This is a genomic window from Hathewaya limosa, from assembly GCF_030815255.1.
GTDB classification, from domain to species: domain Bacteria; phylum Bacillota; class Clostridia; order Clostridiales; family Clostridiaceae; genus Hathewaya; species Hathewaya limosa.
Genome location: NZ_JAUSWN010000003.1, coordinates 1 through 57,671, shown reverse-complemented (window position 1 = coordinate 57,671; position 57,671 = coordinate 1). Strand labels below are relative to the sequence as shown.

Annotated in this window: 44 protein-coding genes and 1 CRISPR repeat array (1 of these 45 running past the window's edge); of the genes, 7 read left to right on the top strand and 37 right to left on the bottom strand. The window is 25.2% G+C overall.

The genetic code is table 11. From position 1 onward, the window contains the following. Together QOZ93_RS02615 and QOZ93_RS02610 are read right to left on the bottom strand one after the other, a co-directional pair. Nucleotides 1-96 carry the 5' portion of a carboxypeptidase M32 gene (locus QOZ93_RS02615; RefSeq protein ID WP_307354996.1) on the bottom strand. It extends 1,416 nt beyond the left edge of the window, so only the first 96 of its 1,512 coding nucleotides appear in the window; it begins with the start codon at nt 94-96; its stop codon lies beyond the left edge, outside the window. A gap of 341 nt (nt 97-437) precedes the next feature. Then, a complete protein-coding gene (locus QOZ93_RS02610; protein WP_111942449.1) occupies nt 438-1,313 on the bottom strand; it encodes a BfmA/BtgA family mobilization protein in 876 nt (291 codons plus the stop codon). 1,323 nt (nt 1,314-2,636) lie between these two features. Here QOZ93_RS02610 and QOZ93_RS02605 point away from each other — a divergent pair. Then, a complete protein-coding gene (locus QOZ93_RS02605; RefSeq protein WP_307354995.1) occupies nt 2,637-4,184 on the top strand; it encodes an ABC transporter ATP-binding protein in 1,548 nt (515 codons plus the stop codon). Continuing rightward, a complete protein-coding gene (locus tag QOZ93_RS02600) occupies nt 4,171-6,042 on the top strand; it encodes an ABC transporter ATP-binding protein (RefSeq protein ID WP_307354994.1) in 1,872 nt (623 codons plus the stop codon). Before QOZ93_RS02605 ends, QOZ93_RS02600 begins: the two co-directional genes overlap by 14 nt. A gap of 226 nt (nt 6,043-6,268) precedes the next feature. Here QOZ93_RS02600 and QOZ93_RS02595 read toward each other — a convergent pair whose 3' ends face one another. The 7 genes from QOZ93_RS02595 to QOZ93_RS02565 all read right to left on the bottom strand — a co-directional run bounded on the left by QOZ93_RS02595 (nt 6,269) and on the right by QOZ93_RS02565 (nt 19,140). Beyond that, nucleotides 6,269-6,874: a class D sortase gene (locus QOZ93_RS02595; RefSeq protein WP_307354993.1), complete on the bottom strand. Its 606-nt coding sequence runs from the start codon at nt 6,872-6,874 to the stop codon at nt 6,269-6,271. Between the two features lie 39 nt (nt 6,875-6,913). After that, nucleotides 6,914-7,699 (bottom strand): ABC transporter ATP-binding protein, encoded by a 786-nt coding sequence (locus QOZ93_RS02590; RefSeq protein ID WP_111942441.1) that lies wholly within the window; start codon nt 7,697-7,699, stop codon nt 6,914-6,916. Further along, a complete protein-coding gene (locus QOZ93_RS02585) occupies nt 7,699-8,688 on the bottom strand; it encodes a FecCD family ABC transporter permease (RefSeq protein ID WP_307354992.1) in 990 nt (329 codons plus the stop codon). Before QOZ93_RS02585 ends, QOZ93_RS02590 begins: the two co-directional genes overlap by 1 nt. 17 nt (nt 8,689-8,705) lie before the next feature. Next, on the bottom strand, nt 8,706-9,614 hold the full coding sequence (isdE, locus tag QOZ93_RS02580; RefSeq protein ID WP_111942437.1) for a heme ABC transporter substrate-binding protein IsdE: 909 nt from the start codon (nt 9,612-9,614) through the stop codon (nt 8,706-8,708). Nucleotides 9,615-9,702: 88 nt separating this feature from the next. Next, the gene (locus QOZ93_RS02575; RefSeq protein WP_307354991.1) at nt 9,703-10,380 is read right to left on the bottom strand and encodes an NEAT domain-containing protein; all 678 of its coding nucleotides are present in this window, start codon (nt 10,378-10,380) and stop codon (nt 9,703-9,705) included. A gap of 14 nt (nt 10,381-10,394) precedes the next feature. Then, a complete protein-coding gene (locus tag QOZ93_RS02570) occupies nt 10,395-14,045 on the bottom strand; it encodes an NEAT domain-containing protein (protein WP_307354990.1) in 3,651 nt (1,216 codons plus the stop codon). Nucleotides 14,046-14,229: 184 nt separating this feature from the next. Beyond that, nucleotides 14,230-19,140, bottom strand: a complete 4,911-nt coding sequence (locus tag QOZ93_RS02565; protein WP_307354989.1) for an NEAT domain-containing protein — start codon at nt 19,138-19,140, stop codon at nt 14,230-14,232. A 256-nt stretch (nt 19,141-19,396) separates the two neighbouring features. Between QOZ93_RS02565 and QOZ93_RS02560 the strand changes: the two genes are divergently transcribed. Next, the gene (locus QOZ93_RS02560; RefSeq protein ID WP_307354988.1) at nt 19,397-19,891 is read left to right on the top strand and encodes a cupin domain-containing protein; all 495 of its coding nucleotides are present in this window, start codon (nt 19,397-19,399) and stop codon (nt 19,889-19,891) included. A 128-nt stretch (nt 19,892-20,019) separates the two neighbouring features. Here the strand turns inward: QOZ93_RS02560 and QOZ93_RS02555 are convergent, their stop codons facing one another. The 3 genes from QOZ93_RS02555 to recQ form a co-directional block, all read right to left on the bottom strand. After that, nucleotides 20,020-20,670 (bottom strand): TIGR00266 family protein, encoded by a 651-nt coding sequence (locus QOZ93_RS02555; protein ID WP_307354987.1) that lies wholly within the window; start codon nt 20,668-20,670, stop codon nt 20,020-20,022. A gap of 155 nt (nt 20,671-20,825) precedes the next feature. After that, the gene (locus QOZ93_RS02550; RefSeq protein ID WP_111942425.1) at nt 20,826-22,064 is read right to left on the bottom strand and encodes a metal-dependent hydrolase family protein; all 1,239 of its coding nucleotides are present in this window, start codon (nt 22,062-22,064) and stop codon (nt 20,826-20,828) included. 195 nt (nt 22,065-22,259) lie between these two features. Next, the gene (gene recQ / locus QOZ93_RS02545; protein WP_307354986.1) at nt 22,260-24,692 is read right to left on the bottom strand and encodes a DNA helicase RecQ; all 2,433 of its coding nucleotides are present in this window, start codon (nt 24,690-24,692) and stop codon (nt 22,260-22,262) included. Nucleotides 24,693-24,893: 201 nt separating this feature from the next. Between recQ and QOZ93_RS02540 the strand changes: the two genes are divergently transcribed. Continuing rightward, complete coding sequence (locus QOZ93_RS02540) at nt 24,894-26,375, top strand: potassium/proton antiporter (RefSeq protein WP_111942421.1); 1,482 nt, start codon at nt 24,894-24,896, stop codon at nt 26,373-26,375. Nucleotides 26,376-26,421: 46 nt separating this feature from the next. On the opposite strand, the gene QOZ93_RS02535 is transcribed toward QOZ93_RS02540, so the two are convergent. The 12 genes from QOZ93_RS02535 to QOZ93_RS02480 form a co-directional block, all read right to left on the bottom strand. Next, the gene (locus QOZ93_RS02535; RefSeq protein WP_307354985.1) at nt 26,422-27,342 is read right to left on the bottom strand and encodes a lipoate--protein ligase; all 921 of its coding nucleotides are present in this window, start codon (nt 27,340-27,342) and stop codon (nt 26,422-26,424) included. Continuing rightward, the gene (gene lpdA, locus QOZ93_RS02530) at nt 27,335-29,041 is read right to left on the bottom strand and encodes a dihydrolipoyl dehydrogenase (RefSeq protein ID WP_307354984.1); all 1,707 of its coding nucleotides are present in this window, start codon (nt 29,039-29,041) and stop codon (nt 27,335-27,337) included. The genes QOZ93_RS02535 and lpdA overlap by 8 nt, the downstream gene beginning before the upstream one ends. 73 nt (nt 29,042-29,114) lie before the next feature. Further along, on the bottom strand, nt 29,115-29,465 hold the full coding sequence (locus QOZ93_RS02525; RefSeq protein ID WP_111942415.1) for a carboxymuconolactone decarboxylase family protein: 351 nt from the start codon (nt 29,463-29,465) through the stop codon (nt 29,115-29,117). A 185-nt stretch (nt 29,466-29,650) separates the two neighbouring features. Next, a CRISPR array of direct repeats spans nt 29,651-34,125; the repeat unit is 29 nt; unit sequence ATTTATAACTAATATAGTAAATTATTAAC. A 184-nt stretch (nt 34,126-34,309) separates the two neighbouring features. Continuing rightward, nucleotides 34,310-36,319 (bottom strand): CRISPR-associated helicase Cas3', encoded by a 2,010-nt coding sequence (cas3, locus tag QOZ93_RS02520; RefSeq protein ID WP_307354983.1) that lies wholly within the window; start codon nt 36,317-36,319, stop codon nt 34,310-34,312. A 296-nt stretch (nt 36,320-36,615) separates the two neighbouring features. Further along, nucleotides 36,616-37,596: a type I-B CRISPR-associated protein Cas7/Cst2/DevR gene (cas7i, locus tag QOZ93_RS02515; protein ID WP_307354982.1), complete on the bottom strand. Its 981-nt coding sequence runs from the start codon at nt 37,594-37,596 to the stop codon at nt 36,616-36,618. Between the two features lie 2 nt (nt 37,597-37,598). Further along, nucleotides 37,599-38,786 (bottom strand): hypothetical protein, encoded by a 1,188-nt coding sequence (locus QOZ93_RS02510; protein ID WP_307354981.1) that lies wholly within the window; start codon nt 38,784-38,786, stop codon nt 37,599-37,601. A 2-nt stretch (nt 38,787-38,788) separates the two neighbouring features. Beyond that, nucleotides 38,789-39,553, bottom strand: a complete 765-nt coding sequence (cas6, locus tag QOZ93_RS02505) for a CRISPR-associated endoribonuclease Cas6 (RefSeq protein ID WP_307354980.1) — start codon at nt 39,551-39,553, stop codon at nt 38,789-38,791. After that, nucleotides 39,532-40,203: a CRISPR-associated protein Cas5 gene (cas5, locus tag QOZ93_RS02500; RefSeq protein ID WP_307354979.1), complete on the bottom strand. Its 672-nt coding sequence runs from the start codon at nt 40,201-40,203 to the stop codon at nt 39,532-39,534. The genes cas6 and cas5 overlap by 22 nt, the downstream gene beginning before the upstream one ends. A 145-nt stretch (nt 40,204-40,348) precedes the next feature. Beyond that, the gene (locus QOZ93_RS02495) at nt 40,349-40,945 is read right to left on the bottom strand and encodes a TIGR04100 family radical SAM protein (protein ID WP_307354978.1); all 597 of its coding nucleotides are present in this window, start codon (nt 40,943-40,945) and stop codon (nt 40,349-40,351) included. Nucleotides 40,946-40,965: 20 nt separating this feature from the next. Further along, complete coding sequence (locus QOZ93_RS02490; RefSeq protein ID WP_307354977.1) at nt 40,966-41,493, bottom strand: TIGR04002 family protein; 528 nt, start codon at nt 41,491-41,493, stop codon at nt 40,966-40,968. Further along, nucleotides 41,494-42,312, bottom strand: coding sequence for a pyridoxamine kinase (locus QOZ93_RS02485; protein ID WP_307354976.1), 819 nt, complete (start codon nt 42,310-42,312; stop codon nt 41,494-41,496). 145 nt (nt 42,313-42,457) lie between these two features. Beyond that, nucleotides 42,458-43,831 (bottom strand): [FeFe] hydrogenase, group A, encoded by a 1,374-nt coding sequence (locus tag QOZ93_RS02480; RefSeq protein ID WP_307354975.1) that lies wholly within the window; start codon nt 43,829-43,831, stop codon nt 42,458-42,460. Between the two features lie 352 nt (nt 43,832-44,183). On the opposite strand from QOZ93_RS02480, the gene QOZ93_RS02475 reads away from it, so the two are divergent. Beyond that, nucleotides 44,184-44,540 (top strand): hypothetical protein, encoded by a 357-nt coding sequence (locus tag QOZ93_RS02475; protein WP_307354974.1) that lies wholly within the window; start codon nt 44,184-44,186, stop codon nt 44,538-44,540. 48 nt (nt 44,541-44,588) lie between these two features. On the opposite strand, the gene QOZ93_RS02470 is transcribed toward QOZ93_RS02475, so the two are convergent. From QOZ93_RS02470 to QOZ93_RS02425, 10 genes are all read right to left on the bottom strand, one after another. Further along, the gene (locus QOZ93_RS02470; protein ID WP_111944378.1) at nt 44,589-44,795 is read right to left on the bottom strand and encodes a helix-turn-helix domain-containing protein; all 207 of its coding nucleotides are present in this window, start codon (nt 44,793-44,795) and stop codon (nt 44,589-44,591) included. A 16-nt stretch (nt 44,796-44,811) separates the two neighbouring features. After that, complete coding sequence (locus tag QOZ93_RS02465) at nt 44,812-45,303, bottom strand: DUF2975 domain-containing protein (RefSeq protein WP_111942405.1); 492 nt, start codon at nt 45,301-45,303, stop codon at nt 44,812-44,814. A 167-nt stretch (nt 45,304-45,470) separates the two neighbouring features. Further along, nucleotides 45,471-46,901, bottom strand: a complete 1,431-nt coding sequence (locus tag QOZ93_RS02460; protein WP_307354973.1) for a DUF4153 domain-containing protein — start codon at nt 46,899-46,901, stop codon at nt 45,471-45,473. Nucleotides 46,902-47,322: 421 nt separating this feature from the next. Next, nucleotides 47,323-48,108 (bottom strand): ABC transporter permease, encoded by a 786-nt coding sequence (locus QOZ93_RS02455; RefSeq protein ID WP_307354972.1) that lies wholly within the window; start codon nt 48,106-48,108, stop codon nt 47,323-47,325. 13 nt (nt 48,109-48,121) lie between these two features. Further along, nucleotides 48,122-48,916: an ABC-2 family transporter protein gene (locus tag QOZ93_RS02450; protein ID WP_307354971.1), complete on the bottom strand. Its 795-nt coding sequence runs from the start codon at nt 48,914-48,916 to the stop codon at nt 48,122-48,124. Beyond that, a complete protein-coding gene (locus QOZ93_RS02445; protein ID WP_307354970.1) occupies nt 48,900-49,856 on the bottom strand; it encodes an ATP-binding cassette domain-containing protein in 957 nt (318 codons plus the stop codon). Before QOZ93_RS02445 ends, QOZ93_RS02450 begins: the two co-directional genes overlap by 17 nt. A gap of 154 nt (nt 49,857-50,010) precedes the next feature. Further along, the gene (locus QOZ93_RS02440; protein WP_307354969.1) at nt 50,011-50,424 is read right to left on the bottom strand and encodes an NUDIX domain-containing protein; all 414 of its coding nucleotides are present in this window, start codon (nt 50,422-50,424) and stop codon (nt 50,011-50,013) included. Nucleotides 50,425-50,602: 178 nt separating this feature from the next. Beyond that, nucleotides 50,603-51,745, bottom strand: a complete 1,143-nt coding sequence (locus QOZ93_RS02435) for a peptidoglycan-binding domain-containing protein (protein WP_307354968.1) — start codon at nt 51,743-51,745, stop codon at nt 50,603-50,605. 252 nt (nt 51,746-51,997) lie between these two features. Then, the gene (locus QOZ93_RS02430) at nt 51,998-52,858 is read right to left on the bottom strand and encodes a DMT family transporter (RefSeq protein WP_307354967.1); all 861 of its coding nucleotides are present in this window, start codon (nt 52,856-52,858) and stop codon (nt 51,998-52,000) included. A gap of 338 nt (nt 52,859-53,196) precedes the next feature. After that, on the bottom strand, nt 53,197-53,640 hold the full coding sequence (locus QOZ93_RS02425; protein ID WP_307354966.1) for a hypothetical protein: 444 nt from the start codon (nt 53,638-53,640) through the stop codon (nt 53,197-53,199). A 199-nt stretch (nt 53,641-53,839) separates the two neighbouring features. On the opposite strand from QOZ93_RS02425, the gene QOZ93_RS02420 reads away from it, so the two are divergent. Beyond that, nucleotides 53,840-54,484 carry a hypothetical protein gene (locus QOZ93_RS02420; RefSeq protein ID WP_307354965.1) on the top strand — a complete coding sequence of 215 codons (645 nt, stop codon included), beginning with the start codon at nt 53,840-53,842 and terminating at the stop codon, nt 54,482-54,484. Nucleotides 54,485-54,509: 25 nt separating this feature from the next. Here the strand turns inward: QOZ93_RS02420 and QOZ93_RS02415 are convergent, their stop codons facing one another. Genes QOZ93_RS02415 through QOZ93_RS02405 form a run of 3 tightly spaced genes read right to left on the bottom strand, consistent with a single transcriptional unit; the run spans nt 54,510 to nt 57,089 of the window. Next, entirely contained in the window at nt 54,510-55,214 is a 705-nt protein-coding gene (locus QOZ93_RS02415; RefSeq protein WP_307354964.1) for an SDR family NAD(P)-dependent oxidoreductase, read from the bottom strand. A 17-nt stretch (nt 55,215-55,231) separates the two neighbouring features. After that, nucleotides 55,232-56,290, bottom strand: a complete 1,059-nt coding sequence (locus QOZ93_RS02410; RefSeq protein WP_307354963.1) for an SPL family radical SAM protein — start codon at nt 56,288-56,290, stop codon at nt 55,232-55,234. Then, nucleotides 56,256-57,089 carry a 5'-methylthioadenosine/S-adenosylhomocysteine nucleosidase family protein gene (locus QOZ93_RS02405; RefSeq protein ID WP_307354962.1) on the bottom strand — a complete coding sequence of 278 codons (834 nt, stop codon included), beginning with the start codon at nt 57,087-57,089 and terminating at the stop codon, nt 56,256-56,258. Before QOZ93_RS02405 ends, QOZ93_RS02410 begins: the two co-directional genes overlap by 35 nt. A gap of 144 nt (nt 57,090-57,233) precedes the next feature. Between QOZ93_RS02405 and QOZ93_RS02400 the strand changes: the two genes are divergently transcribed. After that, complete coding sequence (locus QOZ93_RS02400; protein WP_307354961.1) at nt 57,234-57,629, top strand: NUDIX hydrolase; 396 nt, start codon at nt 57,234-57,236, stop codon at nt 57,627-57,629. Nucleotides 57,630-57,671: the final 42 nt, after the last annotated feature.

The following is a 57,671-nucleotide window of genomic DNA, read 5'->3' as shown; positions in this document are numbered from 1 at the left end:
ATCCCAATATAAGACATTAGTAGCACATGAAAGATAATGAATTTTTGTTAAATACTCTTTAAACTCTTTTAATTTTAAATCAAAATCTTTTTTCAAAAGTACTCCCCCTTACAAGTTATCTTATTTATTACTAAAATGTTATCTAATTAAGATATACATTTTTACTAACCTTATATACTTATAATAATATATCTTTTATACATTTTATTTAGATGTACATTGTATAATAAAAGTTTTAATCTTTAATTAGTCCTTAATAGACTTTATTACCTATCTAACATTAATTATAGAGATTATATGCTTGATCAAAACTCAGATATATTAACTAATTCTTTGCTTGATATCATTATAACAAAGATTTCAAAACATAGAAACTATTTGTAATAAAATACCTTCCTATAAAATCATATAATTTATAAGAAGGTAAAATTTCAAATCTACTTATTTTTATTTATATTTTTTAAAGAACTTTCTAATTCCTTTATAGTGTTATTTAAAAGTTTATTTTCATTAATTAAATCCATTATTTGAGTTTGCAATTGTGAAACCTTTTCATAATGATTTTCTTTTAAAGTAAGTATTTCACTATTTTTATTTAACACTTCTTTTTCTTTTATAAAACTTAAATCCTTTTGGTACTGTTCTTCTAAAGAACACTTTAATTCTTTTTTTAGTTCTTCCTCTTTTTGAAGTTTTTCTTTTAAGCCTACATTTTCTTCCTTATAGTTTTGAAGTAATGTATCTACATGATTTCTTTCCTCTTGTAAATTAGTAATTTGTTTTTTTAGGCTTTCTATTTTTTTAGTATTATCTTCTTCCTCTTTTAACTTATTTAATAGTTCTTCTATTTTATCTTCTTGCATCTTTTTTAAAGCATTAAAATTATTATTTAATTCTTCTTGTTCTTTAAGTTTCTTTACTATATTATTTTCTTCTTCTTTTATAGCTTCTATTTTATTTTCTAGTTCTTTTTTATTTTCTAATTCTTTTTCTAAAGAATCTTTTAATGATGTAATTTCTTTTTCTTTTTCCTCTAAAGCCTTTTTTCTTTTATCATCTTTTTCAGTATTGGCAAGTTTAATACCCTCTACTAAGTTTATGTATATATCTATCATTCTTTTTGTTATATGTTGAAGTTCATTTACATCACTTTGAATATTTATAGTTGATTCTTCACTAACTTTATGTAATTCGTAAAAACTTAAAATTTCTTCCATAAACTCTTTATTATTTATGCCAATACTTTTTGCTAGTTCATTAAATTTACCTTTTATTTGTTCATCTACTCTTACGCTAAATATTGTGTCTGCCATGTTTTTATTCTCTCCTTATTAAATTACATAAGTATTAATAGCCTGTCTTAAACATTCTAAATTATATTATACTAGCTTAACACTTTAAAAGGAATATAATTTCATTTTATAACCATAAATCTAATTTAGTTTTCTTAATTTTCATCAGTGGGTTTCAGAATAATTCTTAAATACAATATTTTTCATTAACAAGCTAATTTTTCGAAGCTGTATTTTGAGTTTTAAGGCCGGTTTTTATTATTGGTAGACTTATTATACCTTTTCGGGTGTTTTAATTCTTAAAATCAATTTTAAGCCTGTTTTCCTTATTTGGTTAACTTTTTCATCTTATTTCCATATGTTTTTATATATTAAAATTTTCGAAATATATTATTGTAAACATTATATACTTATGTATACATACGTAAACACAAGTAAAATCAAAGTAAATTCTTGGTGTAAACAAACGTATACATATGTTTACGTTGTATTGCAATAAATTTTCTATATTTTTATCACTAGACATAACTAACATTATGTATTGTGATATTTTTATACCATAAGTTAAGTAAAATATATAGTTTCAAAAAGAGGAAGCAAATTATAAGATCATAGAAAAAGACATAGAATTTTATACTTAAACTGGGTATGCAAGAAAAAATAAAGATTTTAACGAAAGACCCAAGAGAAATATAAAATTACAGAAAGATCACTAAGTTTTTGTATTCAAAAAGAGGAAGCAACTAAAAATTTAAAACTTCAACAAAATACAGGCAATATGTGAAATCATACAAAGATAAAGAAATTTTTATATAAAAAGAGGAAGAAATTATTAAGATAACCGATTATACGAACATTTTTAGAATTTACAGATTATTTTGAATATGGTATTATGTAACTGTTCTTTCTATAAATATTATTATCAATAAAACCAATAACTTATTTCATTCCATTTTATAAGTACACTCCCCTTTTGAAAATATCATAAAAGATTTATTTATCTTTACCTTAAAATTTATTTACATAATATTATAAACGGATGTGATACAGTTGAATAAAAAAAATCATAGTGTAATTGAAAATATCTCATATGTACATAAATATATACTCCAAGACTATATGTTTAAATATGTGCTTTTTTCACTAGTAGTAATACTTTCTAGCATATTTACAACTTTTATGCTAACCTTACTCCCAGCCTTTTCAGTAAAATTACTAACGCATAACAAAGATGTTCTAGTAATATTAAAAAACTTAACATTATATTGTTTTATTTTGTATTCTACAACAATTTTATATAAAAGACTCGAAAAAAGTATTAATAACATAGTAGATAAAAAACGTATGTTTAAATGTTTAAATTACTATGATCATATAATGTTAACTGATTATGAAAATATTGATGTTTCAAAAGGAAAAGAGATCTTTAATGCTGGACTAGATTCATATATGGATGGTTTTCATGAAGGTTTTGCTCACATCATTGTAGACTTTAGAACTTTAATTCAAAGTATTTTAGGACTTTTAATATACTGTATATTTATTGCCAAAATAAATTTCTTAATTCCAGTAATTTTAATAATTATCTCCTCATTCTCTATTATAGTTAATCTATTTAATGAAAAGTGGGTTAATAATAATAATGAAAAATGGTTTAAAATCGATACTAAATTAAGATATTTATCAACTCAATCTAAATCATTAAAGAATGCAAAAGATGTAAGATTGTATAATATAAAAAACTGGTTTATGGATATATTTAATTGTCTTATTAACTTAAGACAAAACTGGTTAAAGAAAGAATTAAGAATATATTTTTTAGTTAATTTATCAGAACGACTTTTAACAGCAATAAAGTATGCTATCGCTTATTTTATTGTTTTTAATAAGGTAAGAAACGGATCAATAAATATTAATGAATTCATAATGATAATAGGATTAATTTTAGGGGTAAATACTTGGATAACCACAATTTTTGATAGTTTAAAATATCTACAACTAAACAATATAACAGTAAATAATTCTAGAACTGCTATAGAAATTGATGATGTTATACAAAAAAACAATACTAATAGTAATTCATATAATTTATATAATGAAATCCCTTTGCAGAAAACATATGAATTAAGATTTGAAAATGTATCATTTGCTTTTCCAGGTAGTAAAACTAAGATATTTGATAACTTAAATCTTACAATTCATAAAGGAGAAAAACTTGCTCTTGTAGGTGTTAATGGAGCAGGTAAAACTACCCTTGTAAAACTCATGTGTGGCTTATATACCCCAACTGAAGGGAAAATATATTTAGATGGTATTGATATAAGTACATATAAAAAAGAAGATTATTTTAACTTATATTCTGTTTTATTTCAAAATTCTCAAATACTAGCCTTATCCATTGCAGAGAATGTAGCATGTTGTATTAAAGAAAAAATAAATTATGATAAGGTTAAAGATTGTATTAAATTAGCAGGATTAGATAGTGAAATACAAAAACTAAAAAGTGGTATTAACGCTAATATGCTTAAAGAACTTGATGATGAAGGAGTAGTTTTTTCAGGTGGCCAAGCTCAAAAATTACTCTTTGCAAGATGTTTATATAAAGATAGTCCTATAGTCATTTTGGATGAGCCAACTTCAGCACTTGATGCATTAGCAGAAAGTGAAATGTATGAAAAATATAATTCACTAATAAATGATAAAACAAGTGTGTTTATTTCACATAGATTAAGTTCAACTAAATTCTGTAACAGGATTATACTATTAAATCATGGGAAAATTATTGAGGAAGGTACTCATAATGAATTATTAAGAGAAAATGGAGAGTACTCAAAAATGTTTAACATTCAATCATCCTATTATCAAGAGGAGGTAACATATGATAATGTATAGAATAATAAAAAAATTAAATTATCATAAAGCTGGTTTTGAAGGCTTACAGATAATTGGTAAACTAGATAAATTTATTATTCCTCTTTGTATATTTCAATCTTTGTTAACTGCAATTTTCCCATACATAGAACTTTATATTTCTGCATATATGATAGATGCAATTATATCTAAAAATTTTGCAAAAGTTCCATATTTGATACTTATTTTAATATTATCAAACTTACTAATAGGTTTAGCAATAGATTTTATGGATAACTTAAGTAAGTACAAGGCAACTTATGTTCAAAATAAAATGCTTATGTTAATTGATAAAAAGGCATTAGAAATAGATTATGATATTATAGAAGATCCAAAGGTATTACAAAAGATTTCTAATGCAGAATATACCATGAGACATACAGGAGGATATTATTCATTTATACTATATTATAGAGAATTACTTGAATCAATTTTTAAGATAATAACTTCTTTTGCACTTATTATAAGATTATGTTTTATGGTTTCAGTAAGCAACTCACCTGTAATCAATATATTAGCATCTATGCCGCTTACTTTGACTATACTAGTAATTCTAACACTACTTAATATGAAGTTTAATAAATATGTAGCTATAAAATCTAAACATCATAATTCAGACCTATTTATGAAAAAATTAATAGTTGAAAGAAAATTTAATTATTATACAGATCAAGTCTTTTTAAATTATTCTATGGGTAAGGATATACGAATATTCAATATGTTTGAACTTATTCATAGTAATTATAATAAACATATGATTGAAGCTAAAAAATTTTATGATATGTTTTATTATGAAAAAAAGAAAAATAAAGAAACTTGTAATCTTTTAAGTAATTCAATTTATATGTATGTTGCATATGTTATTGTAGTTTTAAAGGTAGTATCAGGAAGTATTACAATAGGAGAACTTACAAAATATATAGGAGCTATAAGCATATTTAATACCTCCATTTTAAGTATAATTAGTACAAATCAACTTATAAAACTTCAAATTGAATTTGTTAAAGTATTTAATGAATTTATTAATATAGCTAGTAAAAAACATAAGGGATTACTTCCTATAGAAAAAAGAAAAGATGACATATTTAATATTGAATTTCATGATGTATCATTTAAATACCCTAACACTGACTACTATACACTTAAACATGTATCCTGCAAATTAACTATTAAAAACAAAATAGCCGTTGTAGGAAAAAATGGAGCTGGTAAAACCACATTTATAAAATTATTATGCAGGTTATATGAACCAACGGATGGTTACATAACCTTAAACGGTAAAAACATAAAAGAATATAATTACGATGAATACTTATCCTTATTTTCTGTTGTATTTCAAGATTTTAATTTATTTGCTTTTCCTATTGATGAAAATGTGGCCATAAATAAAAATATAGATGAATCTAAAGTTTGGCAATGTTTAAGATTATCAGGTATGGAAGATAGAGTACAAAGAATGCCCCAAAACATAAAAACAAATTTATATAATTATGATGAAAATGGAGTTGAAATAAGTGGTGGAGAAGCTCAAAAAATAGCAATTTCAAGAGCATTATATAAAGATGCACCCTTTGTTATATTAGATGAACCAACATCTGCATTAGACCCAATTAGTGAATTTGAAATTTATTCAAGATTCAATGAACTGACAAAAGATAAGACAAGCATTTTTATTTCACACAGAATGGGAAGTTGTAGATTTTGTGATGATATTATTGTATTTGATAATGGAGAAATAATTCAACGAGGTAACCACACTACTCTTTCTAAGGATATAAATAATGTTTATGCAACATTATACAATGCACAAGCAAAATACTATAAAAAAGAGTTAATTTAACACATTTTATACATTAAATTGAATAATTCAAATTTAAAAATACTATAAAGGCTAATCTCCAATAATATTTTTAAATAGTAGTCAAAGCTGCAAATATATATTCTATAGCTTTGCAGCTTTGTTATTCTATATATTTGTTAAATATTTATAAAAAAACACCTATGAAATAGCTTATTTTAAAGTTGCTATTTCATAAGCGTTTTTAAGGTATAAACGAGGATATATTTTATTTTTTTAGTTCAGCCTGTACAATTAAACGTTGTGTACCATTGTTAGTACAAGTTACTATAGTCATTTGTTTTTTTGATTTGTCTTGTTTTAAAACATTAACATCACTAGGTTCTACAACAAATTTTTTGTTTATTTTATATTCAAAATCTTTTTTTAAAGTTTTTATTATAATTTTGTCACCAACACTTACCTTATAAAGCTCATTTAGGAGTTCATTATAAATATGACTACTATGACCTGCTATACAAAAGTTACCTTCTTGACCTGGCAAAGCTGTATCTTCAAAATGACCTAAATAATATCTTAGCTCTTCTTTATTTACTCCCTGTACTATTACAGATTTTAAATCTATAGAAGGTATCTCAATTATAGCAAATTCTCTTCCATGTTCAACCTTTTTAAATTTAACTTCTATATTTTTAAGATTTTTGTTTTTACTTTTAAGATTTTTATTGTGATTAATACTATCTTCTATTTCTTTATCGAATTTATGTATTAATTTAGACTCTACATTTTTAGAATAAATTTTTAAACCAATAGATGTAGCTACTAAAGTAATACCTATTATAATTAACAAATATGGAATAAAATTTTTTTTCATAGATTTATAACTCCTTAAAGATGATTTAATAATAAAACTTTAACTTTGCTTATAAACTTTTTTAGGAATTAAAATTAGTTTTTCTCCTAATTGATTTTTTAATATTTTCATATCTACATTATATACTTCTCTTATTAATTGTTCATCTAATACTTCTTCTGGTTTTCCCTCGGCTTTAATTTCACCATTTTTTATTACTAATACTCTATTACTATATTTAGCCGCCTGATTTAAATCATGTAACACCATTATAACAGTTAATTTTAGTTTTTCATTTAATTCTTTTACAAGTTCCAATATTTCTATTTGATTGTTTATATCTAAATAAGTTGTAGGCTCATCTAATAAAAGAATTTTAGGTTTTTGAGCTAATGCCATAGCTATCCATGCCCTTTGTCTTTCACCACCGGAGATATTTACTATATTTTCATCTTGTAGTCTTTTAAGATTGGTTTTTTCGATTGCCCAATCAATTATCCCCTCATCTTCTTTATTTAAAGATTCAAACCATCCTTTATGTGGGGTTCTTCCAAAACCTACTATTTTTCTTATGGTCATATCTTTAGGAGTAGAATTGTGTTGAGATAAACAAGCCATTTCTTTTGCTATTTCCTTATTACTCATTTCAGAAAGTAATTTATTATCTAAGTAAACTACACCATCCATTGGATTTAAAAGTCTTCCTATAGCTTTTAGAACTGTAGATTTTCCGGAACCATTTGGTCCTATAATTGTAAGCATATCACCTTTTTTAACATGTAAATTAAAATTTTTTACTATAACCTTTGTATCATAACCTACTGAAAAATTATCTATTTTAAGCATTAGTTTTTTTTCCTCCTTAATAAGAATAAGAAGAATGGTCCACCTATCATGGACATTATTACACCTACAGGTAATTCTACTGGCCTTGCAATAAACCTTGCCATGGTATCTGCAATTAACAATAAAATCGATCCTAAGACAGCACTCATAGGAATTAAATATTTATAGTCGTATCCTAAAATTAATCTACATATATGAGGAACTATAAGTCCAATAAACCCTATAATACCTACTACAGAAGTACTTATTCCTGCTAAAAATACAGCAACTAATGATATAAATATTCTAGTTCTATTTACATTTACTCCTAAATTTGTTGCTACATCATCACCTAATGCTAGAAGATTAGCACCTTTAGTACAGAATAAAGATAGTATTATTCCTATTATGCTATAAGGAACAAGATACGTTACTTCTTTCCATCCTTTATAAGCAATACTTCCATTAATCCATAATAATATTCCCTGTATCTTATCACTGTTTAATATAGATAGCAAAGAAGTTGCTCCAACAAAAATAGCATTTACAGCAACACCTGCTAAAATTATTCTCATAGAATTTAATCCATTATCCCAAGAAAGGGCAAAAACCATAATACAAGATACAATAGCTCCTAAAAATGCTATAAATGGCAAGGAACCATGTAAATGCGGTAAGTAAAGCATAACTACTATAGCCGCTAAACTAGCACCTGAAGAAACACCTGTAATTCCAGGATCAGCAAGTGGATTTTTCATAACAGACTGAAGCAATGCACCTGATATGGATAAACTTGCTCCAACAAATACAGCGATTATTATTCTAGGTAATCTCATGTCCATAATTATACTTTCAGTTATTTCATTACCATGTCCTAAAAAAGTTTGAATTATTTCATTTATAGGTATGTTTACACTTCCTATTCCTATAGTAACAACTATAAGGAATCCTAGTAATATCAAACTTATTAAAATTATTAATACTTTAATTTTATCACTTAGCTTTTTCATTTATTTCACCATTCCAGTTATTTATATAAATATTCCTTCATTTTTGCTAAAGAATCCGCAGCTTTTATATCTCCTGTAACATTAAAATATACAGGATCTAAATCATAAACTTTATTTTCTTTTATAGCCTTAAACTTTTTCCATTGAGCATTAGTTCTAAATTCTTCATCTACTTGTTTCCTAGCCTCATCAATATAGCCATGATACATTCTAAAGATAATATCTGGATTTTCCTTTAAAGCTGTTTCTAAGGAAAATGGTACATATTGACCTTTTAAATTTACTTCATTAGCAATATTTTCTCCACCTAATTTTTCAATTAAACTTCCTGCAAATGAATTTTTAGTAGCAAGCATAAAATGTCCTGGTGCACCAAACAAAATCATTATTTTAGGTTTTTTATTTTTATCGATATTTTTTAAGATCTCTTTTTCTTTAGTTGTTATTTCATTAAGTAGTTTTTCACCATTTTCTTGTCTATTAAATTTATCTGAAAGATCTTTTATAGTTTTCTTAACATCATCATAAGAATCTAAATTACAAAACAAACTATTTATTTTATTTTGTTTTAATGGATTTTCTATTAATTCTTGTAAAGCTCCAGAAGTTATATACACATCTGGACGTAAAGCTTTAACTCTTTCTAAATCGGGACTCATAGGTAGTCCTATTTCAGGAATCGGCTTTACCTTATCAGATATTTGATATTGAGTTGTTGGTCTTCCTACTAGTTTTATATCTAATTTTGCTAACATTTCTGCTATTGCCATGCTTCCAGCGATAACTCTTTTGTCCTTTTTATTATTATCATCTTTAGTACTTATGGCTTCCTTAGTATCTTTTTTTGTTTCTTTTGCTGAAGAACTACAGCCAACTAGAGAAAAGGTCATAAAAGATGATAAAACTAAAGCCAATATTTTTTTCATATACGTTCCCCCTTAATTACTGCAAAGAAACTCCGTTTTAAGAAAATTACTAAATTCCTTAAAACAGAGTTCTTTTTACTTATGAAAGTTAGTTTTTCTTTTTAAGTAAAACACCACCTAATACAGTAGTTAATCCTCCTAACCATAATAAACTTGATTGAGATATAGGAGAGCCTGTCTTAGGTAATTCACCTTTTGATTTAGTAGCTTTTGCTAATGAAGAACTAGTAGCTTCATTAGCATTATCATTATTATTTTTTACTGTTGAACCTGCTAGTTTTGTTATGTTATCATTTAAAACAACTCTAAAAGCAACTCTAGCATTACCCATTGGTTCTACATTCATACCAAATTTAATATCAGGTTTAGTATTTGGTATTTGGAATTTTACAGTTGCATTTTTATTATCAGAAGCTTTTTTTAAATCATAATTAACAGAAGAACCGTTTAAAAAAACAGAAATATTTTTCATCCAATCTATTCTTGTAACATCAACAGAAAGATACATTTTACCATTTTCAACATTTATTTTAGCTGTTTGTCCAATATATTGTCCTGCCATAGATAGATCATCACTTTTTTCTTTTAATATTTTAATTCCTACAGAATATTTTCCATCCTGCAAACTATCATTCTTAGCAAGTAACACCATTGATTTGCTTGCATTATCTGAATTTCCTGCTGCAAAAACATTACTCGTCATTACACCTGATATTCCAGTAGCTAATGTACCTATTATTAATAAACTTAAAACTTTCTTTTTCATACCATTCTCTCCTTTTATTTCTTAAATTTCTTTAAGCTAATACCTAACCCAGATAAAATAGTTCCTAATGTAGCTAAAATACCTGTGTTAATTGGTAAGCCTGTCTTAGGTAAAGAATTCTTTTTATTATTAGATTCTTCTTTACCTGAATTAATAATTGTTTCTTCTATAGGCTCTAATTCTTTCTTTTTAGAATTTGGATCTAAGTTAGTTTTCTTTGCAGGGGCATTAGTAATTGAATTTAAGTTATTTATAGGTTTTAAAGAGTTTTTATTAGGAACAACTCTAAAAGTAACTCTTGAATTTCCCATTGGCTCAACATTCATAGATAGTTTAATCGGAGACTCTAAACTAGGGATTTCAAATTTAATTCTACTAGTTTCTTCTCCCTTAGAATTTTTAAAACTTTCTACAATAGTAGGAGTTATTTCTTTTCCATCAACAATAGCTTTAATATTTGTCATCCAATCTGTTCTATTTAAAGTTAAAATTAAATATTTTTTATCACCTTTTATTTCATAATTAGAAGCCTTTATATATTCTCCAGCCATAGATGGAGAATTATCCTTTTCTTTTAATGTATCTACCTTTATTTCATAGAAACTATGTTTTTCTTTATTGTCTTGCCTTCCAGAAGGCTTCTTTTCTGATTCTTTAGGTTTCTCTTTATCATCTTTTTGTTCATCTTTGTTTTTAGTATTATCTTCTTTAGGTTTCTCTTTATCTTTATTATCAGATTTAACTTGTTGATTTTGATCTAATGGTTTTTCATTAGATTTTTGTTCTTGATCTTTTGCATCATTTTGATCAATTAATTTTAAACTATTTACTTCAGGTATTACTCTAAATGAAACTCTAGCATTACCCATTGGCTCTACATTCATAGTTAACTTAATCTTAGATTCAGGTGAACTTACTTCAAATTTAACAATTCCTTTTTCTTCTCCTTTATCATTTTTTGTACGTTCTATGATAGTAGGAGTTATTGTTTTACCATCAACAGTAGCTGTAATATTTGTCATCCAATCTAATCTATTTAACTTTAATAAAATAAACTGTTTTCCATCTTTCACTTCATAATTTACTTTTTCTATATATCCCCCAGCCATAGATGGTTCATCTGAACTTTCTTTTAATGTTTTTATTGATACATTATACATACCATCTTTAATTTGTTTTGAACTTTGAGAGCTAGACTGATTGTCCAAATCTTTATTAACAATTTCTTTTGGTAGCGTTGTCTTGTCTAATGACTTGGAAACTAAATCATTTTTAATATCTATATTTGCTTTAATCTGTTCATTTGGTATTTTTGAATCTTCAGTAACTAATTCAATTTTTGAATTTATATTAGGAAGCTTAAACTGAACTACTTTAGATTCATTTAATTTTTCTTCCACTATCTTGTTGATTACAATTCCCTCAGGAGCTAGTAATCCCTTTCTATTTTTAGAAACTTCTGAAGAGATAACAGACTTTCCATCTACAAGTATATTAGTAACATTAGCATACTTACCTTTTAATAGTATGGTTACCATAACATCTTTCTCTTCTGTAATTTTTATATCTGTTTTTATATCTAAATTTTCTTTTAATAATTTTTCATGTTTTTTATTATCACAACTAACTAATGTCTTAACATTATTATAAGAACCTTTTTTCAAATTTTTAAATTTTACTATTTTTAAAATTTCTTTATTTATCTTTGTTTGAGGTTGTTCTTTTTGTTTATCTTCTTTTTGTGATTCTTTAGGTTTATCTTGATTATCTTTATTTTCATTGTTTTTAGGTTCAGTTGGTTTAACATCAGGTTTTTCTACAGATACATTATTTTCATTTAAAACTCTAAAAGCAACTCTTGAATTTCCCATAGGAACTACATTCATATGCATTGTTACTTCAGAATTCTCACTGTTTACTTCAAATGTTAATTCTGCTATTTGACCTAATTCTTTTTTGTCATAAGGCACCTTTGCACCATCTACTGATACATCTATGTTTTTCATCCAATCTATTCTTGTTACAGTTAAGGTAAAGAACTTTTTACCATCCTTTTCTGTATATTGTACAGTTCCATTTAAATAGTCACCTGCCATAGATTGTTCATTTGAATTTTCTTTTAATGCCACTATATTAATTGATTTTGTTACTTCTGACTTTTGAACTGGTTTCTCTATTGGTTTTTCAGAAGGCTTATTTTCTGATTCTTTAGGTTTATTTTGATTGTCTTTTTGTTTATCCTTATCTTGTTTAACATCTGGTTTTTCTTCTGGCTTAGTAGTGGAAGGTTTGGTTTTATCTTTTTCTTTATCTTCTTTATTTGCTGGCTTAGTGTCTTTCAAAGCTTCAAACTTTAATTTTTCACCTACAACTCTAAATGTTACATTTGAACTCATTGGTTCAACATACATCTTAAATGTAAGCTCTGGATTTACTTTGTCCACTTCAAATTTTAAAGTAGCTCCTTCATGATCCATTCCCATAACTTTTGTTTTACCAGTCTTAGTTATTGTTGGATTTACTTCTTTACTATTTAAGAAAACTTTTATATTTTTCATCCAATCAATTGCTAAAACATTTATTTCACAATAAACTTTACCATTTTGCTTTGTATATTTAGCTTTTTTCTCAAAATAAGTACCTGACATTGAAGTTTCATCAGATTTTTCTTTTAGAGTTTTTATTTCAGCCTCATATATACCGTCTTTATCTGTAGAAACCTCTTTTTGAACTGGTTTTGCAGGCTTTTCTTCTGGCTTTGTTGTAGAAGGTTTAGTTTTATCTTTTTCTTTATCTTCTTTATTTGCTGGCTTAGTGTCTTTCAAAGCTTCAAACTTTAATTTTTCACCTACAACTCTAAATGTTACATTTGAACTCATTGGTTCAACATACATCTTAAATGTAAGCTCTGGATTTACTTTGTCCACTTCAAATTTTAAAGTAGCTCCTTCATGATCCATTCCCATAACTTTTGTTTTACCAGTCTTAGTTATTGTTGGATTTACTTCTTTACTATTTAAGAAAACTTTTATATTTTTCATCCAATCAATTGCTAAAACATTTATTTCACAATAAACTTTACCATTTTGCTTTGTATATTTAGCTTTTTTCTCAAAATAAGTACCTGACATTGAAATTTCATCAGATTTTTCTTTTAGAGTTTTTATTTCAGCCTCATATATACCATCTTTATCTGTAGAAACCTCTTTTTGAACTGGTTTTGAAGGCTTTTCTTCTGGCTCAGTAGTAGAAGATTTTACACTTTCCTTTTCTATATCACCAGTGTTATGTTTTTGATTTTTTTTAGTTTTTATATTGGTTTGATCAATATTTTTTTCTAGTTTTATAGTGGTTAATTTTTCGGAGCTTGTATTATCTTTATTTAAACTATTTCTTGAATTAGCAGTAAGTATTTTTCTTGAATAATTATCTACAGAAATATATTTATTTTTATTTAAATCATTTTCTATATTTAAGGACGCTGAACAATTATTTAATTGTTTTTTTAAATAATCAGGACTCAGATATGATTGTTTATGCAATTCTATTGATGAATCATTTTTATTTTCAAAGGCATAGACATGTGATTGGGAGATTCCCCCTAAAACTAAAAATCCAGTTAATGCAATTCCAACTGATTTCTTTTTATTATTCATTTTACTCATTAACATTTCCCCCTTGTGTTCAATACATGTCTATTATAAGCTAATTGAAAATTAATTTCAATTGATTTTTTGAACTAAATGAAAATTATTTTGAAGTAATAATAAAATTCAATAAAAATCCTATATACTAAATTCTAATTTTTTAGTATATAGGATTTTTTATTTTATCTATATTTACATATTATTATTTTTTAAATCTTTTTTTAAAAGCAACTCCTACTCCTGATAAAATTGCACCTAAACCGGCTAATATTTCTGTATTAATAGGTAAGCCTGTTTTAGGTAGGCTTTTTTGTATAGAAATTTTATTAGTTTTATCTTCATTTTGTACAGTTTGTTCTACTTCATCTATTGATGCCAAGCTATGTCTTTTCTTACTTAAGTCTTCATTATTTTTTCTTGATTTAGCATTATTGTTTGATTTTTCGGAAGTAGTAGTTTTTAAATCTGATTTCTCTCCACTTTCTTGCTTGTTTCCTTTTGATAATTTTTTTTCTTTATCCTCTTTCAAAACTTCTTTATTATTTTCAGTATTTGTATTTTTATCTTCCTTTGTTTCGTTTTTCTTATTAGATAAAGTTTCTTTTACCAACTCTTTTGGCAATGTGTTTTTATCTAAGGATTTTGATACTAAATCATCTTTCAAATTAATAATAGCTTTTATATCATTGTTAGGTTGATCTGGTTTTTCTACTGCTAATTCTATTTTTGAATTTATATTTGGCAACTTAAATTCTATTATTTTTTTATTTTGAATATCCGGTTTTACATCATGCTCTTCACCTGATAACATGATTTTCTTTCTATCTTTAGTAACTTCTTTAACTAGTATTTCTTTACCATCTACAAATATTTTTGAATTCAACGCATATTTTCCTGTTAACTCCATTTGAACTACTATTTCTTTTTCTTTTGTTATTGTAGCTTTTGTTTTAATAACTAAATTTTCTTTTATTAATTGCTCTTGTTTCTTATTCTCCCAACTTAACGTTGCTTGTACGTTTTCATAAATTCCTTCTTTTAAGTTTTTATTTTCTACTACTTTTAAAATTTTCTCAGAAACCTTTTGCATTTTTATATCTTTATCTTTATTTTTATCTTTTTTTTCTTTTTCTGATTGCTTAGTGTCACTAGTCTTTTGATTAGCCTGCTCATTTGATTTATCATCAGTTTTTTCTACAGATACAGTATTTTTATTTAAAACTCTAAAGGCAACCCTAGCATTTCCCATTGGCACTACATTCATTTGTAATTTAATCTCTGAATTTTCGTTATTTACTTCAAAAGTTAATTCTGCTAGATTACCATTTTCCTTTTTACTATATTTAGTCTCCACTCCATCTACTAGTATAGATATATTTTTCATCCAATCTATTCTTGTTACTGTTAAAGCAAAGAATTTTTTGCCATCTCTTTCTATATATTTAAGATTTTTATCTAAATATTCCCCGGCCATAGATGGTTCATTTGAATTTTCCTTTAATGTTACTACACTAATTGATTTTGTTACTTCGGGTTTTACTTCAGACTTTTGAGAAGGTTTATTTTGTGATTCTTTAGATTTACCTTCACTATCTTTATTTTGATTAAAATCTTCTTTTGATTTTTCTTGTTCCTGATTTGTAGGTTTACTTGTATTATCCTTAGGTTTGCTTTGCTGATCATGCTCTAATGGCTTTTCACTAGGTTTTTGCTCTGAATCCTTTATATCATTTTCTTTAATTAATGTTAAACTATCTATTTCTGGTATTATTCTAAATGAAACTCTAGCATTGCCCATTGGTTCAACATTCATAGTTAATTTAATTTGTGATTTAGGTGAATTTACTTCAAATTTAATAATACCTTTTTCTTCACATTTATCATTTTTTATAGTTTTTACAATAGTAGGAGTTATTGTATCACCATCAACAGTTGCTACAATATTTTTCATCCAATCTATTCTATTTAGTTTTAGTAAAAGATATTGTTTTCCATCTTTTACTTCATAATTTGTATTCTCTATATATCCTCCAGCCATAGATGGCTCGTCTGAACCTTCTTTTAGTGTTTTTATTAATAAACTATATAATCCATTTTTAATTTTTAAAGAATCCTCTTTGGAATTTTCAGAAGGCTTATCTTCTGATTCTTTAGGTTTGTTTTGATTATTTTCTTGTTCATCCTTATTATTAACATCTGATATATTATCTATTTTAGGAACTATATAGTTAGATATTTCAGAAAAACTTCTTGTTTCTCCTGAACCAATTGAACTTATAGTTTTTATAATTCTATATTCTTCTCCTGATTTAATTGATATATCAGAAAAATCACCTGTTAACACATCTTCATTTATTTCTTCTGAAAATTCTTTTAACGTTTCATATTCTCCATTTGCTTTTTTTCTTTGAAGTTCAGTTGTTATTTTCCAGTCTATCTTACCTTTTAAAAACTCCTTAGCAGTTTTATTATTAAGAGCATTTTTATACTCTTTAAAGTTATTTGGAATATTACCCTTAGTAGAATATTTATCTATGATAATTGTCCAACAGTATAAATCTAATATAGAAAAATCTTGTGTCCATTTTAATGTATTATTGTATGAAGCAAGTTTTAAATTCAATATATCCTTCTGGGGAATAGATATATATTTATCTACTGATAATTTAGGTAAAAATTGAAGTTTATTTAAACTTACATTTAGATCTTTTAAATTAGGCATAATTTCTAGTAAATTTTCAGGAATATTTTTAAGTTGATTATCACTTAAATTAAACTCTTTAACATTAGTTAAGTTTTTATAAATTTCAGTAGAAATTTCACTTATTCTATTATTTTGTAAAGTTATATTTGTCAAATTTTTTAACAGACTGAATTCTTTAGGAAGTTTTTCAATTTTATTATTATCTGCATATAACGTATTAAGAGAATTTAATTTACCTATACTTGTTGGAAATTCAGTTAATTTATTGTTACTTAAAAATAATTCGTTTAAACATACTAAATCATCAAATGAGTTGTCTTCAATTCGAGTTAGTTGATTCTTAGATAGCCCTAAATGTTTAAGTTTTTTTAAATTTGATAATGAGTCTTTAGATACAATCTTTAATTTATTACTATTTAAATTTAAATTTTCTAAGTTAGTTAATTTTCCAAAAATATCAGAAGGTATCGCATGAAGTGTATTACCAGCTAATGATAATTTCTTTAACCCTGTAAGATTATTAAATATACCTTTTGGTAAAATCTCTATATTGTTTCCGTTTAAATATAGTTCAGTAACATTAGGTCCTAAATCACTTAACATAGTTATATTTTCTATACCTTGATTTGATAAATCTATAACTCCTTTTGCATTTGCTAATTCTTCTTTTGAAATTTTTCCATCTTTATTAGTATCCAATTCATTTTTTTTCAAAGCATTAATTAAATTTAACTCACTATCTTTCTCTTCTTTTTTTATTACAAATCCATCCCAACCTTTTGTACATTCTTTATCAAAAATAAATTTAACTTTAGTATATTTACTCATATCCCCAATTTCAGTTTTTTTACCACCCATCATACCTACTAGAACACCACCAATATGTTCATCATTTAGGTTTTCAATAGGAACTTCAAAAGTTTGCATTTCGTATTCCCCATCTTTATTAGGAGTTCCATAATTCTTAGCTACAGTTTCATTAAAAACATTATTACTCTCTATTCTAAAGTCATAAAGACTATATGCATACATAGTATTAAGCATAGTTAATTTAATCTTTCCATTCTTAACATCCATTTTAACATTTTTATTAAAAAAGTCTTCCAACATAGATGAATTTTCAGGTTTATCAATTCTTCTAGCTTTAAAGTTTAATGTATATGTTCCATCTTCTAAATTCTCTGTAGAAATTAATTTTCCTATTACATTAACTTCACATGTATCTGTAACAGTTTTCCCTTTGCTATCAGTAACAGAATATATAACTTTATAAATACCCTTTTTAGGATTATTTATATCTAGGGTTCCATAATCAATTTTTACCTTATCAGTAATAATGCCATCTTCTTCATCTATAGCTTTTACATTTTCCATTAAATTAATTTTATTACCCTTTTCTACAGTTATTGACTTCTTTATAGTCAACATTGGAGGTGTATTTTCCTTATTTTTTTCAGATTTAAATTCTTGTTGACTTACTAATGTACCATCTTTTTTTATTTTTATAACCATTGTATTGTATTTCTTTGATTTCATTATGATAGTGTTAACTTCTTTGGTAAAAGAGTGGTCATTAAGTTCTAATCCTCCCATATAACTAAGATGATATTCATTAGTACTAAAATTAAAATTATCTTTATGTTTAACTCCATTCACTGTTAATTCACTTACAGATCTTATATAATCATCTAATCTATCATTCTGTTCTAAAGAGATTTCATATTCAACCCTTCCATAAATTTCTCCATATCTAGAATTAGTTACTTTAGGAAGAGTTTTAATCTTAACTTCATCTTCCGAAGAGAATAAATCATCACTTGAATTCTTTGAATTTGCACTTGTATTATCTATATTTTCCTTTTCTTTTTCGGAAATTTTATTATTTATATCCATACTAATTGTATTAGCTAATGGGGAAATCAATTCTTTTTGTTCTATTAACTGTCCTTGTTTATTTATTATTATTTTGGTATCATTAAATCCTTGAGATGAAATAATAACTTCATTATTCTCCTTATTAAAAGCATTTACACTTAATTCTAATCCAATTGAAGAAAAACGATATTGATTATCTTCTGTTAATTCATCACAGTTGGAATATACAAGATTATTAACTTTTATTGATGTTATATTGTTTCTATATAAATTCATAGTTTTATCAAAAAGTGGCAGCTTAAATTGTATTCTGTATTTGTTTATAGATGTATAAAAATCACCTAATTCTACCTTTGAAATCTCTGGAACGGACTTAACTTCAGCCCAATTAACTTCTTTTAAAATTTGTTTAGAAATAGGTAAATTGTCTGCTACGTTAGCATAAACACTATAAGAAGATATCCCTCCAAGTATTAATGCACTAGATAAAACAATTCCCATAGATTTAGTACTTTTCAATATTTTCCTATTCATTAAAATTCCCCCTTAAGTTATGTAATTAAATCCAATTATACTGTAAATGATATTGATTTTCAATATCATTTTTATTTTATATTTTTATTTTATATTTTTATTTTAAGTTGCCTACTTTGTAATCATCAAATATAATATTTTTAGGTAATTATAAGATTTACTTGTTATTTTAATACTAAAAAAATTAATAAATTAAATGTAAAAATCTTTATTAAAAATAAGGATTCCTACATTACAGAAAGGAAACTTTATATCTATGTCAAAAAATGCAAAATATTTTATAAAAAAATTAGATATGATAAAACATCCCGAAGGTGGATATTATAAAGAATCTTTCACTTCTAATGAGGTTATAGATGTTAATAATGGTAAAGCAAAAAGAAAACTTTGGACTAGTATTTATTTTCTATTACAAACTGGAGAGGTATCACATTTTCATAAATTAGAATCAGATGAACTATGGTATTATCATGGTGGTTCATCCCTTACTATTTATATGATTGATATGGAAGGTAACTTCATTACTAAAAAATTAGGATTAAATATAGATAAAGGTGAACAGCCACAGGTATTAGTTCCTAAAGGATTTATTTTTGGATCTGCTATGAATAATAAAGGATATGCTCTTGTAGGATGTATGGTGTCACCAGGATTTGATTTTCAAGATTTTAAACTTTATAGTAGAAAAGAACTTTTAGAATTATATCCTCAATATACAGATATAATATATAAATTAACAAGAGAAGCTTAAACTGAAAAGTTTTCTTTTAAAACAAAAGAGCTAGCTCATTATAGATTATAGAAATAAAATTCTATTTTTGAGTAAGCTCTTCTTTATTATATATTTAACATTATTTACTTATATCAAATATCTAAATATTATTTACTAGATGTAGTAAGTGTACTAGGGTTACGAGTTTGTATCCATACTAAACCAGGACCTGTAAATTGACATACTAAACCTTCCCCTCCAGTTATAGAACTTATAAATCCAGAAGCAAGTTCCACAGAATATTTTAGATTACTATCCCATAAAACTAGGTGATCACTATCTACAATATAACTTTCTCCCATTTCAAGGTGTTTTTCATAAATTGAACCATATGCTGATAAGAAAAGTTCTCCTTCGCCACTAGCTTGCATTTGAAATAATCCTTCTCCAGATAAAAATCCTTTTGCCCCAGCACCTTTTGTTAAAATTTCAATTCCATCACTAGATGCTAAAAAAGCACCTTTACCTAATCTATAAGATTTAGACCCATCTAAAGAAATATGTTTAATATCTCCCATATAAGATGGTGCTAATAATAATTCCCCATTACCTTTTGAAGTAAACTTTTGAATAAAAGCACTTTCACCAGTAAGCATTCTTCCGAAAACCTTTCCTATACCACCAGCTTTAGTCTTAAGTTCAAAGCAATTAGACATAGATACCATAGCACCTGCTTCTACGTTAACTACATCCCCTTCTTCACATATTAATTTCAGTGTTCTATTAGCTTCTGCAAAAAGTAGTTCATGTTTTATCATTAATTGAATCCCCCTATAATATATTTACCAAGTTATTATAAACTACATTTTGCAAAAAGTTAATAAAAAGTTTGTTGTTCTCAGAAAACAACTATAACTTTACACATAAAAACAACGACATTACTATATAATGCCGTTGTTAGACTCGCTATAAATTATTTTCTTTTAATGAAAGTTCCTTCTTTCATTATAATGTCCATTCCGTCTGTATTTACATTATGGATATCTTTAAGAGGATTTTCTTGAAGAACTATAATATCTGCAAATTTTCCTTCTTCAAGGGTACCAGTTATTTCATCTATTCTAAGCATTTCAGCACCATTTTTAGTTGCTGCTAAAAGTGTTTCCATTTCTGTTAATCCTGATTTATTAAGAGTGTACATTTCTGTTATAGCATATTTGCCATAAGGTGTTAAACTACTACAGAATGAATCTGAACCAACTGTAATTCTAATACCTTTTTTATTAGCATTTTGAAGATTGTCTACAATACGGTTTAATTCCTTTTCAGCAGTTGTTTTTCCAGGATATTTATCATGAATTGGTCTATATGGTGGTTCATATACTGTAAACCATTCATAGAAGAATTGAAGAGTTGGACAGAAAGTAATGTCTTTTTCTTTCATTATTTCTAAACATTCTTCATTTAATTCTTGACCATGAATAATTGCAGATACTCCTGCCTTACAAGAATCAAGAGCTCCTTCATATCCTTCAGCATGTGACCATACAGGTAGTCCTACCATATTTGCTTCATCTACAACAGCTTGTATCTCTTCCATACAATAGTGAGGAGCTGCTTTTGCATCATGACGCCATATTCCTCCACCAGTTGACCAAATTTTTATTGCATCTGGATTTTCACGAAGTCTTTTTCTAACAGCTTTGCGAAGTTCCCAAGGACCATCTACTCTTTCAGCCCAAGGATGTGATGCATTGTTATATTCTAAAGGAAGTTTGTGAGAATCCCCGTGACCTGCTGTTCTACAGAAACCTAATCCTGATGTAACTATACGAGGTCCTGGTATAATTCCTTCTTCGATCATATTACGAAGGTCTATTCCAGATCTAGAAATTTCACCAACTGAAGTTAGACCATGTTCTAAAGCTTCACGAGCTTGTGCTACAGCAACAATTGTTTTTTGAGTAACTGGCTCTAAAACCCAATCTGAATCATTGTCTGTTCTATTTCCACTAAAATGAAGATGTGTATCAATTAATCCTGGCATAATAGTTTTACCAGTGATATCTATCTTTTCACATTCTCCCTCTATGTCCTTCATAGGTCCAACATATTCAATTTTTTTATCATTAACTATTAATAGAGAATTTTCTATAGGTTCTTTACCTGTACAATCTATTAATAATCCGCCCAAGAATGCAATTCTACTCAAGATAATCTCCCCCTTGTATAAAAAATATCTGTCTTCTCATATAGTATATACCAATAATTTAAATTCATCTAGTAGTATTTTAAAATTATTTTGAAAATTTATAATAATTCTATTAATGCTTTTTATCTCATAAAAATAAAAAATCAATGCACTAAACATTGATTTTTCTAAGCTTATATTATTTTTAATAATCGTCTATAATAAGAAATATTTTTTTAATATAACTGCTCTTATTGATTCATAACTTATAGTATCAGGAAGTTCTTTTTTTACTTTGCTTATTTTATCATATCCATCCTTTTCACAGACTTTAATTATAGCTTCCTCGTCCTCTGGAGAATATAAATAGTCAATATCTAATTTAAAATCTAATTCTCCTTTTTCTACAATATAATCTGTAACATATCCTAATATAGTAGATACCCCTACTTCAATTTCTTCAGAAATATTTTCTAAATCTTTTCCGTCCTTTAACATATCTATAGCTATATCTTCATTCTTTCTATTCTCACCATCTATAATTACTTTTAATTTGTTTTTTTCAGTCCAAACCCTATTAATATTATTTTCAGTAATATAATTATTTACTATTTCTAAGATTTCATCTCCATATTTTTCGATTTTCTTAGGACCGATACCAGAAATATCTTTAAGTTCATCAACGGTACATGGATAACGTCCACTTATTTCTTTTAATGAATTTTTAGATACTATCATTCTTGCAATTGTATGTTCTTTTCTTGCGAATTTTTTCCTTAAAACTAAAAGTTCCTCTAATAATTTTAAATCCGAATTCACATTAAAAGTATCTAATGTTGCTTTCTCCTGTATCTCCGGCTTAAAATTAACTTTTATATTATTATCCTTAACATATTGTTTGATTAATTCTTCAAATTTTTGTCCATATTTTTCGTATTTAATTTCACCAACACCAGATATATCTAACATAGCTTCCTTATTAATAGGATATTTACAACTCATTTCTCTTAAAGTTCCATCACCAAAAATCATATAAGGAGGTACATGTTCACTTTCAGCTATATCATGTCTTAAATTCTTTAATAGATTAAATAATTCACTTGTATCTGTAATCTTTCTTTGTATTTTAAATTCTTTAAATTCAACTTTCTCCTGTGACTTTAAAACCTTTACAGAATTCTCATTTAGTGCTAAAACAGGATAGGTTCCTTCTATTAAAGTTATATAATTATGAGATATCAATGTATTAATAAAGTTTCTTAAACTTTCTGCAGAGTATTCTCTCATAAGTCCATAAGTTGATAATTCATTAAAATTCAAACTAAGAACCTTTTTATTTTTAGATCCTCTTAATACATCTATAAGCATAGTTATTCCAAAGTGTTTTTTCATTCTACATATACATGATAATATCTTTTGAGCATCTATGGTTCTATCTACTATATCTCCTTCATTTAAACAGTTACTACAATTATTGCAGTTTTCATTAAATTCCTCTCCAAAATAGTTTAATAAAAACTTTCTATAGCAATCATTACTATATACAAAATCCACCATTTGTTGAAGCTTTTTATATTGATTATTTTTTCTTTCAGGATTTTCACTACTAATTTCTATTAAATACTTTTGAATATGAATATCAGAAGGGGAAAATAATAATATACATTCACTTTTTTCTCCATCTCTTCCCGCTCTACCTATTTCTTGATAATATGCTTCTATATTTTGAGGAATATTATAATGTATAACAAATCTAATATTAGGTTTATCTATACCCATTCCAAAAGCATTTGTAGCCACCATTAAAGGAATCCTATCATGAATAAATTCTTCTTGATTTAAAGTTCTTTCATTATCATTTAATCCAGCATGATATCTTCCTATATTGTATCCTCGTTTTTTTAATCCTTCATATATATTATCAACTTCTTTTCTAGTAGCAGCATAAATTATGCCAGACTGTTCTTTATTATCCTCTATATAATTTAGCAAATAAGATTTTTTACTTTCATTCTTTATTATATTAATACTAAGATTTTCTCTATCAAAACCTGTAATAAAAACCTTAGGATTATTTAAATTCAGAAGATTTACTATATCTAAACGAACTTCCTTTGAAGCTGTAGCAGTAAATGCTGACACTATAGGTCTATTGCTTAAACTTCTTATAAAATTTGCTATTTTTCTATAACTTACCCTAAAGTCATGACCCCATTGAGAAACACAATGAGCTTCATCAATAGCTATTTGAGAAATATTTATCTTTTCTATTATATTTAAGAATTCAAATGATTGAAGTCTTTCTGGTGCTATATAAATTATTTTATATATATTATTTTCTAGTCCACTTAAAATTTCATTAAACTCAGAATCTGATAAGGAACTATTTATGTACGCAGCTTTAATTCCCATAGATCTTATATCATCTACTTGATCTTTCATAAGTGATATAAGTGGAGAAATTACGATAGTTACACCATCTAAGAGTAAAGCTGGTATCTGATAACAAATAGATTTTCCACCACCAGTTGGCATTATGGCTAAAATATCTTTAAAACCTAAAATATTGCTTATTACTTCTTCTTGACCAGGTCTAAAACTTTTATACCCATAATGTTTTTCTAAAATTTTCTTTGCCTTATCTATCAAACTAATCTTCTCCTTAAAAATATTTGCACTATAAAACAAAGTACTTATTATACTATACATTAATTAAAACTATTTTACAAAATAATATTATCTTACTACATTAAGCCTATTAATAATGCTTTTAAAAAAATTTCAAATATAATATTATAACATATATGTTATAATATAGATATAGACATATAAAGGAGTGATATGTCATAAATGATAATATACAATAATTGTATTAGTCCCGAGAAAATAATATTTATTATATCTATTTTAATATTCCTTAGTACTGTCTTTAGTAAGGTTATGTATAAGATAGGTATTCCTACTTTAATATTATTTTTAGGTATAGGAATGATTGCAGGATGTGATGGAGTAGGTAAAATATACTTTGATGATCCTCATATTGCTCAATTTGTAGGAACTATAGCTTTAAATTTCATTCTATTTCATGGAGGATTAGAAACTAAATATTCTCAAATAAAACCTGTCCTTAAGTCGGCCAGTCTTTTAGCTACAGTAGGCGTGTTTTTAACAGCTATTCTTACTGGTATTTTTATATTTTATATTTCAGATTTTACAATATTAGAAAGTATATTAATAGGTTCAATAGTCTCATCTACAGATGCTGCTTCAGTATTTTCTATATTAAGATCAAAGGATTTAAATTTAAAAGGTGATCTGGCACCACTTTTAGAATTAGAAAGTGGTAGCAATGATCCAATGGCATGTATATTAACAATTCTTTTTTTAGATTTAATAACTTCTCCTAATTCAAATATTATAAGTTATGTTTTTATGCTTATTAATCAATTAGTTATAGGTTGTTTATTAGGATATCTTTTAGGAAAATTAAGTGTAAAAATATTAAATAAGATAAATCTAGATATCCAAGGACTATATCCAATCTTAACTATTGCTTTAGCATTTTTAATATTTTCCCTATCAGAATATATAGGTGGAAATGGTTTCTTATCCATTTATATTGCTGCAATTATAATTGGAAATAGTAATATAATTTCTAAGAATACTATAATACGGTTTTACGATGGATGTTCCTGGCTTATGCAAATTATACTATTTGTTACCTTAGGTTTACTTGTTTTTCCTAAACGAATATTTAATATTTTATCCATTGGAACATTGATTGCAGTAGGTATGATTCTCCTCATTAGACCTATAGTGGTATTTTTACTACTCTATAAATCCAAATATTCTACAAAAGAAAAATTATTTATATCATTTGTTGGTTTAAGAGGTGGTGCACCTATAGTATTTGCAACATACCCTCTTATTGCTGGACTTAATATAGCTAGCGATATATTTAATATTGTATTTTATATATGTGTATTTTCTATTTTAATTCAAGGAACATTTCTACCAATACTAGCAAAAAAATTGCATTTAACAGAAGATCATAAAGAAAATTATTTTTTACATTATAAGTATTTAGAAGATAATAATATAAAAAACAAATTATTCGAAATTACTATTAAGGAAGAGTCTAATATTTGTGGTATGAAAATATTAGATTTAAATATTCCACAAAATGTTTTAATAATACTTATAGAAAGAACTAATCAATATATAATTCCTAAAGGTGATACTACTATAAAATCTGGAGATAAATTAATACTTATTTCTAAGACCCTTGATGATTTTTTAGATGTGAAAAACGAATTTTATAAATTAAACTAAAGAAGGAGAGATACCTTCTTTAGTTTAATTTCAATACATGAATTCACTAATTAAGTTGATCTTTTAAAAATTTTGTGATTTTATTTCTATCAAATTCTTTATGAATAAGTTTATTTTCTATATGTTCAAAGTTTATATTTAATAAAGTATCTGAATATATTTTTACATTATTTATTATCCCTGATTCTACATCTAATAAAACTTGGATATTTCCTATGTTTAAAGTCTGTTCCAAATTAATAGTATACTTTGGACTTTCACCATATATCCACTTTTTACAACTATATTTATCTATATATCTCGGAGAATAACAGTCCTTATTTAAAATACTTTCTTCTTTAACATTACCATAAACAATTTTAAAAGCTTCCTTTAATGCATCTATTAAACTATCTATAGTTATATTAGGAACTTTATCCTTAAGATTTATAACCCTGCTTTTTACTGATTTAATACCTTTAGACTGTAATTTTAACTTTGAAGGTTTCAAAAATTTTTGTAACATAGTAATATCAACATCCACCATTAAAGTTCCATGATGATAGTATGAATTGTTTTCTTCATAAAAGGCATGTCCTGAGAACTTTTTTCCATCACATAGTAAATCATTTCTTCCTGAAAACTCCACAGAAAGATTAAACATTTCAAGAGCCTTTTTAATGACTTTTAATTGCTTATTTAAGTTTTCATTATTTTTGCTTGTTATAAAGGTAAAATTTAAATTACCTAAATCGTGGTAAACAGTGCCACCACCTGAAAGTCTTCTTGCTAAACTTATATTATCTTTCTCTATTGCATCAATATCACATTCTACATATGGATTTTGATTTCTTCCTATAACAATAGTTTTTTCATTTTGCCAAAGATATAAAATCATTTCATCTTCTTTAACATTTTCAAATAACTCTTCTTCAAGAGCAAGATTATAATAAGGATTAACTTCTTTAGAAATTACAATTTTATTCATGATAATGTATTGCTCCTATTCCTAATCCTAAAGCTGCTTCATGAATGACTTCTCCTGTAGTCGGATGAGCAAAAATTGTTTCTATAACATCTTTTTCTTGTATATTATTTTTAATTATTAAAGTTAAAGAAGCTATAAGAGTCGATGCATCTGGACCTATTAAAGAAGCACCTATTATTTTATCTTGGTCTACATCCTTTATTAATTTAATAAATCCTTTCTCTTCACCCATAGTTAATGCCTTACCATTAGCAGAGAATGGGAACTTACTTACCTTTATATTTAATCCTTTTTCTTTAGCAGCATCTTCTCCCATTCCAACACAGGCTATTTCAGGAGTAGTAAACACTATATCAGGTACAAAATTATAATCCATTTTTCTATTTTTATTTAAAATATTATCTACTGCCACTATTCCTTGATGAGATGCCACATGAGCCAATTGATATTTATTTGTTACGTCACCAATTGCGTAAATTCCCTCTACATTTGTTTTAAGATAATCATCAACCTTTATTCCAGAGCCATCTTCATTTAATTCAACTTTTGTTTTATCTAAATTTAAACCGTCTATATTTGGTTCTCTACCTGGTGCTATTAAAACCTTTTCTGAAACTAGATATTTTTCTTCCCCATCTTTTTCAAATACAACTAATGCTTCACCATTTTCAGTTTTTTCAACTCTCTTTACACTAGAACTAGTAAACACATTTATGCCTTTTTCTTTTGCAATAGCTGTAATTTCTTCTGAAATATCGGAATCCATAGTTTTTAACAGACGTTTACCATGAGAAACCAAATTTACCTTTATTCCAAAATTTGAATAAATAAAAGCAAATTCCATACCAATAACTCCACCACCAAGTACAGTTATAGATTTAGGTTTTTTAGTATAACTAAGGGCTGTTGTACTATTTAAAACAAAAGGAAGATTATAACCCTTTATGTTTCTATTAATCATTTTAGCACCAGTAGCTATTATTATATTTTTAGCATTTATTGTATACTCATCCTTACCTTTTTTAACAACTATAGTTTTTTCATCTTTAAAGGAAGCTTCTCCCTTAATTAATCTAACATCATTTTTCTTTAAAAGATAATCAATACCAGAAACTAAATTATTAACAATACCTTCTTTTCTCTTTACAACCTTTTTCATATCTACTTCTGGAGTATCACATAAAATACCAAATTCCTCAGCATTTAATGTATTATGGAATATTTCAGAAGATTTTATAAAAGTTTTAGTTGGAATACAACCTATATTTAAGCATGTACCACCTAGGTTTTCTCTTTCAATTAAAACTGTATTTAATCCATTTTTTGCTGCATAGATGGATGCCACATATCCTCCAGGACCAGCTCCAATAATTATCATGTCGCAATTAACAGTTTCTTTCTTTCCTTTTAATAGACTACCAAAGTAATCCATAACAGGTTTTTGTGAATTATTTTTATTATTTTTCTGTTCACCAGATACTATAAACAAAACTTGTCCAACTAATACTTCTTGTCCTTCTTCTACTTTTATTTCCTCAATTTTATAAGAAGCTTTAGCTTTGAAAGGTGAATTACCCTTTTGACTTTCTATCTGCATAAGTACATCATTAGTATTTATAACATCTCCTACTTTTACGTTTACCTTTCCAATTTTTGCACTTTTTTTATTACCTAATAAAGATTCTAATTTAATTTCCATAAAGCAACCTCCTAGATATAATAATACCCTGAGCAATTACATACCCAGGGTTGTTATTTATTTTAAATTCAACTTATTTGAAGTCCTTTTCAAATTCATCAAGTGAAGCTTTTAATAATGTAACTGTGTAAGCCATACTTGGGCCACCACCAAATGCTACTGCAACCATTGCAGCTTCAAGTATTTCTTCTCTAGTAGCTCCTGCTTCTAAAGCTTTGTAAGTGTGGAATACTATACAGTACTCACAACGATTATATGCAGAAACAGCAACACTTATTAATTCTTTAGTTTTAGTTGTTAAACTTCCTTCTGCATATGTAGTACCTAAAAGGTTCATGAAAGCTCCTACATGATTTTCATTAGTTTGACCTAAATCAGTTAAACCTTGAGTAAATTCATTTAACATTTGTCTTACATCTTTCATTGTGCTACCCCCTAATATTTAATATTAAAAATTTTCTTTCAATAATTATTCTTAATTAGAAAATAACACTAAATAAAATAAAAGTCAATGAATTTGTCGAATTTTTAACAATATTTATAATTTTTATACATTTTTCTATAGATGTATTTTCTACTATAGATATATTAAATAATTAATAAATATAAAGTTATAACTAATATAGTAAATTATTAACTCTTAATTTCTCAAACTTACCAACTAAATCAGCAGTATTTATAACTAATATAGTAAATTATTAACGCACCCCCCCAAACTACTAGGTCGTGTATAATCTCTATTTATAACTAATATAGTAAATTATTAACTCTATGCTAGATTAGAAAGAGGAAATCATATTCAAGGATTTATAACTAATATAGTAAATTATTAACCAAGTATTACTTTTACAGTACCGTTTCCATTCCATAAATTTATAACTAATATAGTAAATTATTAACATTAGTATCTTATGCAAGTCTTATAAAAAAAACTAGGATTTATAACTAATATAGTAAATTATTAACAAGACTAGAATTAACTTTGGATTATGGAATACCTGTATTTATAACTAATATAGTAAATTATTAACCTTCGACTGGGAAAAATGTATTTGCTAAATCTAAGTGATTTATAACTAATATAGTAAATTATTAACTTATTTATTAAATCTTTATCTATAGATTGTTTCAAATTTATAACTAATATAGTAAATTATTAACACGAAGGGGATTGGATTCATATTTACTGTAAACCTCAATTTATAACTAATATAGTAAATTATTAACTTCCTAACTTTCCAGCAGCAGTTGCTATACCAACTATATTTATAACTAATATAGTAAATTATTAACGATTTTTACCAAATACCCATTGAGTAAACATTGATGATTTATAACTAATATAGTAAATTATTAACGAGCTGGTTAAATGCTTAGTATAATTTTATTTGTAATATTTATAACTAATATAGTAAATTATTAACTATTTTGAGATAATTTTCTGAAAAAATAAAAAAATAAATTTATAACTAATATAGTAAATTATTAACAGAGAAGATATTGATTATATAATTGAAAAATATAAAATTTATAACTAATATAGTAAATTATTAACATACACGTACTTTTTTTATTAATAAATTTCGAATTTATTTATAACTAATATAGTAAATTATTAACTAATGTAAAGTTACATATAATATTAAATATAAAACTATTTATAACTAATATAGTAAATTATTAACTATACTTTTGTATTGAAACGTTATATAATAACCTCAATTTATAACTAATATAGTAAATTATTAACCTCTAAGTTTAATTTCATCAACTCCATTAACTATGAATTTATAACTAATATAGTAAATTATTAACTATATATTGGACTAGCATGTTGGGTATATAGATAGGATTTATAACTAATATAGTAAATTATTAACCAATAGAAAACAACCAAAAATATATTGTTTTGGCAAATTTATAACTAATATAGTAAATTATTAACGTTAAAGAAATTATTAAAAATAATTTATAACTAATATAGTAAATTATTAACTTTTAACGATCTTCTCCATGCACACATAGGACATAATATTTATAACTAATATAGTAAATTATTAACGAATTTTTATACCTTTAAATGCTTCTATGCTATATACATTTATAACTAATATAGTAAATTATTAACCGGCATATGGAGATAAGGCTGTATCTATTTCCGGAAATTTATAACTAATATAGTAAATTATTAACTTATTAACCTACTCACTATAAACATAATCCCTTCTTGATTTATAACTAATATAGTAAATTATTAACGCTTATAGAACAGACAATCTCCATAGTCTACATAGGATTTATAACTAATATAGTAAATTATTAACTTAGAAAAGTTAGCGGTATCGCAAGTGTGGAGGAACATTTATAACTAATATAGTAAATTATTAACTTAGTAAATTGATTTTTAGTAACTAATATATTTTCTTATTTATAACTAATATAGTAAATTATTAACGAACTACAATACGATGGTCAAGGAAAATGGAAGCAATTGAAATTTATAACTAATATAGTAAATTATTAACATGCAAGAAAGAAGACGTAGGGAATATATTTTAACGTATTTATAACTAATATAGTAAATTATTAACCTAAAATCTTTCTTATATCTGCTATAATTCCTAAAAAATTTATAACTAATATAGTAAATTATTAACTTATTTAATACCCCTCAAAACATAGAAATGTTAAAAGAATTTATAACTAATATAGTAAATTATTAACATATTCCTTTTGTCTTCTTGGTTCTTTAGACTTGCAATTTATAACTAATATAGTAAATTATTAACCTTAAATCACCTATATTAACAATTTTATTTTTATTTGATTTATAACTAATATAGTAAATTATTAACTTATTAAATAAGAATTCACACCAAGCATAAACATCATTTATAACTAATATAGTAAATTATTAACAAATGCTTGTGTTCCTAGCGTAAATAAAAAGGTTTTAATTTATAACTAATATAGTAAATTATTAACGCTATCACCACCAGAACCACCCCCACCCGCACCAGAATTTATAACTAATATAGTAAATTATTAACCTTTTTCTTCTTTATCTAATTTAAACATTTGTTGCAAATTTATAACTAATATAGTAAATTATTAACATTCAAATAAATTAGGTATATAATCGCCAATTTTAGAATTTATAACTAATATAGTAAATTATTAACACATCTTGTAAATACGCAATTTCTTCTGATACAATGATTTATAACTAATATAGTAAATTATTAACGATAAAGTCATAATCGTACCTATATCTTGTCCTTTTTATTTATAACTAATATAGTAAATTATTAACTCTCACCTTTAAAAGGTATACTTTCAGCTTCGTATTCATTTATAACTAATATAGTAAATTATTAACAATAGCCGTTCTTGCGTCCCCCTCTGTATTGTAGTTAATTTATAACTAATATAGTAAATTATTAACTCTTCGTGCGTACCCAACTTGATAGCCTGTACCAAGATTTATAACTAATATAGTAAATTATTAACCTAAAGTATATACAAAAGTATTATAATATTCGTTTGAATTTATAACTAATATAGTAAATTATTAACTATCAACCTGTAGCTCTTGGGGAATACTTTCTCCCAAATTTATAACTAATATAGTAAATTATTAACGCTATCCTATCCCCCACAGCAAGAGAACCCATATCAGATTTATAACTAATATAGTAAATTATTAACGAACCTTTTTAGCGTAGTTCATAATATCTTCTTCGCATTTATAACTAATATAGTAAATTATTAACAAGGGTACTACTTTACTACAGAATGTAGACATAAGTGATTTATAACTAATATAGTAAATTATTAACTTCTTCGTGCGTACCCAACTTGATAGCCTGTACCAAGATTTATAACTAATATAGTAAATTATTAACATGTCACATCTATCTAATACGGGAATGTTCTTTGGTAATTTATAACTAATATAGTAAATTATTAACCAGAATTGAGGTGGATGTACTAGAGACGGAGTTTGAATTTATAACTAATATAGTAAATTATTAACGTGCTAAAAAATGGCAAATTACATTTTAGAGATTGGTATTTATAACTAATATAGTAAATTATTAACGTTGGAAATGTCAACACTTTTTGTAAAATAAAACAAATTTATAACTAATATAGTAAATTATTAACGGATGTTCTTTATCCCCTATATTGCCATCATTTCCTGATTTATAACTAATATAGTAAATTATTAACTAACTTAGATAGTTACCAAGTAGAGAAGATATTAAGGATTTATAACTAATATAGTAAATTATTAACCTTCGTGCGTACCCAACTTGATAGCCTGTACCAAGATTTATAACTAATATAGTAAATTATTAACGGAGAATGATATTTCGTGTATTGCCCACCCTGTTATATTTATAACTAATATAGTAAATTATTAACTTGGCTAGTCAATTCAACATCTAAGATACCATTTACAATTTATAACTAATATAGTAAATTATTAACGTAGTTAGAGAATTAGTATTATACACTATAAACGATAATTTATAACTAATATAGTAAATTATTAACCGGAATACTCTCTTACTTTAGCTTTACTTACAATCCCAATTTATAACTAATATAGTAAATTATTAACTTATTTTATTTACGCTTTCTGAATTATCTACAAAAATATTTATAACTAATATAGTAAATTATTAACTATTATACTTTCTGAATAATTACATTCTATAAGAATAATTTATAACTAATATAGTAAATTATTAACCAAGTAAGAATTGTTATCAATTGATAAGTAGGGGGATTTATAACTAATATAGTAAATTATTAACCTTTATATAGTATTAGAAAACTTCTTGTAAATATTTATTTATAACTAATATAGTAAATTATTAACTATTTTGTTGCCTTACAAGTATTATTATACATACATATTTATAACTAATATAGTAAATTATTAACTAATTCAATTTCTATTTCCTCCTCATCTGCATGTGATATTTATAACTAATATAGTAAATTATTAACCACTCTGATCCGTTTAGACTTTAATCCAAACAAAGTATTTATAACTAATATAGTAAATTATTAACCCCAAAATTAAGAATCCTTAAACACGTTGATTTATCCATGTTTAAATAACTTGTTAAATCATCAAACTTATGTACTTTTGCAGTAAACCTCTAATAGTGTTTTTATCAAAAATTAAATAATATCCCTAACTCTACTAATATCAATGCTTATAGAGTCTATCACAAAAATATCGTTTACTGCAAATTAACAGAACTGATTTTTAATATCTGTTTCAAATATTAAACCTTTTTCGTTGTAAATATAATCAACCACATAAATATTTTCTAATTTATAACTATGATCTTTTAATCTATTTTTTCTAATATTTATTAATAATGAATTGGCTTTTAGATAATCTTTATCTGTTATATATTCAGTGTATTCTTCTAATAAACATTCTGGGAGAACACTTATACTATCTTGTTTTATCATTTCTTCATTAGTAAAATTATTGATATATCCAACTTCCCAATTATCGAATATATTCCATAATCTATTTTTATGTTTTTCATATTCTTCCTTGTTAAATTCAGTATAAACTTGATCTAAATAATTATCAACTTCATTTTCAAATACAACTCCATTATTTTTTAATTCAACCTGATTTATTACCTCATATGTTTTATCTAGTATATCAGTATCATATACAATATACTCATCTTTATTATAATTAAATATATGAATATTAGCTATCCCCTTTAATCCTTTTCTATTAACTCTTCCAAACCTTTGCAATAAAGCATCTATAGGTGCTATTTCAGTAAACATGACATCATAATCAATATCTAAACTAACTTCTATTGCCTGTGTTCCTATAAGTAAGTTACAATTATCTAAATCTTTCTCTATGTTCTCTCTATCTCTCATATTAAATCTACCATGAATTAATTTAGGATTATATATATTTAATTCATCATATAACTGTTGTGCTTTATTTATACTATTTACACAAATTAATACCTTTTCATTATTTTCTATATGATTTTTAATTTGTTGTATGTAGTCTTGTATTAATTCATCATGCCAATTAATCTTATGTCTAGGTTTTAATTTATTTAAATTCCCTTTGCTTTTATCCTCAAATGGTGTTATAACGGTTTTTATATCTAATCTATCTTCAATAACATCTAAAATACAACTTGGAATACTAGCACTCATTATACAAATGTTAATATTGAAATTATCTTTTAAATATCTCAACATCTCTATAATAAAACAAAATTCTTGAATATCAAAACAATGTATTTCATCGACTATAAAAATTGAATTTCTTAATTGACTCAATAACATTTCAAAATTTTTACAACCAAAGAAACCTTTTATTAATTGAAATATAGTACATATAGTAACTTGTTTAATGCTTTTCTTAAATAATTGATATTTAGATTTATATTCTTCCAATTCCTTAGATAAAAAGTATTCTGCCTTAGAATGTAACATCGCAGTCGAAATATTAAAATCATCAGAGAAAGATTTATATAAAGAATTTATTGAAGTAGTATATGGTAGTATATAATAAATTCTTCTACTTTTTTCTTTATTTTGAACTAAATTTGTCCATAACAGAGAGGTTGCAGATTTTCCAAATCCTGTTGGAGCTTTAATTATTATATCTTGTTTGTTTAATTTTAATATTCCTTTTTGTATTGAATTGAAGTTATTATTAAATGCCTTACTAAAAATATCATAGGTGTTTAATCCTTTATCTATTTGATTAATACCTGCGGAACCTAAATGATCACATAAATTCAAAAAACCTTTATTAAATAATAAATCCAAATTATGTAATGTAGGATTACACATTTTGAATATATATTTTCCATATTGATTTTTCCATTCATATAAATCATTTAATTTTATTTTTAATTCGTTTTCAATAAATTCTTTGGCTTTATAATATTCTTCTTCATCTATTAGTAACCGTTCTTTTATGGTATCAAAATCTCTATGGTGTAATAATATAGATATAATTTCATTGAAGTTTAAATTAGAATCACTAGCCCCTATAAATTCATGTCTTAAATTATATATTTTATCTTGTGACATTGTATAAATTTTACCTATGTCATGATTTTCTATACATTTATTTAAACTATTTATTTCATTTTCATTTAAATTATAAATATATTTAATTTCATTTAATATTGTCTGTAAATCTTTATTATGTTGTTTTAAAGTTGTTCCATCTGATTTTGCAATATATTTATTCAACATTTATTTTATCCTTTTTTTAATAAACTAATATAGTGTTTAATTAACGAGCGAACTCTTATGTTAACTGATAGTTATTTAAGATTTTAATAAACTAATATAGTGTTTAATTAACACCTAAATTTTTAAAACTCTACAATCATTGATATAACTAACTTTAACAATATTCCTTAAAGTATGAAATTTTTCAGTTTTGCAGTAAACCTCCAATAATGTTTTTGATATTTTTATAAGCTACACTTAAATCCTTTATATGTCAACACTTTACAAAGATTAATAAAAATAATGGGTTACTGCAATTATAAAGTTTCTTCAAGATATTTTAAATAATTATCAAAAGATTTTCCTACTGTATCTATTTTAACATAATCAAAATCTTGTAATTCTTCTTTTAATCTATCCTTTAATCCTATAAGATTTTCATTATATACTTTGCTGCTTATACCAATATAAATATCACTTTTTCTAAATCTTTCATTCTCTTCAAGTGTTTCTTTTAAAGCTTCTATATTTATACCATCTTTATTTAATATACCTTGGAATACATTGTTTCCCCATGTATATTCACCTAGAATTACGATCTTAGGTGTTGTATCAGTTAAATAATTACTTTGATTTCCTTTTATACTTAAATATCTCAATCCCTCTAATACAGTTTTAATTCTATTAAATTTTTCTTCTTTTGAAATTTGTATATCTTCTTCTTTTACTTTATCTTTACTTGTATAATCTTTAAACTCCGCTTTATCATCTATGATAAATTTACTAATATTATTAATATCTAAATTTGATATTCCTGCAAATAATCCTGAATAAGTTTCAACTTGATAAGGCATTGTTGCATTTTCATCTTCTGTATTTTTACATGAACAAGTATTCCATTCTAAGTTAATTTTTCTATTATCTATTTGTGTTAAGTGGCTCATCAACCATCTTGAAGTTCTTTTCTTTGTTGATCCACCTTTTTCAGTTGCCATATAGCCAAATATATCTTCATCTATAAATTTATAAGGATTTCCAGAAGTTTCAACTTTACTTTCTCCTTTTCCACCTGTTTTAATTTTTTTACTTAACTCATACCCTTGTTGACTTGTAAAGTCTTTTATATTCCATTTTTGGCATTGAGCTGATATTGTTCCTTTACCATTTATTTTTTTTACATATGTTACAGTTTTTAAGTTTGGATAACTTTTTTCAACTTCTTTTGAACTTCCATTTAATCTTCCTACTATCACTTCTGTTGTATATCCCATATTTAAATATCTATTATCTTTTATCATTTTTATTTTCCCCCATTTTCTTTATTTCTTAATGTCAATAATTCACATATCATAAAATTAATAATTTTTTTATACTGCATATGATTTGTTAATAACTCAAAATCATCTTTATTAAATATTTCCTTATTACATTTTTCTTTCCATTCTAATAATAAACTTTCAAAAGCACCTAAATATTTTATATTTTTTAATTCCATTATACTTTTTTTACCGTTAATTTTATAAACTTCAAAACATATATCTTCAATCAATTTCTTAATTTTATTATCCAAATTATTCAACTCCTTATTTAAAAACTCAATTAAATCATAGCTACATCTAAATTCTTCTTTATTAAAATCTACCAAATAGCTTAAATAAACATATTCTAATTTATTATTTAATATAAATTGAATTAACTTTTTCTCTTTAAATTCATTATATAACTTTACTTTTTTTAATTTTTTAATTAAATCTATATATTTTTTATTTATAATTAAATTCTCTATCTCATTATTGCCTTTACTATTGTTATATCTTAAGATACCAATATATCCACAATTATAAATATCTTTATATCCCTCTTCATCAAACATCTCATATAAAAAATCAAATATTTTTTTATTATTCTTAATTGCTCCATCACTTTCTATATACATAGAATTTTGATATTGGGTTTGTTTAGTGTAATCTTTCATAAAATCATCATTATCACTAATTATCAAATAATTAATACCAAATTTTAATGTATTTAATAAACTTAACATAGACAAAATCAAACATATAGGACATATATTCACCATATGTAGATTATTACTAAAGTTATAAAAAGTATTAGCTGGTAATAAGGGATTGACAGATGAAGATACCGTTGATATTTTGCAAATTGAAGGAGAAACTCTTTTTTCTTCACAACAAAAACAAGTTGTTTTATTATCATCTATTAAAGTTTCTTCTAACATGTTAAAAAATTCCAAGGTTTTTTCTTTATGTTTATTTTTAGAACGAGGATTCATTAATGGACTATTAAAAAATAACATTGTTCCAATTGAATGTAAATTTTCACATGAAACAAATTCAAGTAATTTATCTATAAATAGTTCTTTATTATCTAAAATATCTTGTTCTGTTATATCTTCAATTTCTTTATTTAATAAATAACTAGCTACAAATAATCCATTGTCTACAAATTCATTGTATGTTCTTTTCAATTTTATTCCTCCTTTATATATCCTAGTTGTTCTAAAAATCCTGCTCCTAATGTATTACCTTTACCTAATCCTAAATAATAAGCTATTTCTTGCATTTGCTTGTCTGCTATTAACCAAAAGTTAAACTTAGCATAGCCTATCATATATCCCTTGTTTTTTATATTGTTTATCCTCTTTTGTTTTACATCAAATATATTATCTATACAAGATACATCTAAGATTAAGTCTCCCTCATATTCTTTATTGTATATTTGTTTATATTTTCTTCTTAAATTATTTTTTATAACTTCAAAATATTCTTTATCTTTCCAATCTAAGTATATTACTTTTTTATCCCATTTTGTACTTATAATAGGACTTAAAGCTTTATAAAAAGTCTTTTTAGATAATTTAGGTTTCTTTTCTTTTTCAATATTATCTAAATCAAAAATAATATTATTAACTTGAATTTGTCTATTATAAATTATACTTTTAACTATAAATTCAACTATTTTTTTATCTCCACTAATTACTAAATGAATATTACTATTTGGATTAATTATAATACCTTCTTTAATATAATCACATTCATAGAATTGCATAAATATCATAAATTTTTTTAATGTTTTTCCTGTATCTGAATAACCTTGATCGTGCAAAAATTTTGATTGCTGCTCATCTAACTTATAAGTTAATTTATATATTTCACTTAATAAAGCATACTGATAGTTATAATTCATTAATTCATCTTTAGCTACTTTTAGTTTTAATGATTTTCTACATAACATTCAATTCGATCCTCTCTTTTTTTATTAAAACTCCATAGAAAAATATTTTGGCCTAATTCTTCATCATAAAATTTATCATAATCAAAAACTTCATTTTCTCTTAGTAGTTTATAGTTTTGTTCATAACAATCAGTTTCTCTATTGAAAATAGTTTCTGTAGTAATTCTTTTTATTTGCCCATATCCTACATTTAAATCTGTCCATTGATTATATCCTTGTCCTTCTTTGTTTATTAAGTTAATTTCTTGTTTTTGATTCAACAATACTCTTGCTAAACAATCTGTCTTACCTAAATTTAAAGGTTTGTTTATTCTTAATTCTTCTTTAATATTTGTATAAATATTAATCTTAGGTTCTATTAAATATTCTACACAACATATATCACTTTTTTGGATTCCCGTTTTCATATATTCTATATTATTTGTATTTCTATTTACTTCTTTGTATGTTTTAGTTAAATCTTTAAATATCCCATCATACTCAATTGTATATCCAAAAACAAAATTATCTATATCTTCATTATATAATATTTTTAATATACCAACTATTGTAGATGGTGGTGGAATATTAAACGTTCTCTGATTTTTAAAGCTATATGGAATATGAAAATGGGCTAAGTTTGATATTATTGGTATCTTTATAAAATTCATAGTACTCTCCTCATTTAGTATATTTTCTTCAATAATGTTATTATAATATATTTTTATATTTTTTTATATATTTATATAATTATGAATATATAAAATGCCACATATTTTCTTAACTTCAAGAAAACATGTGGCATATTCTTTGTTACTAACTTTTCTTTCTTACTCTTAGTGGAATACCCATACTATTAGCTATTTCTTTACATCTTTCGATTTGATCCTCTGTTATTACATCAACTACAGAAAACTTTACTTCTTTTATGTTTTCCTTTGCTTCCTTTGCAAAACTTAAAAGCGAATCAAAGGCTTCTAGTCCATAAATAGGTTTTGAAATTTCATTATATTCCTCTTTAGATGGTGCATTCAAACTTATAGATACACAATCTACTATATTCTTTAACATTGGAGCTGTACTTTTTTTATAGATTAAATCTGAAAGACCATTTGTATTAATTCTTAACTTTATAGTACTAACAGATTTAATATATTTACATACATCAATAACTTCATTAATTCTCATTAAAGGTTCTCCATATCCACAAAAAACTATTTGAGAATACTTTGATAAGTCTTCCTTTTTTAATTCATTTATAATTTCTTCTACTGATGGTTCTTTTTCAAGCCATAGACTACCACTATTTTCTACTGAATCCCCTTCTTGTCTTATACAAAATACACAGTTACACGGACATTTGTTTGTAATATTTATATAAAGAATATCATCTATAGTATATAAAATATTCATTTAAAAATTCCCCCTAAAAATTATAAAATATCAGAATGTATTTTTTTAGTTATATGAACCTTATCTAAGGCATATGCAAAGATTACAAATGCAATACCACTTCCTATAGGTTGTATAAAGTTCATTAAAAGTGCTGCAAAAGCAACTTTAAAATTGCCAAACATAATTCCAGAAGCCATATAATAACCCAAAACCCCTACTATACCTGCTAAAAATATAGCGCATACATTACGTTTACATAACATCCTAGTATTTTTAGATGTAAAAAATAAAACTAAAATAGGTTTAATTATTATTGTAGGTATAACCCATACAGCCCCGCCTGGAGATAAAAGATCTGAAAGTCCAGCTCCAACTGCAGATGCTATCATTGCATATGGTGTAGGTAAAATACAGGCTGCAAGATATATGAAAGCATCTCCTATATGAATATACCCCCCATTAATTCCAGTTGGTATATGAAATAAAAATGCTGTTGTTACATATATAAGTGCAGCAAACATACTTGTAAATACCAATAATTTAGTTTTCCTAGAAGTATTACTCATTTACATAATCAACTCCTTTAAAAAATATTCAAACATAATTCCATCATTTCTATCTGTATCAAATTTTGATGTATATTCTATTGATTTAGATATAAACTCTGTAGCCTTTTCTATACATGATTTAAGATTATATCCATTTAAAATCATTCCACAAAGTATAGATGAAAATATATCTCCTGTACCACTATAAGATTTTTTATTGTAATTTGAACTTATAATAAAGCTCTCATCTTTTTCACTATCATAAGTTAAATTTGAAACTGTATTATCTTTTACTATTCCTGTTATAACTACTTTTTTAGGACCTAAATAAGAAATCTCCTTTGCAACCTGTTTAAAATATTCTATGTCTTTAGTAATATTTGTGTAGTCTTTATTTGTTAACAGCAAACTTTCCGTAGCATTGGGAGTAACTACATCTGCAAGTCTAACTAAGTCCTTCATTTTATTACACATGCTCTCTGTGTAGGTACTATAAATAACCCCATTATCCGCCATTACAGGATCTATTACAATTAAAGACTCCTTATGTTTTTTTATAAAATCTAATACTATATCAATTTGTTTCTCTGACCCTAAAAATCCACTATATATTCCTTTTAATTGAACGTTAAGTTTGTCCCATACTTTTTCATACTTAATCATCTCATCTGTAAAATCCAAAAATGTAAATTCAGGATAACCCGTCTGAGAAGATAATATGGCAGTTGGAAAAGGACATGGTGTTAATTTTAAACATGAAAGTATAGGTATAGCTACAGTTAAAGAACATTTGCCTATACCTGACATATCATTTATAACTGCTACTCTATTATTCAAAAAATCGCCTCCCTAAAACACTAAAGAAATAATACCACGATTTTTAATTTTTGCAAACTGTACCGGTACATTTATAGCACAAAAAAGACAGTAAAAACTAACTAAGTTCTTACTGTCTTTTTAGAATTATTTAATCTATCTTACCCTATTTTCCTAAATCTTCTTTTCTAGAATAATAATAAGTATGAAGATATTCCTCTGCAACTTCACTTAAAGGAGCATTAAAAAATTTATCATACACCTCTTTAATAGTAGGATTTTCATGACTTTGTCTTAATTCCATATTATTATCTCTATTATATATAGAATCTATTCTACACTCTAACATATTTGCCCTATCAGTTATAATACATTTAGGTTGTCCACCTCCACCAATGCATCCACCTTCACAGGCCATTACTTCTATAAAATCAAATTGATCTTTTATATTATCCCAATCATCTAATAACTTTCTTGCATTTGCAGTTGTATGCACAACACCTAAATTTAATAATCCTGCACCTGGAATAAACACTTGTGCTTTTTTTACTCCGCTTAACCCTCTTACATCTTTAAAAACAGCTAATTCCTTAGGAGCTATATTATTAGTTATAAAATAATAAGCACTTCTTACAGCTGCCTCCATAACTCCTCCAGTATTTCCAAAAATCACTCCTGCTCCAGAACCTTTTAAATCATCATAATTCTTATCTTCTAGATCTTTTATATCAATATTTTCTTCTTTAAGCCATTTAGCAAGTTCTCTAGTAGTTATTATTTTGTCCATATCTCTTATATCTGAATTTCCACTATTTCTACCACTTGAATTAAATTCATCTCTAGTTATTTCAAACTTTTTAGCCGTACATGGAGTAACCGCTACAGAATAAATATCCTCCATATCTATATCTAATTTTTTAGAAAAATAAGACTTAATAGTAGCTCCTTGCATAAGTATAGGACTCTTTGAAGTAGATAAATTTTTTATTCTTTCAGGATACCATGTTTCAACGAACTTTACCCAAGCTGGACAACAACTTGTAAACATAGGCATTTTTTCTTTATTAGAATCTTTATCTTGAATTCTTTTAATAAATTCATTAGCCTCTTCCATAATAGTTAAATCTGCCCCAAAAGTAGTATCAAAAACATACTTAATACCTAGTTTTTTTAATGCCGCTACAAGTTTTCCCTCTACAAATTCTCCAAAAGGCATTCCAAAGGCTTCTCCTAATCCTACTCTAACAGAAGGTGAAGTTTGAATAATTACAGTTTTTTTACCTTCTTTTAAAACTTTTCTTACATCCTCATAATCATATCTTTCCGTTATTGATTCCACTGGACAGACATTAGCACACTGTCCACAATTTATACATATAGCTTTGTCCCCTGTTTTTATTAAATCATAAAATCCTGCTACGGATTGTTTCTCTCTACAGACAGTTTTACACATACCACACTTAATACACTTACTTTCATCTCTCATAATTGATGGATTATCCTTTTCTATAGGAACCCTAATATCTGTAAATTCGTGCATATAATATCCCCTTTAGTATTAATATCTATTTTTATATAATAACAATTATTTGCTAACAAGAATTATAACACATAAAAATATTGGAAACTAGTATTTTCACAAAATAATTTAGTAATTTATAATTAATTAAGTAAAATTTTTCTTTAATTCCTTTTTAAATATTAAATTAAACTAGTCTATTAACATAAAGTAAGTATTTAGAGTTTTTTATGATATATTAACATATAAACAATAATTGAAAAAATCTGAATATTATGTTAACATATTTAACAAGTTATAAATAATTTTTCTTATATATTTATAAAAATGAATAAATATTATATATGAATCAATTGGAAAAGAGGTACTTATCATGGCTTTCTATGTAACAGCATTTTTAATAGGAATAATGTTTACTTTCTTATTTATGGGCTTTTATAAATTTATAAAAAAGCAATATAATAATACTTTTGTAAACATTTTATTAAGTGAAAAACTTATGGAATTACTTAGTAAGAAAAATATAGGTAAGGAACAACATAATAAAATTACAATTTTATTAATTATTAAAATTATTTTATTAAGCTTGTTTTCAATAATGTTTTTATATAAATTTAAATCCAATGATATAGCTCTTAAGTACATATTAGTGGTTTTGATATTTATGATACAATTTATATTTAATGAACTTGTATTAAAGGTATGTTATAGTGATGAAAATAGATATTAAATAAAAAGGTTATACGAAAATAATTTTTATTATTTCCGTATAACCTTTTTAGTCATCATTATATTCTAAAATATCTCCTGGTTGACAATCTAATTCCCTACAAATGGCTTCCAGTGTAGAAAATCTAATTGCCTTGGCCTTATTATTTTTTAAAATTGATAAATTTGCATTAGTTATCCCTACTTTTTCAGCTAACTCTTGAAGGGAAACTTTGCGTTTAGCCATCATAACATCTAAATTTACTATTATTGACATAACATATTTCCCCTTCTTATATGGTAAAATCATTCTCTTCTTTATATTTAATAGCTTCTTTAAATACTTTAGACAAAATCAGAATAAAGATTCCTGCAAATATAAAGATTATAAGTTCAGTATCCGTATGAATTCCTTTGGAATCTATATAAATAAATCTATAAGTATCTTTACCTAGATTAGCAATAAAATTACCTAAATAACAAGCAGCTATTATAAAACATTCTATTGAAATTTTATTTAAAGATTTTACATTCTCCCATACAAAAGGATTCCCCTTAGTCAAAGTAATCATTATTTTCTTTAGTTGAAAAACGATTAAAAATATACATACTATTCCAATGGTCAATAATGTGGCTACTATACATGTATTTAACTCTAAATTTTTAACATCTCTGAAAAAAGTATTGTAATATACTGTAATAGTCATAAAAATACCAAAAATTAAAATAAGGTTTAAAGAAACTTCTACTGCTTTACATAATTGTTTTTTATCCAAACATTTCATAATACTATTTCACCGCCTTTTTGCAAACAAATATCATAAATATTTCAAGTTAATACTATCATAGCTATTATTGATTTGCAATATTTGTTTATTGTTTGTCGATAACATAATATTATGATTTAAATATTTTAACTTATATTAAGAAAACTTTATTTTTATAACTAATATTATTTTTTGTTTAATTTATTTGTAAAATAATTATATTCATACCAATGAGTTATTTTTATTTTATTTAATCCTTTCCATTCTTTATATTCTTTTTCAGAAATTAACCCCATCCTATGTGCTTTTCCAATTTCATTATAACAATCTGCAGAAAGCATAGTTAAATAGTTAAGATCTATCTTTGCAGAAGATGTATATAAATTAACATTATTTTTTACTATAAAAGCGTCTAAATTCAAGAAATTTATAAATACATACATAATACATCCTAAAACTATTGTTGGTTTAAATATATTTATCTTTTTCCAAATAAACAATAAAAGTAATATTAATATTATACCTAAAAATATAGTAAATACAGTTACTAAAATTCTTAAACGTGTAAATCCAAAAGCCTCAGTATATAACTTCATTTTGTATAATGCCGAAATCATCATGTTAAAAGTTAAAAGAGTAATTAATGAATATATTCCTAAGAGTATTCTATTTCCTACTGGTGTTTTTATTTTAGTATTGCTTTTTATAAATACTATAGAAACTACATTTATAAATACTATAAATACCAATTGAAAAAATCCTTCTCTTGCATATTCAGCATAATTAAAACCTTCTGGTAAAACCCTACCACCATATAAATAAGTAACTTGAATTTTAGTAAATATAATATATAGCGCAGATATTAAAGAAAGAAGAGTAATAATAGTAATACTGTTAAATTTGAAAATATTATTTTCTCCTGCTTCTTTTCTTTTTAATTCACATGTAAAACTACTGTATAATCCAAAAATAAATATAGTAAAGAGAATGCTAAGTATTACTCTAGGAAGTATATCATTAAAAAACCTATTATTGATATCAAAAGAAAGGTTACTTAAATAATAAGCAAAAATTCCATCAGCTCCACATAATATTTGAGAAAGCACTATAAGTATAGGAATTGCTAAAAGTAATCCTATCAATATAGATATAAATTTATTAGAGGCATCTTTTATATCCCCTTTTTTAAATAAATTTTTAGTTATAAATGGAATATCTAAACTATTTAATAATGATTCTTTAAAGATTCTGTTTAAAAGAATTGAAACAAAGCTTCCAAATTTAAATTCTATATTATCATAAGTAAGTAAAATAAAAGATGAAATTATAGTAAGTGGTATAAGCAAAGTATTTAAAGCTCTAAATATGGGATTTGAGTATATCGCAAAACTTATAGATAAAATAAAACCTATACATAGAAAAAAATATCCTAATTTACTTTTATTTTTTATACCAATATTGAAAACAAAAACAATTATTAAAACTGCAATAAAGAAAGGATACCATATGCCCTTATAAGCTGTTATAAAATTATAATTTAAAATTCCTAAAAAAATAGATATAAAAAGAATTTTAAGTTTTAATTGAATTACCTCTTTAGAAAGATTGTCTTTCATTTTTAACTCCTCCTATAATTAACAAATAATATAAATTAAGATTAGCACATTCCTTTATGAAATACAATATATTTTTATTGTTTATCAATAAAAATATATTGTTTATTAGTTTACCTACTTATTTAGCTATATTATATTTGTTAATGGGAATATGTAGATTTTATATGACAAAATTATTATAATGTTGAAGTTGAACCACAAAATATATATGTAAAGCCTATTAGCATAAATCGTAAATCTAAAATAGAACCTTTTGAATCTATTATCAAAACACATAGATTCAAAAGGTTCTATTTAAATATTTATTATAAAGTTAAAGATTCCTCTTTTAAAAAATCATTATAATTTTCCATCTCAAATTCTAACTTTTCTTCACAATTTAATTTGTAGATTGCAACATTTGAAGTTTTAAATTGTTTCTTTAACCACCTTGTGGAGAATATCGCTTCAATCCTTTATTCCATAGTAATTTAATAATTACTGAAAATATCACTACCCAAGCTAATTCAATTTTAATATATAAACTAAGTTCAGACATATTATAGGTATTAGATAGTACCTTAGAAGGCACATAATATATGTACTGCATAGGTAAAATCAAAGAAACTTTTTGAATTATTTTAGGAAACATATTTATAGGTAAAAGTTGTCCTCCTAGTAAAAATGTTAGGTACATAATATTATCTCTAAGTGTTAGCACCTTACCAACCCAAAATGTACAAAGACCTATTACAAATTGTATTTGAAATAATAGTATAAATCCTAATAAACTTAATAAAGTACCTAATGTAAAATCTTTAAAATTAAAAGAGATTCCCATAAAAATCATAATTACTTCCACTAAGCCTGTTGCAAGTAAAAATTTTATTAAAAACTCACTAAACTTCTTTGAAAATACATATAAGGGATAACTTATTGGTTTTAAAATCCATAAACTTATATCTCCTTTATTAATTTCATTCCATACTTCATAAGTAACAATCATTGCAGGAAAACATGAAAGTTGAATTATATTTATAAAAACAAAATACTTACATAAAGATGTAGATGTATATGATAATACCTTTGTATTTTGTAGAGAATATTTCCAAAATAAATAAATGACAAATACTTGAATAGGTATAGCTAATAAACTATACAAAAAGTCTATAGAAAAATGCTTGTAATCCTTTAATGTTAGTAATGAACTTCTAAAATATTTTTTCATAATTATCACCTACTTAAGATCCTGTGGATTGATATTTTAGCAAAGCTCTTTTTAAAACTATTCTGAAAATTATAAACCAAAATACAAATAACATAATAGAAATTATTATTATATATAGGACATTGTCTACCTTTCCTAAAAGTATTTTAGCTGGATATGTTGCAAGTAAACTTATAGGAAAAACATATGTTAAAAGATTAATCATAGTAGTATTAAATATGTCAATGGGATAATCTTTAGCAATATCTATAGAAAATATGATATCCCGAAGAGAACTTATCCTTCCTACCCAAAAACATAATATAGATATGGTTCCATACATAAACCTTAATGCAAAAGTACCAATGAATATTAAGATTAAAGCTGGTACTATATTGTGTAAAGCTATATTTCCTGCAATTTTAGCAACTAAAATTATAGCTAGTCCAACTATAAATTCTGCAATAACCCAAAAAATAAAGAACTTTTCTGCCATAATGGAAAATATAAGATTAACAGGTCTCATAAGAAACTTATCTAAATCACCAGTTAAAATAACTTCTTCTATATCACGAAAACCAAAGGTTAGTTGAGATACAGAACTAGATATAGTGCCACATCCTGTTAAAATAAAAATCTCATATTTATTCCAATTTGTATAGGAAACACCAAGGTTCGTTATGGAAGTCCAAAAAAGCCATATAAATAATACTTGAAAACTTAAAGCAATAATTTTCATTAAAATTTCAAAAGGAAATTGCCCTAAATCTGCTATAGAGAGTTTTGTATATCTAATTATTAATCTAAAATATCTATTTATAGTATTCATATAAGATATCCTCTAAAGAAGGTACTTCCTTTTTAAAATTAATATTTTCTCCAACTTTTTCAAAACTCTCATTAAGGAAATTAGGAAGTTCATTATAAGGCATTACAAACTTAAAGTTACTTTCAGATTTATCTCTATAAAAACTTGATTTAGTTAATATTTCATTAGTACTATTTCTTTCTATATATATCACTACTGTATTTTTTAGGATTGTGCAAAGTTCATCCTTATTTAAATTAAGTTGGAGTTCTCCCTTATTTATAAAAACGATTCTACTGCATAGTTTTTCAATGTCATGTAGATCATGGCTTGTTATTAATATAGTTGAATTATTTTCTTTAGAAATATCATATAATATATTTCTTAAACTTTGCTTGGATAGAACATCTAGTCCTATAGTTGGCTCATCTAAAATAATTAATTTAGGATTATGTAATATTACTGCTAAAAGTTCACACTTTATTCTCTGACCAAAGGATAGTTTACGTACGGGCTTGTTTATAAGTGATGTAACGTCTAAACTATGTGCATATTTTTCAAGTCTATAATTAAAATCCTCTGTAGAAATATTATAAATATCCTTCATTAAGTACAAGGATTCTATTACAGGTAGGTTGTACCATAAGGATGACCTTTGTCCAAACATTACACCTAATTCATAACATAATTTTTTTCTGTTTTTAAAAGGATCTTTAGAAAGTACTCTTACTTCTCCATTACTGGGATTTAAAATTCCACATATTAATTTTATAGCAGTACTTTTTCCTGCACCATTAGGCCCTACTAATCCAACAATTTCTCCTTCTTTTATATTTAGTGATAATTTATTTAATGCTTTTACTGTAGTATTGTTATAAAAATATTCCTTACTTAAATTTGTAGTTTCTATAACATTCATTGTAATATACCTTTCTTTTTTATTTTTAGCTAAATTTTGCAACAGTGTTTATAATATATAAGTTTTTAGGTATAGTGACTTTATCACTCCACTTAGAAATTTATATACAAATTTAAAAAACAACCGTAAATAATTAACCGAATATTCAAAACAATAATTATATTTCTACATTATATCACAATTTATTCTAGTTATGTTATATATTTCTTAAATATTCTAAAGCTTTTTTTGTTGTTAATGTCAATTTTTCAGGAAGCTTATTTAAAGAAAACCACTTTACCTCTAAATGTTTTTCTGGTTCTACATTGCGAACTTCCCCATTTTCAATAGTAGTTAAAAAACTAGGTGCAACCCAATGTGCATTTTCGTTTTTAAGTATGTGATTAGTAACTCCTAAAAGTTTTACAACCTTCACATCAACATCCAATTCTTCCTTTACCTCTCTTATAATAGCCTCTTCTAAAGTTTCAAAGAATTCTACCTTCCCTCCTGGAATAGACCAAAATCCTTTTTCAGGTGACTTATTTCTTAATAACAATAGTAACTCTTTATTTTCATTAAGAATTACAGCACCTACTCCCACGCCTATATAATCCTTACCTTGTATCATAATTTCTTCTCCCCCTTTTTTAATCTTCTAATATTTATAATACTAAAAAATAAAAATAGGGACAAGTTATTCACTTATCCCATACTAAAAAGTTATTTCAAAAACAAATTTTTATTCTTAGTACTATTTATAAACAAGATAAATTAATATTTTATAACTAACATATTTAAAACTTAGTCTAATATTTAAACATACATCTCCAAGTTTCTTTTCCTACTATTCCATCTATAGCTAAATTAGTTCCATATTTTCTGTTACACTCTCTTTGCCATTGTTTAACTCTTTCTTCTGTTTTAGGACCAAAAATTCCATCTATACTAGTGCCAACTCTCCATTGAATCCATCTAGTTGCATATTCGTAATGTGGAAATTTAACTCCATCGGTAGGATAACTTCTAATTTCTTTTATGGCACCCCATGTTCTAGTCCCTGCAATACCATCCTCTGATAATCCCATTAAGGATTGAAATCTTTTTACTGCATCAGTAGTTCTAGGGCCTTGAATACCATCTACAACTAAATTAGCATTTATTAATGAGTTTAATTGAGATTGAAGATCTTTAATTGAGCCACTTGCTGAAGGACTTCCACCACCTGGTTTATTACCTTCAGGTATATAGTCCTTACCTGCACAACTTTCTATAAATTTTATACAATTAGATTGCATTTCATCTAGAGACCAAACTCCAGTATTTTTAAAATCATATTTTTTATATTCCATATATGAATTATAGCTGACATTATAAGATTGGATACTTGGATATATTGGTTTATTTAGTCCATATCTTTTATGATCTGAAAGCATCCTATCAATACATCTACTTACAGACCATTCCATTTCACCCCAATAAACTTGAGGACTTGCAAAATTACAGTATTTGTTGAAAACTGAATAAGGAATATCTGTATGATAAGAAACTATAGGAAATGAAGAATACCCTATAAGCTTAGAAGGATGACTATTTCTTACCCTTCTACATATTTCTTCAGCTTGTTTAAACTTATTAGCAACATCTACTTCGGGATCGAAGATATAATAATCAGAAATATTTAAAGCCTCTATAATTAGATTAGACTCTTCAGTTATATGATTAAAGTAGTTATATCCCCAAGTTCCTACTCTAAATCCTGCATCTTTAAAATTTCTGTAATATCTTCTATAACCTTCTTTAAAGTTTATTCCTCCACCAATGGGACCTGAACCTTCGTGATATTTAATACATACATCTTTTACTCCCATTGATTTTAATCTTTCGATTAAACCATTTATTCCTCCATATTTTCTTACTTGGTTTTCTAACTGCCATATCCAAATGAACATTTAACCACTCCCATATCTTTTGTTAATAACTACTACTATATAAATATATTTAACTTGTACGATTTTTGTTACTTTTAATAGTTTATAGGCGAATTTTATTGGTATACTCTTATACTTGTACTCAACAAAAGAATGATTACACTTATAAAAATTATATCCTTATAAAAAAAGAATGTACTTTGAAATGATTCTTAAAAATCTTTTCAAAATACATTCTTGTAATTTTTAAATATTATTCATGTAATAAGTGCCTTAATCTTTTTGTATTTTTCTTCTGTCATGCAAATAAACTACCATTGCCATTCCAATAATTAAAATATCCCCTAAAATACTTAAGGTATCTGGAATTTCTCTCCATATGAAAAATCCTATAATAGCTGAAAAAACAATATTAGTATAATTATATATGGCAACTTCAGATGCAGGTGCATATTTATAAGAATATGTTAAGGCAAATTGTGCAATAGCAGCAAAGACACCTGTTAAAATTAAATATAACAATTGAAGTTTTGTTAAAAACACAAAGTTAAGTGCTACAAAAGGAAGTACACCTAGTACAGAAACTAAAGAAAAATAAAAAACTATTGTACATGGGTCCTCTTTATCTTTTAAATATCTAACTATAGTATATGCTCCACCTGCAAATGCCGCTGATAAAAAGCCTGCAAGGGCAGGAATAATACTTAAATTCCATTGTGGTTTTATAACTAATACAGCCCCTATAAAAACAACAATCATTGAAATTACCTTCATAGATGTAAGTTCTTCTTTTAAAAATATAATAGCAAATATAGTTATAAAAAATGGTGACAGTTTATTTAACATAGATGAATCTGCCAATGGTAAATGAGCTATAGAATAAAAATACATAGTCATTCCAGTAAGCCCTAATAAAGCTCTTGCTAAAAGATATTTTTGATTTTCCCTTTTACCAAACATAGGCGCTTTATTTTTTTTAAGCATTGCAAAAGCAATAAATAAACTAACCAAATTTCTAAAGATAACCTTTTCGAAAACAGGAACCTTTCCTGCTAATTTAACCATAACCGCCATAAACGCAAAAGATAAGGCAGATAATAGCATAAATAATACAGATTTTGACTTATTGCTCATATAATCCCCTTCTCATTTCGATTTTTATATAAATAATTTAAACATATTTACAGTATACCATATTTATAGAATGCATGTTTTTCTTTATTTTATTACTAAATTATTGCCCTTACATTTTTATTCATATCATATTAATTTATATATAATTAAAATGTTCATTTTAAAGTTATTTATACATAATTCATATTGCACAACATAACTTTTAAAATTTAGAATAAACAGATACAAGATAGTTTTGAATCTAATTACTATTGGTATTATGATAAATTAAAATTTTAATATAACATAGTTAATAAAAATCACTACCATACTTTAAAAATTGCATGATAGTGATTTTTTTATCTAATACTCATATATTGTTGAAATATTTTATCTCCGATTTCCTCATTTATATCCTTTATTTTATTTAAATAAACTAATGCACTTCCACTATATTCTTGATGTTCACCAAATAAAATGATCTCATAACAACTTCTTAAAACATTTATTATACAATTATCATAATGATTTTCTTTACAACTTCTACATTGTTTAAGAATATCACTTATACCTGCTATTATATCTTGCTGTTCGTATATTTTAGTATCTATACTTGGTATATTTTCAAAACCACTTTCCACATATGTTACATCATCTTTAAAACATCCATTTATACATTTTTTAGAATAACCAATTAAGCATTTTTCTTTATTACATGTATTACATCTTTCTTCTGTTAAACAAGAGTTTCCTAAATTTTTTATAATAGTATTAAAGTTTATTTCATTATTCGCAATCCCCATAATAAATCCCCCAATAAATTAAATTTTCTTCGTTTAATTAATATTAATTATTAAATAATATCAATTATACTTTATTCTTCTATAGATTTCAAGGATTTTTTAATATTTTATGGTATAAATTTTCTTTTATTTATTGTAAAATTAAATAATAAACTTCTGAAATTATATTAATACTACATATTATAAGAGGTGAAAATTTATGAATAAAAGCAAAAAAGTTATTTTTTCTTTATTAGGTATTATAATTGGAGTTATGGCTTTAATAGGTATAGCGTACTATTCTTTCTTTTATCCAAAAACTTCAGTGAAATCTATAAACTCTGATATTACCCTAAACGATAAAAGCTTATTAAAAAAATTCATTCCCAATGATTTAAAATTTTCTCTAAAAGAAATAGATGTTAAATCCAATACATACTTTACTGAGGATGAAATAACTGATCTACTTATAGTAACTATAGATCAAAATCCTAAGCTTAAAGAATTAATACAAGGGTTAAAGGTTAAAATTGAAAATGAAAATATAAATGTATATTCACATATAAAATATAAGGGAATTCCTATAGAAGCAAAATTAAATTTCACAGCGGAAAGTAAAGATGGTAAAGGAATATTACATTATAAAAAAGGTAAAATAGGCTTTATGTCTATTCCAAAAGAAACCATATTTTCTGATTTAGAAGATACTCCTATATTAAAATTTCATAAATCAAAAGGTGACATATTATTATCCTTTGAAGAATTACAAGGATTAAAAATTAAAGTTACAAAGATAACTACAGAAAACAAAAAAATCAATATAACTTTTGAAGGTAAAATGAATCTATTTAATAGACTTAAATAAGAGTTGAAAAACCTAGTTCTATAAATTATAGACTAGGTTTTTTTCTTTTAATCATATGTTTTTGTGGTTTTATAGTTACATCTGTTATAACCGTACCTTCTCTTTGATTTAAGATACTTTCCACTACATCTGCAACACACATAGGTGTTATAAAGCTGTCTTCTAAGTCACCTGTTTCAAAATTTGCGTTTCTATAAAAATTGCTTTCTGTCATGTCTGGATGTATTGTTATAACCTTTATACCTGTTTTTCTCGTTTCATCAAAAAGACTTTCAGTAAAATGAGATATTCCTGCTTTAGTTGCAGAATAGGCACATCCATAAGTGCTGGACATTTTTGCCGTAATAGATGAAACATTTATTATATATCCTTTAGTTTTCTTTAAGGTTCTTAAAAGTAATTGACATAGAATCATGGGTACCTCTAAATTTGTACTTACCATTTCGTGTATTTTTTTAGAATTCAATTCTTCATGTGGGCCAAAGTAACCCACGCCTGCATTATTTACTAGTATATATACTTCTTCTTGGTTTTTTATATTATTGATTATTTCTACTAACTTACTTGTCTTATTTATATCACATTGAAATTTTATAAAATTGGAGTCATTAAAATCAATTTTTGAAAAGTCTCTACCAATTCCATATACTTTATATTTCATAGAAATAAGTTTTTTTGCTATTTCAAATCCTATTCCTGAAGATGCTCCTGTAACTATTGCTGTTTTCAAAAAATCACCCCTAACCTCTATATGAATATTTTATCTTTAGCCACATATTGTTTAACTAAATCATAAACATAGGCTATAAGTTCCTTGGAATGTTCTTCATTATAGGTACACACTCCATTTTCTACATGAAAAGCATACGATAAAAGCTTACTATTTGGTTGTAACTTTTTCATTTTTTTAAAATAATCCTTAGATACTCTAAATACTCCTAAACTTACATCTAAGATTTTATCAGCAGAAATAGTATTAAAAGTAGTTTCTATACATTCTTTGTAATGATCTTTAAAATCTTTCACATATAATATAGGATCAAAACATACTCTAATAGTCCACCCTCTTTCAATGGCATCTTTTATACTATTTAATCTGTTTTTTAATGAAGGTGTTCCTTTTTCATAATTTTCAGTTATATATTCAGGTGAAAGTGTCCAAGCCAATATAACATTTTTTAATGGCTCTACATTATATATAGAACTAAAATTACAACTTTTAGTTCTTATTTCTATTTTTAAATTCGAATGTTTACTAGCAAATTTAAGCCATTTTTCTGTAAATCCTACTATATTTTCTAAGGCTAAAAGATCAGTATCATAGGACACACATAAATAAACAGGATGAATTTTCAATAACTCCTCTACCTCTGTAAAAATATCTTCTATATTTACAAAAATAACTATATTAGAAGAAGGATACATTCCCTGAAGATAGCAATACTCACAATTATACAAACAATTCATCATGGAAGATGTATAATAAAAATAATCATTTCCAAAGCTTTCACACATTTCAGCACCCTCATATACTAAATTACCCTCTTTATATGCTAATATAATTTTAGGTGATGTTTTTTGAATATAAAAGTTTTGATTACTTCTACAAAACATATCTTTATAATGTTTTATTTTTATTACTTTAGAATTATTGAATTTAGCTAATATCTTTTTAGTGTTTTCATTGTTTAAAGCTTTTTCTTCTACATAAACATGAGAAAAAGTCGGTAAAATATCTTTTCCTTTTATACATTCTTTAATTTTAATATTGTTATATAGATTTAAGTTTTTCACTAATTTCTCCAAAATACTTCTTCCCTTCATATTTAGATTTACATTCTATATCATAAAATGAAGTTAATTCTATATCTATCTTCTTATTTCTTATTTTATATCCCTTAAATAATTTTATAAGTTCTTCTTTCATTGAAGTAGATAATTTTAATTTACAACTTATAGAATCTATTAAATTTTTATCTTTCTCTGAAAGTATACTTTTAGGCTTTTTATAAAAATTATTTAATTCAACAAAAAAATTTAATAGCTTGTCTACATTATAAGAAATTAACTCAAATACCTTGTCCTTAGTTAAAAACTCTCCATCTAAATAGTCTGATACTACTTTTATACAGTAAATTTTATGGGGTGGTAGAAATATATTGGCTGCTTGAAAAAAGAATGCAGCTTCCATATCTATATATTCACCCTTTACATTCTTTAATTCTTTTTCATTAACTACTTTTATAAAACTCTCTATACTTCCCTCTAGAAAATCATGTGATTTAATCATATCTGGATAAAAGCATTTACGTGATAAGCTATCTATAACTTTATTACCTATAATAAGGTCTCCCCTAGAAACATTTTTATTTACAGTTCCACATATTCCTATATTGATAAAAGTATCATATTCTGAAATATTAAATTTACCTGCAATATAGGAAGTGGCTGAAAAAGCGTATACATTTCCTATTCCAGTTATAGTAAGTACAACATTATCTTTTTTAAATACCTGAAATTTTTTAATAGAATTATCCTTTTTCAAATTAAGCTTATCTATAATAGACTTTGCTTCACAATACATAGCTGTAAATACATATAACATAATATGTCACCTCACATCTTATATAATTCTATTATAACATTTAATTTTTGAAATAGTCTGAAAAATATAGTAAAAAAATAATAGTTTTTGTAATAAAAGTTAGATATAATTAATATAACTAATTTTTATAGGGAGATGAATGATTTGAAGTTAGGTACTTTATGCTATATAGAGAAAGATAATAAAATTTTACTTTTACATAGGATCAAAAAAGAACATGATGTACATGAAGGAAAATGGATTGGGGTAGGAGGAAAAATAGAGCAAGGTGAATCACCTGAAGAATGTATAATTAGGGAAGTTAAAGAAGAAACAGGCCTTATTATAAAGGCTCCTTTTTTAAGGGGAGTTATGACATTTCCTAAATTTAAAGATAATGAAGATTGGTACGTTTTTTTATATACTGCAGATAATTTTACAGGAAATTTAATAGATTGTACTGAAGGTATTCTTAAATGGGTCGATAAAGAAAAAGTCTTGGAAATGCTAAAATGTACCCTTTGTCAAGGACGTTTTAAAAAAGACTATATGATAAGATGATTTCTGTATTGAACAGGAGTCATCTTATTTAAGTTCCATTGG

Coding starts and splice junctions, on each gene's coding strand:
- QOZ93_RS02610 (WP_111942449.1), bottom strand. CDS start 1,313: ATGGCAGACACAATATTTAGCGTAAGAGTAGATGAACAAATAAAAGGT.
- QOZ93_RS02605 (WP_307354995.1), top strand. CDS start 2,637: ATGTTTAAATGTTTAAATTACTATGATCATATAATGTTAACTGATTAT.
- QOZ93_RS02600 (WP_307354994.1), top strand. CDS start 4,171: ATGATAATGTATAGAATAATAAAAAAATTAAATTATCATAAAGCTGGT.
- QOZ93_RS02595 (WP_307354993.1), bottom strand. CDS start 6,874: ATGAAAAAAAATTTTATTCCATATTTGTTAATTATAATAGGTATTACT.
- QOZ93_RS02590 (WP_111942441.1), bottom strand. CDS start 7,699: ATGCTTAAAATAGATAATTTTTCAGTAGGTTATGATACAAAGGTTATA.
- QOZ93_RS02585 (WP_307354992.1), bottom strand. CDS start 8,688: ATGAAAAAGCTAAGTGATAAAATTAAAGTATTAATAATTTTAATAAGT.
- isdE (WP_111942437.1), bottom strand. CDS start 9,614: ATGAAAAAAATATTGGCTTTAGTTTTATCATCTTTTATGACCTTTTCT.
- QOZ93_RS02575 (WP_307354991.1), bottom strand. CDS start 10,380: ATGAAAAAGAAAGTTTTAAGTTTATTAATAATAGGTACATTAGCTACT.
- QOZ93_RS02570 (WP_307354990.1), bottom strand. CDS start 14,045: ATGAGTAAAATGAATAATAAAAAGAAATCAGTTGGAATTGCATTAACT.
- QOZ93_RS02565 (WP_307354989.1), bottom strand. CDS start 19,140: ATGAATAGGAAAATATTGAAAAGTACTAAATCTATGGGAATTGTTTTA.
- QOZ93_RS02560 (WP_307354988.1), top strand. CDS start 19,397: ATGTCAAAAAATGCAAAATATTTTATAAAAAAATTAGATATGATAAAA.
- QOZ93_RS02555 (WP_307354987.1), bottom strand. CDS start 20,670: ATGATAAAACATGAACTACTTTTTGCAGAAGCTAATAGAACACTGAAA.
- QOZ93_RS02540 (WP_111942421.1), top strand. CDS start 24,894: ATGATAATATACAATAATTGTATTAGTCCCGAGAAAATAATATTTATT.
- QOZ93_RS02535 (WP_307354985.1), bottom strand. CDS start 27,342: ATGAATAAAATTGTAATTTCTAAAGAAGTTAATCCTTATTATAATCTT.
- lpdA (WP_307354984.1), bottom strand. CDS start 29,041: ATGGAAATTAAATTAGAATCTTTATTAGGTAATAAAAAAAGTGCAAAA.
- QOZ93_RS02525 (WP_111942415.1), bottom strand. CDS start 29,465: ATGAAAGATGTAAGACAAATGTTAAATGAATTTACTCAAGGTTTAACT.
- cas3 (WP_307354983.1), bottom strand. CDS start 36,319: ATGTTGAATAAATATATTGCAAAATCAGATGGAACAACTTTAAAACAA.
- cas7i (WP_307354982.1), bottom strand. CDS start 37,596: ATGATAAAAGATAATAGATATTTAAATATGGGATATACAACAGAAGTG.
- cas6 (WP_307354980.1), bottom strand. CDS start 39,553: ATGTTATGTAGAAAATCATTAAAACTAAAAGTAGCTAAAGATGAATTA.
- cas5 (WP_307354979.1), bottom strand. CDS start 40,203: ATGAATTTTATAAAGATACCAATAATATCAAACTTAGCCCATTTTCAT.
- QOZ93_RS02495 (WP_307354978.1), bottom strand. CDS start 40,945: ATGAATATTTTATATACTATAGATGATATTCTTTATATAAATATTACA.
- QOZ93_RS02490 (WP_307354977.1), bottom strand. CDS start 41,493: ATGAGTAATACTTCTAGGAAAACTAAATTATTGGTATTTACAAGTATG.
- QOZ93_RS02480 (WP_307354975.1), bottom strand. CDS start 43,831: ATGCACGAATTTACAGATATTAGGGTTCCTATAGAAAAGGATAATCCA.
- QOZ93_RS02475 (WP_307354974.1), top strand. CDS start 44,184: ATGGCTTTCTATGTAACAGCATTTTTAATAGGAATAATGTTTACTTTC.
- QOZ93_RS02470 (WP_111944378.1), bottom strand. CDS start 44,795: ATGTCAATAATAGTAAATTTAGATGTTATGATGGCTAAACGCAAAGTT.
- QOZ93_RS02465 (WP_111942405.1), bottom strand. CDS start 45,303: ATGAAATGTTTGGATAAAAAACAATTATGTAAAGCAGTAGAAGTTTCT.
- QOZ93_RS02460 (WP_307354973.1), bottom strand. CDS start 46,901: ATGAAAGACAATCTTTCTAAAGAGGTAATTCAATTAAAACTTAAAATT.
- QOZ93_RS02455 (WP_307354972.1), bottom strand. CDS start 48,108: ATGAAAAAATATTTTAGAAGTTCATTACTAACATTAAAGGATTACAAG.
- QOZ93_RS02450 (WP_307354971.1), bottom strand. CDS start 48,916: ATGAATACTATAAATAGATATTTTAGATTAATAATTAGATATACAAAA.
- QOZ93_RS02440 (WP_307354969.1), bottom strand. CDS start 50,424: ATGATACAAGGTAAGGATTATATAGGCGTGGGAGTAGGTGCTGTAATT.
- QOZ93_RS02435 (WP_307354968.1), bottom strand. CDS start 51,745: ATGTTCATTTGGATATGGCAGTTAGAAAACCAAGTAAGAAAATATGGA.
- QOZ93_RS02430 (WP_307354967.1), bottom strand. CDS start 52,858: ATGAGCAATAAGTCAAAATCTGTATTATTTATGCTATTATCTGCCTTA.
- QOZ93_RS02425 (WP_307354966.1), bottom strand. CDS start 53,640: ATGGGGATTGCGAATAATGAAATAAACTTTAATACTATTATAAAAAAT.
- QOZ93_RS02420 (WP_307354965.1), top strand. CDS start 53,840: ATGAATAAAAGCAAAAAAGTTATTTTTTCTTTATTAGGTATTATAATT.
- QOZ93_RS02405 (WP_307354962.1), bottom strand. CDS start 57,089: ATGTTATATGTATTTACAGCTATGTATTGTGAAGCAAAGTCTATTATA.